At 38.8% G+C, this 57,671-nt stretch carries 54 protein-coding genes and 1 pseudogene (1 of these 55 running past the window's edge); 40 read left to right on the top strand and 15 right to left on the bottom strand.

The window, feature by feature from the left end; all coding sequences use genetic code 11:
- From pstB to BTO22_RS09895, 3 genes are all read left to right on the top strand, one after another.
- A protein-coding gene (pstB, locus tag BTO22_RS09905; protein WP_105055327.1) for a phosphate ABC transporter ATP-binding protein PstB crosses the window boundary here: on the top strand, nucleotides 1–381 show its 3' portion. Its footprint begins 438 nt before the window's first position; only the last 381 of its 819 coding nucleotides appear in the window; its start codon lies beyond the left edge, outside the window; it ends in the stop codon at nucleotides 379–381.
- A 40-nt stretch (nucleotides 382–421) separates the two neighbouring features.
- Nucleotides 422–1,120 carry a phosphate signaling complex protein PhoU gene (gene phoU, locus BTO22_RS09900; RefSeq protein WP_060991685.1) on the top strand — a complete coding sequence of 233 codons (699 nt, stop codon included), beginning with the start codon at nucleotides 422–424 and terminating at the stop codon, nucleotides 1,118–1,120.
- Nucleotides 1,121–1,282: 162 nt separating this feature from the next.
- Nucleotides 1,283–1,843 (top strand): VC2662 family protein, encoded by a 561-nt coding sequence (locus BTO22_RS09895; RefSeq protein WP_105055326.1) that lies wholly within the window; start codon nucleotides 1,283–1,285, stop codon nucleotides 1,841–1,843.
- A gap of 257 nt (nucleotides 1,844–2,100) precedes the next feature.
- Here BTO22_RS09895 and BTO22_RS09890 read toward each other — a convergent pair whose 3' ends face one another.
- The 4 genes from BTO22_RS09890 to BTO22_RS09875 form a co-directional block, all read right to left on the bottom strand.
- Complete coding sequence (locus tag BTO22_RS09890) at nucleotides 2,101–2,595, bottom strand: hypothetical protein (protein WP_105055325.1); 495 nt, start codon at nucleotides 2,593–2,595, stop codon at nucleotides 2,101–2,103.
- Nucleotides 2,596–2,971: 376 nt separating this feature from the next.
- On the bottom strand, nucleotides 2,972–3,895 hold the full coding sequence (locus BTO22_RS09885) for a LysR family transcriptional regulator (RefSeq protein WP_060991682.1): 924 nt from the start codon (nucleotides 3,893–3,895) through the stop codon (nucleotides 2,972–2,974).
- 198 nt (nucleotides 3,896–4,093) lie between these two features.
- Complete coding sequence (locus BTO22_RS09880) at nucleotides 4,094–4,948, bottom strand: YadA C-terminal domain-containing protein (protein ID WP_258132529.1); 855 nt, start codon at nucleotides 4,946–4,948, stop codon at nucleotides 4,094–4,096.
- A 188-nt stretch (nucleotides 4,949–5,136) separates the two neighbouring features.
- The gene (locus BTO22_RS09875) at nucleotides 5,137–6,063 is read right to left on the bottom strand and encodes a LysR family transcriptional regulator (RefSeq protein WP_105055324.1); all 927 of its coding nucleotides are present in this window, start codon (nucleotides 6,061–6,063) and stop codon (nucleotides 5,137–5,139) included.
- A 288-nt stretch (nucleotides 6,064–6,351) separates the two neighbouring features.
- Here BTO22_RS09875 and BTO22_RS09870 point away from each other — a divergent pair, with 288 nt between their 5' ends.
- Nucleotides 6,352–6,987, top strand: a complete 636-nt coding sequence (locus BTO22_RS09870) for an AcfA family outer membrane beta-barrel protein (protein WP_105055323.1) — start codon at nucleotides 6,352–6,354, stop codon at nucleotides 6,985–6,987.
- Between the two features lie 40 nt (nucleotides 6,988–7,027).
- The gene (locus tag BTO22_RS09865; protein WP_105055322.1) at nucleotides 7,028–7,393 is read left to right on the top strand and encodes a NirD/YgiW/YdeI family stress tolerance protein; all 366 of its coding nucleotides are present in this window, start codon (nucleotides 7,028–7,030) and stop codon (nucleotides 7,391–7,393) included.
- 72 nt (nucleotides 7,394–7,465) lie between these two features.
- On the opposite strand, the gene BTO22_RS09860 is transcribed toward BTO22_RS09865, so the two are convergent.
- Nucleotides 7,466–8,206 carry a copper homeostasis protein CutC gene (locus tag BTO22_RS09860; RefSeq protein ID WP_105055321.1) on the bottom strand — a complete coding sequence of 247 codons (741 nt, stop codon included), beginning with the start codon at nucleotides 8,204–8,206 and terminating at the stop codon, nucleotides 7,466–7,468.
- A gap of 281 nt (nucleotides 8,207–8,487) precedes the next feature.
- Entirely contained in the window at nucleotides 8,488–9,096 is a 609-nt protein-coding gene (locus BTO22_RS09855) for a peroxiredoxin C (protein WP_060991677.1), read from the bottom strand.
- Between the two features lie 130 nt (nucleotides 9,097–9,226).
- On the opposite strand from BTO22_RS09855, the gene BTO22_RS09850 reads away from it, so the two are divergent.
- The 3 genes from BTO22_RS09850 to aceA all read left to right on the top strand — a co-directional run bounded on the left by BTO22_RS09850 (nucleotide 9,227) and on the right by aceA (nucleotide 13,648).
- On the top strand, nucleotides 9,227–10,126 hold the full coding sequence (locus tag BTO22_RS09850; RefSeq protein WP_105055320.1) for a hydrogen peroxide-inducible genes activator: 900 nt from the start codon (nucleotides 9,227–9,229) through the stop codon (nucleotides 10,124–10,126).
- 574 nt (nucleotides 10,127–10,700) lie between these two features.
- Nucleotides 10,701–12,305: a malate synthase A gene (gene aceB / locus BTO22_RS09845; protein ID WP_105055319.1), complete on the top strand. Its 1,605-nt coding sequence runs from the start codon at nucleotides 10,701–10,703 to the stop codon at nucleotides 12,303–12,305.
- A gap of 14 nt (nucleotides 12,306–12,319) precedes the next feature.
- Nucleotides 12,320–13,648 carry an isocitrate lyase gene (gene aceA / locus BTO22_RS09840; RefSeq protein WP_105055318.1) on the top strand — a complete coding sequence of 443 codons (1,329 nt, stop codon included), beginning with the start codon at nucleotides 12,320–12,322 and terminating at the stop codon, nucleotides 13,646–13,648.
- A 105-nt stretch (nucleotides 13,649–13,753) separates the two neighbouring features.
- On the opposite strand, the gene BTO22_RS09835 is transcribed toward aceA, so the two are convergent.
- Nucleotides 13,754–14,197: a CBS domain-containing protein gene (locus BTO22_RS09835; protein WP_105055317.1), complete on the bottom strand. Its 444-nt coding sequence runs from the start codon at nucleotides 14,195–14,197 to the stop codon at nucleotides 13,754–13,756.
- A 243-nt stretch (nucleotides 14,198–14,440) separates the two neighbouring features.
- On the opposite strand from BTO22_RS09835, the gene queA reads away from it, so the two are divergent.
- The 5 genes from queA (at nucleotide 14,441) to secF (ending at nucleotide 20,114) form a co-directional block, all read left to right on the top strand.
- Entirely contained in the window at nucleotides 14,441–15,493 is a 1,053-nt protein-coding gene (gene queA, locus BTO22_RS09830; protein WP_105055316.1) for a tRNA preQ1(34) S-adenosylmethionine ribosyltransferase-isomerase QueA, read from the top strand.
- A 196-nt stretch (nucleotides 15,494–15,689) separates the two neighbouring features.
- A complete protein-coding gene (tgt, locus tag BTO22_RS09825) occupies nucleotides 15,690–16,817 on the top strand; it encodes a tRNA guanosine(34) transglycosylase Tgt (protein ID WP_105055315.1) in 1,128 nt (375 codons plus the stop codon).
- 91 nt (nucleotides 16,818–16,908) lie between these two features.
- Nucleotides 16,909–17,241 (top strand): preprotein translocase subunit YajC, encoded by a 333-nt coding sequence (gene yajC, locus BTO22_RS09820; RefSeq protein ID WP_105055314.1) that lies wholly within the window; start codon nucleotides 16,909–16,911, stop codon nucleotides 17,239–17,241.
- Nucleotides 17,242–17,294: 53 nt separating this feature from the next.
- A complete protein-coding gene (gene secD, locus BTO22_RS09815) occupies nucleotides 17,295–19,151 on the top strand; it encodes a protein translocase subunit SecD (RefSeq protein ID WP_105055313.1) in 1,857 nt (618 codons plus the stop codon).
- Nucleotides 19,152–19,163: 12 nt separating this feature from the next.
- The gene (secF, locus tag BTO22_RS09810; RefSeq protein WP_105055312.1) at nucleotides 19,164–20,114 is read left to right on the top strand and encodes a protein translocase subunit SecF; all 951 of its coding nucleotides are present in this window, start codon (nucleotides 19,164–19,166) and stop codon (nucleotides 20,112–20,114) included.
- Nucleotides 20,115–20,187: 73 nt separating this feature from the next.
- Here the strand turns inward: secF and BTO22_RS09805 are convergent, their stop codons facing one another.
- The 3 genes from BTO22_RS09805 to map form a co-directional block, all read right to left on the bottom strand.
- Nucleotides 20,188–20,568 (bottom strand): DUF3461 family protein, encoded by a 381-nt coding sequence (locus tag BTO22_RS09805; protein ID WP_060991667.1) that lies wholly within the window; start codon nucleotides 20,566–20,568, stop codon nucleotides 20,188–20,190.
- A 121-nt stretch (nucleotides 20,569–20,689) separates the two neighbouring features.
- Entirely contained in the window at nucleotides 20,690–23,311 is a 2,622-nt protein-coding gene (glnD, locus tag BTO22_RS09800; protein ID WP_105055311.1) for a bifunctional uridylyltransferase/uridylyl-removing protein GlnD, read from the bottom strand.
- A 55-nt stretch (nucleotides 23,312–23,366) separates the two neighbouring features.
- The gene (gene map / locus BTO22_RS09795) at nucleotides 23,367–24,194 is read right to left on the bottom strand and encodes a type I methionyl aminopeptidase (RefSeq protein ID WP_105055310.1); all 828 of its coding nucleotides are present in this window, start codon (nucleotides 24,192–24,194) and stop codon (nucleotides 23,367–23,369) included.
- A gap of 356 nt (nucleotides 24,195–24,550) precedes the next feature.
- Here map and rpsB point away from each other — a divergent pair, with 356 nt between their 5' ends.
- The 21 genes from rpsB (at nucleotide 24,551) to BTO22_RS09690 (ending at nucleotide 47,134) form a co-directional block, all read left to right on the top strand.
- Entirely contained in the window at nucleotides 24,551–25,279 is a 729-nt protein-coding gene (gene rpsB / locus BTO22_RS09790; RefSeq protein WP_105055309.1) for a 30S ribosomal protein S2, read from the top strand.
- A 134-nt stretch (nucleotides 25,280–25,413) separates the two neighbouring features.
- Nucleotides 25,414–26,259, top strand: coding sequence for a translation elongation factor Ts (tsf, locus tag BTO22_RS09785; RefSeq protein WP_105055308.1), 846 nt, complete (start codon nucleotides 25,414–25,416; stop codon nucleotides 26,257–26,259).
- 186 nt (nucleotides 26,260–26,445) lie between these two features.
- Nucleotides 26,446–27,177 carry a UMP kinase gene (gene pyrH, locus BTO22_RS09780; protein WP_105055307.1) on the top strand — a complete coding sequence of 244 codons (732 nt, stop codon included), beginning with the start codon at nucleotides 26,446–26,448 and terminating at the stop codon, nucleotides 27,175–27,177.
- A 36-nt stretch (nucleotides 27,178–27,213) separates the two neighbouring features.
- Nucleotides 27,214–27,771 (top strand): ribosome recycling factor, encoded by a 558-nt coding sequence (gene frr / locus BTO22_RS09775; RefSeq protein WP_060991661.1) that lies wholly within the window; start codon nucleotides 27,214–27,216, stop codon nucleotides 27,769–27,771.
- A gap of 123 nt (nucleotides 27,772–27,894) precedes the next feature.
- The gene (locus BTO22_RS09770; RefSeq protein WP_105055306.1) at nucleotides 27,895–28,668 is read left to right on the top strand and encodes an isoprenyl transferase; all 774 of its coding nucleotides are present in this window, start codon (nucleotides 27,895–27,897) and stop codon (nucleotides 28,666–28,668) included.
- 3 nt (nucleotides 28,669–28,671) lie between these two features.
- Nucleotides 28,672–29,511 carry a phosphatidate cytidylyltransferase gene (locus tag BTO22_RS09765; RefSeq protein WP_105055305.1) on the top strand — a complete coding sequence of 280 codons (840 nt, stop codon included), beginning with the start codon at nucleotides 28,672–28,674 and terminating at the stop codon, nucleotides 29,509–29,511.
- 101 nt (nucleotides 29,512–29,612) lie between these two features.
- Nucleotides 29,613–30,815, top strand: coding sequence for a 1-deoxy-D-xylulose-5-phosphate reductoisomerase (ispC, locus tag BTO22_RS09760; RefSeq protein ID WP_105055304.1), 1,203 nt, complete (start codon nucleotides 29,613–29,615; stop codon nucleotides 30,813–30,815).
- Between the two features lie 2 nt (nucleotides 30,816–30,817).
- Nucleotides 30,818–32,176, top strand: coding sequence for a sigma E protease regulator RseP (rseP, locus tag BTO22_RS09755; protein ID WP_105055303.1), 1,359 nt, complete (start codon nucleotides 30,818–30,820; stop codon nucleotides 32,174–32,176).
- Nucleotides 32,177–32,205: 29 nt separating this feature from the next.
- The gene (gene bamA, locus BTO22_RS09750; protein ID WP_105055302.1) at nucleotides 32,206–34,635 is read left to right on the top strand and encodes an outer membrane protein assembly factor BamA; all 2,430 of its coding nucleotides are present in this window, start codon (nucleotides 32,206–32,208) and stop codon (nucleotides 34,633–34,635) included.
- A 73-nt stretch (nucleotides 34,636–34,708) separates the two neighbouring features.
- Nucleotides 34,709–35,224, top strand: a complete 516-nt coding sequence (locus BTO22_RS09745) for an OmpH family outer membrane protein (protein ID WP_105055301.1) — start codon at nucleotides 34,709–34,711, stop codon at nucleotides 35,222–35,224.
- Between the two features lie 8 nt (nucleotides 35,225–35,232).
- Entirely contained in the window at nucleotides 35,233–36,252 is a 1,020-nt protein-coding gene (lpxD, locus tag BTO22_RS09740) for a UDP-3-O-(3-hydroxymyristoyl)glucosamine N-acyltransferase (protein WP_105055300.1), read from the top strand.
- Nucleotides 36,253–36,379: 127 nt separating this feature from the next.
- The gene (gene fabZ, locus BTO22_RS09735) at nucleotides 36,380–36,832 is read left to right on the top strand and encodes a 3-hydroxyacyl-ACP dehydratase FabZ (protein WP_060991653.1); all 453 of its coding nucleotides are present in this window, start codon (nucleotides 36,380–36,382) and stop codon (nucleotides 36,830–36,832) included.
- A 2-nt stretch (nucleotides 36,833–36,834) separates the two neighbouring features.
- The gene (gene lpxA, locus BTO22_RS09730; RefSeq protein WP_105055299.1) at nucleotides 36,835–37,623 is read left to right on the top strand and encodes an acyl-ACP--UDP-N-acetylglucosamine O-acyltransferase; all 789 of its coding nucleotides are present in this window, start codon (nucleotides 36,835–36,837) and stop codon (nucleotides 37,621–37,623) included.
- A 73-nt stretch (nucleotides 37,624–37,696) separates the two neighbouring features.
- The gene (lpxB, locus tag BTO22_RS09725) at nucleotides 37,697–38,848 is read left to right on the top strand and encodes a lipid-A-disaccharide synthase (protein WP_060991651.1); all 1,152 of its coding nucleotides are present in this window, start codon (nucleotides 37,697–37,699) and stop codon (nucleotides 38,846–38,848) included.
- Between the two features lie 4 nt (nucleotides 38,849–38,852).
- On the top strand, nucleotides 38,853–39,476 hold the full coding sequence (gene rnhB, locus BTO22_RS09720; protein WP_060991650.1) for a ribonuclease HII: 624 nt from the start codon (nucleotides 38,853–38,855) through the stop codon (nucleotides 39,474–39,476).
- A complete protein-coding gene (gene dnaE, locus BTO22_RS09715; protein ID WP_105055298.1) occupies nucleotides 39,476–42,955 on the top strand; it encodes a DNA polymerase III subunit alpha in 3,480 nt (1,159 codons plus the stop codon). The genes rnhB and dnaE overlap by 1 nt, the downstream gene beginning before the upstream one ends.
- Before the next feature lie 51 nt (nucleotides 42,956–43,006).
- On the top strand, nucleotides 43,007–43,966 hold the full coding sequence (accA, locus tag BTO22_RS09710) for an acetyl-CoA carboxylase carboxyl transferase subunit alpha (protein WP_105055297.1): 960 nt from the start codon (nucleotides 43,007–43,009) through the stop codon (nucleotides 43,964–43,966).
- Between the two features lie 73 nt (nucleotides 43,967–44,039).
- Nucleotides 44,040–45,383, top strand: a complete 1,344-nt coding sequence (gene tilS / locus BTO22_RS09705; RefSeq protein WP_105055296.1) for a tRNA lysidine(34) synthetase TilS — start codon at nucleotides 44,040–44,042, stop codon at nucleotides 45,381–45,383.
- A 52-nt stretch (nucleotides 45,384–45,435) separates the two neighbouring features.
- Nucleotides 45,436–45,747, top strand: a complete 312-nt coding sequence (locus tag BTO22_RS09700) for a c-type cytochrome (protein ID WP_105055295.1) — start codon at nucleotides 45,436–45,438, stop codon at nucleotides 45,745–45,747.
- A gap of 92 nt (nucleotides 45,748–45,839) precedes the next feature.
- Nucleotides 45,840–46,178, top strand: coding sequence for a nitrogen regulatory protein P-II (gene glnB, locus BTO22_RS09695; protein WP_060991646.1), 339 nt, complete (start codon nucleotides 45,840–45,842; stop codon nucleotides 46,176–46,178).
- 86 nt (nucleotides 46,179–46,264) lie between these two features.
- Nucleotides 46,265–47,134: an endonuclease/exonuclease/phosphatase family protein gene (locus BTO22_RS09690; protein WP_105055294.1), complete on the top strand. Its 870-nt coding sequence runs from the start codon at nucleotides 46,265–46,267 to the stop codon at nucleotides 47,132–47,134.
- Here the strand turns inward: BTO22_RS09690 and BTO22_RS09685 are convergent.
- The 3 genes from BTO22_RS09685 to gloB form a co-directional block, all read right to left on the bottom strand.
- Nucleotides 47,112–47,804: a YIP1 family protein gene (locus BTO22_RS09685; protein ID WP_060991644.1), complete on the bottom strand. Its 693-nt coding sequence runs from the start codon at nucleotides 47,802–47,804 to the stop codon at nucleotides 47,112–47,114. The genes BTO22_RS09690 and BTO22_RS09685 overlap by 23 nt on opposite strands.
- Nucleotides 47,801–49,354 (bottom strand): LysM peptidoglycan-binding domain-containing protein, encoded by a 1,554-nt coding sequence (locus tag BTO22_RS09680; protein WP_105055293.1) that lies wholly within the window; start codon nucleotides 49,352–49,354, stop codon nucleotides 47,801–47,803. Before BTO22_RS09680 ends, BTO22_RS09685 begins: the two co-directional genes overlap by 4 nt.
- Before the next feature lie 113 nt (nucleotides 49,355–49,467).
- Entirely contained in the window at nucleotides 49,468–50,226 is a 759-nt protein-coding gene (gene gloB, locus BTO22_RS09675) for a hydroxyacylglutathione hydrolase (protein ID WP_105055292.1), read from the bottom strand.
- Between the two features lie 44 nt (nucleotides 50,227–50,270).
- Between gloB and BTO22_RS09670 the strand changes: the two genes are divergently transcribed.
- On the top strand, nucleotides 50,271–51,011 hold the full coding sequence (locus tag BTO22_RS09670; RefSeq protein WP_181044626.1) for a methyltransferase domain-containing protein: 741 nt from the start codon (nucleotides 50,271–50,273) through the stop codon (nucleotides 51,009–51,011).
- A gap of 16 nt (nucleotides 51,012–51,027) precedes the next feature.
- On the opposite strand, the gene rnhA is transcribed toward BTO22_RS09670, so the two are convergent.
- Nucleotides 51,028–51,501 carry a ribonuclease HI gene (gene rnhA / locus BTO22_RS09665; RefSeq protein ID WP_105055290.1) on the bottom strand — a complete coding sequence of 158 codons (474 nt, stop codon included), beginning with the start codon at nucleotides 51,499–51,501 and terminating at the stop codon, nucleotides 51,028–51,030.
- Between the two features lie 37 nt (nucleotides 51,502–51,538).
- On the opposite strand from rnhA, the gene dnaQ reads away from it, so the two are divergent.
- From dnaQ to BTO22_RS09645, 4 genes and pseudogenes are all read left to right on the top strand, one after another.
- Nucleotides 51,539–52,267, top strand: a complete 729-nt coding sequence (gene dnaQ / locus BTO22_RS09660) for a DNA polymerase III subunit epsilon (RefSeq protein WP_105055289.1) — start codon at nucleotides 51,539–51,541, stop codon at nucleotides 52,265–52,267.
- 9 nt (nucleotides 52,268–52,276) lie between these two features.
- On the top strand, nucleotides 52,277–53,539 hold the full coding sequence (locus BTO22_RS09655; protein WP_105055288.1) for a TIGR03503 family protein: 1,263 nt from the start codon (nucleotides 52,277–52,279) through the stop codon (nucleotides 53,537–53,539).
- Between the two features lie 172 nt (nucleotides 53,540–53,711).
- Nucleotides 53,712–53,891: a hypothetical protein gene (locus BTO22_RS09650; RefSeq protein WP_105055287.1), complete on the top strand. Its 180-nt coding sequence runs from the start codon at nucleotides 53,712–53,714 to the stop codon at nucleotides 53,889–53,891.
- Between the two features lie 124 nt (nucleotides 53,892–54,015).
- Nucleotides 54,016–55,067: pseudogene (locus tag BTO22_RS09645) on the top strand (IS4 family transposase); the annotation flags it as partial.
- A gap of 720 nt (nucleotides 55,068–55,787) precedes the next feature.
- On the opposite strand, the gene BTO22_RS09640 reads toward BTO22_RS09645, so the two are convergent.
- On the bottom strand, nucleotides 55,788–56,666 hold the full coding sequence (locus tag BTO22_RS09640; protein WP_258132528.1) for an XRE family transcriptional regulator: 879 nt from the start codon (nucleotides 56,664–56,666) through the stop codon (nucleotides 55,788–55,790).
- 194 nt (nucleotides 56,667–56,860) lie between these two features.
- On the opposite strand from BTO22_RS09640, the gene BTO22_RS09635 reads away from it, so the two are divergent.
- Nucleotides 56,861–57,277 (top strand): hypothetical protein, encoded by a 417-nt coding sequence (locus BTO22_RS09635; protein ID WP_258132527.1) that lies wholly within the window; start codon nucleotides 56,861–56,863, stop codon nucleotides 57,275–57,277.
- Nucleotides 57,278–57,671: the final 394 nt, after the last annotated feature.

Below are 57,671 nucleotides of genomic sequence, written 5' to 3'. Positions count from 1 at the left end.
GAAGCCTTGAAAGCTGCAGCTTTATGGGATGAAGTAAAACACCGTTTGCATGAAAATGCGTTTGGATTATCAGGTGGTCAGCAACAGCGTCTTGTTATTGCTAGAGCCATTGCAATTGAGCCTGAGGTCTTATTATTAGATGAGCCAACCTCTGCATTGGATCCAATATCGACGCTGACGATTGAAGAACTTATCTATGAATTAAAAAGCAAATATACCGTAGTTATTGTGACTCATAATATGCAACAAGCCGCGCGTGTAAGTGATCATACTGCGTTTATCAACCAAGGTAAATTGGTTGAATATGGTAATGCAAATACAATTTTTACTTCTCCAGTGCATAAACAAACAGAAGATTACATCACAGGCCGTTATGGGTAATTCACCTATGGCAGGCCAACTAATAAAATAAGGATATATCATGCAACTTGGTCGACATATTTCAGGCCAATTTAACACCGAGCTTGAAGCCATTAGAACTCATGTATTAACCATGGGAGGAATGGTGGAACAGCAACTTACCTATGCATTAGAAGCATTGCATAATCATGATGCTGAATTAGCAAAACGTGTTATGCATGAAGATCATAAAGTTAACGCGATGGAGGTTGCAATTGATGAAGCATGCACGCGCATTATTGCTAAGCGACAACCCACCGCAAGTGATTTACGTTTGGTCATGGCAATCATTAAAACAATTACTGATCTAGAACGTATTGGTGATGTTGCATCTCAGATCGCTAAGGTTTCATTAGAAAACTTTACCAACAAACAACACTCCTTACTCGTTTCTCTTGAGTCACTAGGTCGCCAGTCAGTTAAAATGATGCATACCGTGTTAGATGCTTACGCCCGAATGGATGTTAAAGCTGCAACCGAGGCATATAAGTTTGATGATAAAATCGATGCAGAATATGAAGCGGTAGTACGCCAGCTTATGACGTATATGATGGAAGACCCAAGTTCAATTCCAAGTGTAATGAAAGTGATGTGGGCTGCTCGTGCAATTGAGCGAGTGGGTGATCGTTGTCAGAATATTTGTGAATACATTATCTACTTTGTAAAAGGTAAAGACGTACGTCATATTGGTGATCAAAACATTGATGATGTGATCAAGTAACAATTTGACTTAAAAATAATACTCATAGAGTAACTTTTTGAACTATGCTGTATTTATTGATGAATATGAGTATATTATGAGCTATTGCATTCACTATGCGATTGATAATACAAAAATAGATTCATTTAATAATCATAAATTATAGTAATAAAGGAATATATTATGAAGAAAATTTTAGTTGGTACTTGCGCGGCGTTATCTATGGTTTCATCGTTCGCTATGGCAGACAGCACTCCTGTGATGTTTTCATCTCTGAATGGTTTTAACGCACCAGCGGCAAGTGAAGTAACTGGCGTACGTTTAGCAGCTCTTCATGGTAAAACGGGTGATATAACAGGTGTCGATTTTGCACTTGGTATGTCAGAAAGTGATAACCTAACCGGTGTTAACTTCCCTCTATTTATCGGTGCTAACAAAGTTAATGGCAATATGACAGGTGCATCTTTCGGCCTATTTAACTGGCACAAAGGTGAAGATCTAGGTGCTAACTTAGGTTTTGTTAACATTACTAATAATGTTAAAGGTGCGAACCTATCTGCAGTTAACTATTCTGAAGGCTACACAATGGTTGATGTTGGCGTTGCAAACCTTTCAAACGATTCACACGTTCAAGTGGGTTTCTTTAATATGACATCTGAAATTAAAGGTGTTCAAGTTGGTCTGATCAACTGTGCGGAAAATGGTTTTCTACCTTGTTTCCCTATCGTGAACTTTGCGATGTAATTTGATTTAAAAATTAATTAAATAAAAATGGCGCTGTTTAAATAAACAGCGCCATTTTTGTATCTGGTCATTTACATATTTGAATTGGTATTATGCCAATCTACATAAGTATTTGATCATTCTTGCTTGTTAAAATCGATTATATCAGTGTTATAAATTTTGTAATTAGATCCACTAGTTACTGTAATTTATGCCTTGCTATAATCGATTTTTCCTACGCAATTATCTGAACAACTACTTATCTAGAATGGTATTACTTAAAAAGTGAATGTCATACCAATATTGAAGTTAGTTGATAAATCATAAGGAATATAAGTGTCGCTCATTGGGAAGTAATTCAAATCAACTCCTGCTCTGAGCCCTAAATTATCAGTAGCTTGGAAAACATAAGAGGCACCAATACTAGAACCGAGTGCACTTTCTTTTGTTGTGTTACCACTTTTTGTTTTCTTTCCATCATAATTTGCAATACCAGCCTCAAGTTGCATACCATGAATTTTTGCAGCACCAAACATGTGCTGAACACCAAAGCGATATGAGTCGATAGTTTCATCATACATAGAGCTGCTATAAACCGTACGTCCATAACTGATAAATGCCGCATCAAAGCCAAGTGCGTCAGTGACACCTGCTTGAATACCAAAGCCGCCGTAAGGGCCGATTTTAATTTCAGGAGAAAGGTGGAAGTCATTAGCAAAAGTGTTTGCGCTAAATAGAGTTGCGATAGCAAGAACTAGGTGTGATTTTTTCATAATGGATACTCTCTCATAATAGTTTAAAAAAGCATCCGTGCTTTGTTTTATCTTTAATTGTTTTGATGAGGAGATAGTAATAAGAAATACAGTAAGTCACTAATCACATGTATTTATCTTGCTCATAACCAAAACTTATTAATGAGTAATTAATGCACTCAGAGTCATTTATCATTGCTTTGATACAAAGGGTTAGAAAAAGAAATTGGATTATTAGCATGATAAGAAGAATCATAATTACCCTACCTATTGTTATGAGTCACGTTCCTAGCCGATGAGAGAAGTATATGAAATGTACAAAAAAGCCTCCAATCCCTTAAAAGAATAGAGGCTTTAATCTTGAGTTATTAATGATTGAGGTTAATTGACCTAATAACTATTGGTTATCAATAAGTAAGGATTGAAGAATGTTTTTTAACCATAGCATCGTATGGTTATTACGATTTTTATGGTGGTAATAAGCGCAGACTTTAGGGTTAATGTCTTGATTATCAAAAAGAATTTTAAGGCTTCGTAATTGGTGGTTATGTTCTATTTCTAAAAACTTAGATGCAGGGAATAGCATGTCAGAGTTATTAACTACATCAATAACAGCTGAAGGTAATTCAGATCTAAAGCCAATATTTGCTTCGTATCCTCTTATCTTTAATATCTTTTCTGCTAAAGATTGGTGAGAGTTCCAATCAACAGCAATTACTGTTGCTAGTTCGAAATTTACACCATCTTTCACTTCAATATTGTTACCTTTATAAGGATGGTCTTTTCGTATATAACCAGTAAAACGGTCTTGAGCTATAGCTTTTTGGATTAATTCTTTCGGAGCGTGGCTAATTTCATAATTAACTCCTAATTGAACTTCGTTATTAATGATATCGGTCATTGTGGATTTAGACCAATTTAATAATTGCACTTGAACGTTAGGTGCTTCAGTTCTAATTGCTTGAAATAAGCTATTGGCAATGGCGCTTAAAAGAAAAGGAGATAAAGCGATCTTAATTACGCCATCGAGCTCTTGTGGATTAAATTCATTACTTTCATTTAATGTTGACGATAATTCATCAAGTATTGGGGAGATGCTTTCTGCTAATTGATTCGCATATTCAGTAGCACGAAGGCCATGATGTGTTTTTACAAATAATTCATCACCAAAGTGATCACGTAGACGTTGTAGGGCTTTACTGATTGCTGGTTGAGAGACAAATAAGCGTTCAGAGGCCTTACGCATATTTCGTTCTTGATGCAGAATAATAAAAGTCCTTAAAAGATTAAGGTCTAAATTAGAAAACAAGTCTTTAGCCATGATATCACTCCTTTGAATACTATTTCATTGGAGCAGAGAACTGCATTATGGTAAAGAAAAAAAGCCTCTGGATGAGAGGCAGAGGCAAGGGCTATCATAAGATAACACGTCAAAGACAGAATATTGTGTAGTTAAAAATAAGGTCAAATTATAGATAGAATAAAGTGCCCTACCAATCCTTGGTGGGGCGAGAGTTATTTATTTAAAGCTGTATTGAAGACCAACGCCGCCAGCAACATCTGATGATGAGTAGCTGCCTGATGATTCATAATGGAAAGTACCAGAAACACTTAATTGTTCATTAATACCATAAGCCCCACCCAGTGCTAATGCTTCCTTAGAGCCAGAAAAACCAACACCAACACCGATTGCAAACTCACCATTTGTTACAAATGGACGAGCATTGGCAACGGCGTGTAAACCAGCTCTAACACCATCGATTTTTTCATCTTGTTCATTAAAGCGACGATTATTTTCTTCAGCCATTGCTTTAAAATCATTCTCTAATGAAGTGATGCGTTCACCATCACTTACATGTGGAATCCCCCAGTCTGGCGTATCACCGAAATCAGGACCAGGACGTTCTGGTGAATTGTCATCTACAGGTGGTTGTGTAGGCATTTCTTTACCATAATCAGGAGAAGCATCGTCTGGTTTTGGGCGATTTGGGCTATTATCAACTGGTGGTTGTGTAGGTATTTCTTTACCATAATCAGGAGAAGCGTCATCTGGTTGTGGACGGTCAACAGGTTTGTCTGGATTAATTCCCCAATCAGGTGAATGATCTGGTGTTGGACGTTCCGGTGTATTGTTATCCATTGGTGGTTGAGTAGGATTCATTGGTTTTCCGTACTCAGGAGAATTATCCATCGGTGGTTGAGTTGGGCCTAATCCCCAGTTTGGCGTATTTCCAAAATCTGGGCTTGGTCGATCTGCAACTGATGGCACTGAATTATCAATGCTTGGTAGTTCTGTTGGATTCTCAATAGTTGCTGCCATAACAGAAGAAGAAAAGATGGCCGTTAACGATAGCGCTAGAATAGTTTTTTTCATTTTATAACTCTCATATATTAATCATAAATTAGATTTAGTAATGAGCATCCTTGCTTACCGATAAATCTGTTTCCGTTTGATGGAATGAATAATATGGAGAGTAGCGGTTACTTTCTAATCATCTGTGATTATATTAATAATAAGTAACCCTTATTATTGTGGATATAATTGCGATCATTAATAAGCCATTAGTGGTGGGCTTCTAATAATAAATCAGTAATTAACTGATTTAGCCAAGTGTGCAGAGGGTTCTTTTTGTGTCTTTGGTGATAATAGCTATAAATAGGATAATTTAAGGGAATATCTCCAAGAGATAGATCAATACGTCTTAAGCCTGAATATTGATGAGTTGGGAACAACGAAGTTGATGGGAAATACATATCTGTATGTTGAATAACATCAATTAGTGCCATTGGTAACTCTGAACGAAAGCCAACTTTATGTTCAATATCTAAGTGTTGTAGCACTTCACTAGCTAAACTTTTATTGCTATTCCAACCGGGGATTATTAAAGAGGCAAGTTCATATCCCTCAAAGTCATAAGGAGTGGCAACGTGCTTTTTTATGGGGTGATCATTTCGAATAATGACACAACCTGTCACGGTCATTAAATTACTAGCGAGTAACTCTTTAGATACCTTGTCATAATCATAATTAATCGCAATATCTAATTTTCCTTTAATTAGTTCATCAAAGGTTGAGATTGACCAGTTAAATAATTGGAGATCAACATTTGGTGCTTGTTCTCTTATTTCATGAAACAAAGCTCCAGATAAACAAGTTAGTACTTGAGGTGCTAACGCTATTTTTAGTGTTTGTTGCAATTCGCTTGGCTGAAAGTTTTCAGATTTATTTAATATTGAAGATAAACCATCAAGGTAAGGGTGAATGTTTTCTGCTAATTCTTCAGAAAATGGGGTTGCTTTTAATCCATGGTGAACTTTTATAAAAAGCTCATCATCAAAATGATTACGTAATTTTTGTAGCGCTTGACTTATGGCCGGTTGAGAGACAAAAAGACGCTCAGAAGCTTTTCTCATATTGAGCTCTTGAGAAAGAATTAAAAAGGTTCTTAGTAAGTTTAAGTCTAATGTTGCAAAGAGATCTTTAGCCATATTGAATTACTTCCTTATTGAAATTTGAATTATTAAATAATTCTTTACGCATCCTTCGTTAACTCTTCTTATTGTATTGAATTTATGATGAAAAAGTATGTATTTTTTAAATACTGTAAATTATTACAGCTATTTAAAAACCTATAGAACGAGTCTAATAATTCTTAATTGAATTGATACAAATTGATAGAGAGAATCTTCACACTTCCTTCACGATCTCTTCTTTATAGTACTCACATTGATAATTAAGACCAAGCCCAACACGATAACGATAGGATTAAATTTACAATGAAAAAGTATTTATTTTTACTAATGGCTGCAACATCAACAAACGCATTTGCTGCACCATACGTAGGCTTAGAATATGGCGTAACGAATATGAGCCATGATTACTCATCTACTTTTTCACAAGATAATGTGACATTAAATCCTGATGATTCAAGTTCAGCCTTTGGTGGTTTTGTTGGCTATCGTTTTAACGATTTTGGTCTAGAATTAGGTTATAAGAAATTTGAGAGTGATGATTCTCGTAGTCAAATGTTAGTATCAGATAAAGTTGGTTACACTAAAGAACGTGAATGGGATGCTGATTTAGATGCAAGTCAATTTACGTTTAAACCTGTGTATTTCTATAATGTTAATGAAAAGTTACAGTTAAAAACGGGTTTAGGTTTAACTTATACTCAATATAAATTTGATTCATCAGCAAATACTGAATATGAAAATGATTTAACAGATCATGAGTATACAACGGATTATGTTCCAGGTAATTCTAAATCAGAAAGTGCTTTAGGTGTGATTGCAAGTGTAGGTATTGAATACATGGTGATCCCAAACCTAGCGCTAGGTGCTTCAGCAAGTTATCAAGCGGATAGCGTAGCTAATTCTACGTCGTTCATGTTGAGTTCAGCTTACTACTTTTAATATGCAGTTATAGAAGTTAATCATATTTGGAAATAATAAAATGAAAAAAATCGTATTAGTAAGTGCATTAGTATTGGTATCAACAGGTGCATTTGCTGCTCAAAACACTCAAATTGCTAAAGGTGGATTCACCGGCCCAAGTGCGGTGACAGTAAATACAGTTCAAGTAGCTCAAGAGGCAAAAGATGACACTCCAGTAACATTAACTGGTTATATTGTTTCTTCATTAGGTGATGAAGAATATCAATTTAAAGATGCGACTGGTGAGATGATTGTTGAGATTGATCATCGTGATTGGAATGGTATTGAAGCAACTCCTGAAATAAAATTAGTGATTCAAGGTGAAGTAGATAAAGAGTGGAAACACACTGCTATTGACGTAAATACTGTGCAATTAGCAAAATAATTTTTCGATTGAACCCAGTGTCAAAAAGGCCAGAGATAATTCTTAGGCCTTTTTATTCGTATTTTAAATTGATTAAATGCTTTGTCTTACCGCATCAATTTTTTTAGAGTCCGTCACCGGGACAATAAAATCATCCAAATCGCCAGCTCCCATCTTCACGCCATCTAATACTAATTTCATTTTACTTGGACGAGTTGATTTACCGGATAGATGAATTTCAGTGACACCGGTCTTTTCTATAATTTCTTTTGCATTGTCAGCAGTGACACCTGCACCTGCTAATATGTCAAAGCGTCCATTGGCGAGTTTTACCATTTCAGATAGGACATCAATACCATCATAAGCATTAGCTGCTAGACCTGATGTCAGAATACGTTCGCATCCAAGCTCTGCAATATTTTCAATCGCTTTTTTATAATTAGAACATTGATCAACAGCACGATGAAAAGTAACGCCTAAATCATTGTCACTGGCTATTTTCATTAAACGAGTAGCAAGAGGCATGTCAATATCGCCATTTGCTTTTAATACACCAAATACGACACCTTGCAGACCGGCTAATTTTGCGGCGTGGATATCTTCAATCATTGCCGATATATCATCGTTGTCATAAAGAAAATCGCCTTGTCGAGGACGGATCATCGCATAAACGGGAATAGAAGAAATAGCGGCGGCTTTTTTCATAAAGCCAAAGCTTGGTGTTAATCCACCCAATGCAAGAGAGGAGCAAAGCTCAATACGATCTGCGCCACCATTAATAGCATTGTGCAGAGATTCTAGATTATCGATACAGACTTCAATTTTAATAGACATGATGTGTAGATAGAAATAATGGAGAATGATTCAGTATAAAGAATATTTAGTTTTAGATGTGTGAAGAGGGCGTCAGAATTACGCGTTAGAACAAAGAGCCCGCTTCCAGTTTTATCAATAGAAAAGAAAAAGCCCTGAAGATAACTTCAGGGCTTTTAGTATTAGGCAAACTTTCTGATTTTAGGCTACTGCGTTTATACGCTTTTAATATTCTAGCCACATGCACCGTTGAGCATCAGGTGCATTCAAGTACTTTTATGCAAAGTACTCTATGTTAGCAATTACTTGCTTAGGTCGTCAGCGTGTTCAGATAGGAATGCTGCAACACCTTTTGGAGATGCGTCCATACCTGCTTTGCCTTCTTCCCATTGTGCTGGACAAACTTCACCATTCTTCTCGTGGAAGTTTAGTGCGTCAACCATACGTAGCATTTCGTCGATGTTACGACCTAAAGGAAGATCGTTAACTACTTGGTGACGAACAAGGCCGTCAGCATCGATTAGGAAAGAACCACGGAAAGCAACACCAGCTTCTGGATGCTCAACGTCGTATGCTTTACAGATTTCGTGCTTAACGTCAGCAACTAGAGGGTACTTAACTTGACCAATGCCGCCATCTTCGATAGCAGTGTTACGCCATGCGTTGTGAGAGAATTGTGAATCGATAGAGATACCAATTACTTCAGCGCCTTTAGCTTGGAAATCAGCTAGACGGTTGTCAAAAGCGATTAACTCTGAAGGACAAACGAAAGTGAAGTCTAGTGGGTAGAAGAATACTACCGCTTTCTTACCTTTAGTGAATTCTGCGAAGTTGAAGTTATCAACGATTTCACCGTTACCTAGAACAGCTGCAGCAGTAAAGTCTGGTGCTTGACGACCTACTAGTACCATTTTTGAATCTCCTAAAAATTAGATTTCCCAAACTTCGTGTTTGGCTTTGTGTTTCAACAGGACAAACTATAGTACAAAAGGTATGATTGAAAAAAGCGAATTAAATAGATTGATGTAATCGAGAAAAACGATGAACAAATGGCCTTCATTAAAACAGTTACACTACTTTATTACTCTGCATGAGACTCGCCATTTTGGTGAAGCAGCAGAACGATGCTTTGTCAGCCAATCAACATTAAGTAAAGGGATACAAAACCTTGAAGAATTAATTGGTTGCTCATTGTATGAGAGAGATAAAAAGACATTAGTTTTTACCCCTATTGGTGAAAAAGTCGTTGAACAAGGACGAGAGTTATTAGCGAAAGGACAAGACTTAATCGAATTAGGATCCTTGTGCCAAGGTGATGCAATGCAAGGGCAACTACGTGTTGGTTGTATTCCAACTATTGCCCCATTTTTGTTGTGCGACCTAGTTCAAGAAGTGAATCAAACCTATCCACAATTGACGCTACTATTAAGAGAGGACACCACAACCAATTTATTAGCGGCGTTGAGACAAGGTCAGTTGGATGTTCTTATTCTTGCTTTGCCTGTTGATATCGGTGGGATGGAGAGCCTAATTGTAGGGCATGACCCGTTTAAGATGGTCATAAGTAAAGATCAAGCGCGCTCAATTTCCACTCCGATTCGTTATGATGATCTTCCTGATGAATACGTCTTTTTATTAGAGAAAGAGCACTGTTTAACGGAACATGCTGTCTCTGCATGTAAATTGACGAAAAAAGAAAAAATTAATCCATTCACGGCAACCAGTCTGCATACTTTAGTTCAGATGGTTGCAAATGGATTAGGTACTACCTTTATTCCTCAAATGGCGATTAAACATGGTTTATTAGATAACCAAAACCTTGTGGTGGTTGAGCCTCCGGGTCAAGAAGCGTCGAGAGCTATTGGCTTAGTTTGGCGCCCAAGCTCTTCTCGTTTACAGGCTTTTCATCAGCTGGCTGATATTGTTAAGCATATTTTATAGCTTTATTTTTGTACTTAAGGCACTTATTTATTGATTTAAATAGGTGCCTTTCTACTTTTGAATAATAGGGCAATTAGTGACCGGATTCTCACTTTTCTATATTTCTTATCAAACAGATCTGACCAGTTTATTTCTTCTCTTCTTGTTGTATATCGCCACTTTCTTTTTACTCTTCTCTAAATAAGATCAAGTGTAATCATTTTTTTATGCTATCCCGCTGTTTTCTTTGTGAAATTAAAACTGTGAATTTTACATGTTCAATTTTACAAGTTTAATTTGTGTAATTTTACAACGTAAATAGCAGATCATTTCCTGATGGTTATGTTATCAGTTTGTAATAATTAAACTTTGACAATTCTCTTTATAGAGCATTTACTCACAACTCAACTTTCTGATTTATGTCGACATCTTATTGAAATATCAAGGCAGTATTAGCCTTTAGTAGGGGTTGTAATTCATTCGCTCTTTCGAGAATGTAATAGACGTAAACAGCAAGAACGATAAATAGGATGAAACATGAATACTGATTCGTAGTGTTTTAGTTACAAATGTAATTTTGCCGGAGGCGCAGACCATGACAGATACCATGACGACGAAAGAACAAGAATTATCCATTATTGGGCCGAGTCTTCCTCAAGTTGATGAAGTATTAAGTGCAGGAGCGATTCGCTTTCTTACCCATCTTGTCGAAAAGTTTGCGCATCGAGTTCCTGAACTTTTAGAAACCCGCAAAGTAAGACAGCGAAAAATAGACGCAGGACAACTGCCCGATTTTTTAACGGAAACACGTTCAATCCGAGAATCTAAATGGAGTATTCAAGGTATTCCAAGTGATCTTCAAGACCGACGTGTTGAGATCACAGGCCCAACAGACAGAAAGATGGTAATTAATGCATTGAATGCAAATGTAAAAGTATTCATGGCTGATTTTGAAGATTCACTCGCACCGTCATGGGAGGCGGTACTTAATGGTCAGATTAATCTTCGAGATGCAATGAACGGCACAATCCAATACACCACCCCTCAAATTCAAAAGGTATATCAGCTTAAGCAAGATCCTGCGGTATTAATTTGTCGTGTACGTGGTCTGCATCTTCCTGAAAAGCACGTACAGTTTAATGGTGTTGCTATTCCCGGAGCTTTGTTTGATTTTGCGCTTTATTTCTATCACAACTACCAGGCGTCATTAAAAAAAGGCAGTGGCCCGTACTTCTATCTTCCTAAACTACAAGCCTACCAAGAAACGGCGTGGTGGAGTGATGTATTTACCTTTGCTGAGCGTGAGTTTGGTTTAAAGCAAGGTACGATTAAAGCGACAGTATTGATTGAAACCTTACCTGCTGTGTTTGAAATGGATGAGATCCTATACAGCTTAAAAGAGCACATTGTTGGTTTAAATTGTGGCCGATGGGATTACATTTTTAGCTACATTAAAACCTTAAAAAATCATCCAGATCGCGTGCTACCTGATCGCCAAGTGGTGACCATGGAAAAACCGTTTTTAAATGCCTATTCACGATTACTGATCAGAACGTGTCACCGAAGAGGAGCGTTTGCGATGGGAGGAATGGCCGCCTTTATCCCATCGAAAGATCCGGTAAAAAATGATTGGGTATTAAATAAAATTCAAACCGATAAATCACTGGAAGTCAATAATGGGCACGACGGTACTTGGGTTGCTCATCCTGGGCTAGCTGATACTGCAAGAGCGGAATTTGACAAGGTTTTAGGCTCGCGGATCAACCAGCTGGATATTAGCCGAGAGAATGACCATCCAATTACCGCAGAAGAATTATTAGCACCTTGTGAAGGAGAGAGAACAGAAGAGGGCATGCGACATAACATTCGTGTGGCAGTTCAATATATTGAAGCGTGGATAACTGGAAATGGTTGCGTGCCTATTTATGGATTAATGGAAGATGCTGCAACGGCAGAAATATCACGAACGTCTATTTGGCAATGGATACAACATGGGAAAACCTTAGATACAGGCGCTGTTGTAACGGCTGATTTGTTTAGAACCATGTTATTAGAAGAGATGAAAGTTATTGAACAAGAATTGGGAACAGAACGCTTTGATTCTGGCCAATTTACTCAAGCAGCAAAACTGATGGAGCAATTGACCACCAGTGATCAACTAACAGACTTTTTAACACTACCTGGCTATGAATACTTATAAGAGAGGGAACTATTATGACGACATTTAAACCGCAAACTCGCCAACAACAAATTGATGCATTGGAAAAAGACTGGGCAGAAAATCCACGTTGGGATGGAGTAACTCGTCCTTATACCGCTGAAGAAGTTATTAACCTTCGAGGATCTTTTGCACCAGAAAATACCATTGCACAAAAAGGGGCTGACAGGCTATGGGAGCTGGTGAATGGCTCATCAAAAAAAGGGTATGTAAATTGTCTTGGCGCTCTAACGGGTGGACAAGCAGTCCAACAAGCGAAGGCGGGAATTGAAGCTATTTATTTGTCAGGTTGGCAAGTAGCAGCGGATAACAACACCGCGTCGACCATGTACCCAGACCAATCGCTATACCCGGTAGATTCGGTACCTTCGGTAGTGAAACGTATTAATAATGCCTTCCGTCGTGCGGATCAAATTCAATGGTCAACAGGAACTACACCTGAAGAGGGAATTGATTATTTTCTTCCGATTGTTGCCGATGCAGAAGCCGGTTTTGGTGGTGTACTTAATGGCTATGAGTTGATGCGTAATATGATTGAATCAGGTGCGGCTGGGGTTCACTTTGAAGATCAGTTAGCGTCAGTAAAAAAATGTGGTCACATGGGAGGCAAAGTATTAGTACCAACTCAAGAAGCGGTTCAAAAACTGGTAGCTGCACGACTAGCAGCCGATGTGGCAGGCACAACGACATTGGTTATTGCAAGAACCGATGCTAATGCCGCAGATTTGCTAACCTCAGATTGTGATCCTTATGATCAAGAGTTCATCGAAGGTGAGCGTTCAGCTGAAGGTTTCTATAAAGTGACCGCAGGTATTGATCAAGCCATTTCTCGTGGTCTGGCGTATTCACCTTATGCTGATTTAGTGTGGTGTGAAACCGCAACGCCATGTTTAGAAGAAGCGCGTAAATTTGCAGAGGCGATTCATGCAGAGTATCCAGATCAACTGTTAGCCTATAACTGTTCGCCGTCGTTTAACTGGGAGAAAAATCTGGATTCAGAAACGATTGCTAAGTTCCAACAAGAGCTGGCAGATATGGGCTATAAATACCAGTTTATTACGTTAGCGGGTATTCATAACATGTGGTTTAACATGTTTGAACTAGCGCACTCTTATGCACAAGGTGAGGGAATGCGTCATTATGTTGAAATGGTTCAACGTAAAGAGTTTGAAGCAGCGGATAAGGGCTATACTTTTGTTGCACACCAACAAGAGGTCGGTACAGGCTACTTTGATAAGATGACAAATACCATTCAAGGTGGCAATTCATCAGTGACCGCACTAACAGGCTCAACAGAAGAAGAGCAATTTAAAACGAACGCATAACTGTTTTAATTTAAGATATTCAAATAATAAGAAAGGTTGGTATTATCACGTTTAGGGAGAATGGAGTCTCCCTTTCTTTTTCTACTTATATTGAAAGTTAACTGATTATTCATCAAGTTCCATAGGGTCAACTTCTTCTTGTAATTCTAATAAGTTAATGGCGATAGTTACAAAATCTGAATCAGTAATAATTCCTACCAACTTCCCTCGGTCAACAACGGGCAAACATCCTACTTTGTGTTTTTGCATAAACAATGCTGCAGATTTTAATCCACCATGTGGAGAAACGCTCATGATGTTTTCATGCATGATGTCATTAAGTGGAATGCTTAAAGCAGATATTTCTTCTAGTGTTGGTTTTTCTAAACATGACGTTTGAGCTGATAATAAATCACGCTGAGTAACTAACCCTACGAGTGCACCTTCAGTATCTACGATGGGAATATGCCTAATACCATGCTCATCCATTAATGCTTTGGCATCTTCTAGTGAGTTGGAACGAAGCAAAGTATGAGGATGAGTTGTCATCATGTCATTAACGGTAAACATAGCGTGCTCCTGCAATCTATAAGTTCTTTTTTAAATATAGAATGAGAACGAATAAAAAAGTGCGAACTAGATAGCGATTTGAAGAGATAAACATATTGATGCGACTTTCTCTGTTTAAAGTCAAATTCATTAATTAAAGTGCTAATTTTTTCAAAATTTGAGAGGTATATTGCTTCATCCCTTGCTATTGCTCTGGGCGTGAATATACTACTCTGTCTGCCATTTTTGATGAAGAACTAAACCATGCAAGTATCCGATTTCCACTTTGAATTACCCGATGAACTAATTGCTCGTTATCCTCAACCTGAGCGTACGGCAAGCCGCCTATTACATTTAAATGGTAATAGCGGAGAATTAGTTGATGGTCAGTTTACTGATGTTCTTGATTTAGTGCAGAGCGGTGATCTTGTTGTTTTCAATAATACTCGAGTTATTCCTGCGCGTATGTTTGGTGTAAAAGCCTCTGGCGGGAAGCTAGAAGTATTAGTTGAGCGTGTACTTGATGAACATTCAGTGTTGGCTCACGTTCGTTGTTCTAAATCACCAAAACCTGGAAACCAACTGTGGTTAGGTGAGAACCAAGAATACGAAGCAGAGATGGTTGCTCGTCACGATACCTTATTTGAAATTCGTTTCACTTCTGAAAAGAAAGTATTAGATATTTTGGATGAAATTGGTCATATGCCACTTCCTCCATATATTGATCGTCCGGATGAAGACGCGGATAAAGAACGCTACCAAACGGTTTATAACGAAAAGCCGGGTGCTGTTGCTGCTCCAACCGCAGGTTTACACTTTGATACAGACATTTTAGAAAAAATGAAAGCAAAAGGCGTAGAATTTGCCTACGTTACGCTTCATGTCGGTGCGGGTACATTCCAACCGGTTCGTGTTGATAATATTTTAGAACACCACATGCATTCTGAATACGCTGAAGTCTCTCAAGAAGTCGTTGATGCAGTTAATGCAACTAAGGCTCGTGGTGGCCGTGTGATTTCTGTTGGTACAACCTCTGTGCGTTCTTTAGAAAGTGCAGCCCAACATGCATTAAAACAAGGGACAGAGTTAGCGCCGTTTTTTGATGATACTGAAATTTTTATTTACCCAGGATACGAGTTCCAAGTTGTTGACGCATTGGTGACAAATTTCCACTTGCCTGAGTCTACACTTATCATGCTTGTAAGTGCTTTTGCTGGTTATGAAAATACGATGAAAGCGTATGAGCAAGCGGTGAATAATAAATATCGTTTCTTTAGCTATGGTGATGCGATGTTTATTACAAAAAAGACAGCGTAATTAATGTAAGCTAATACATTATATAAATTCAAATTTCACTCATGGAATCAGTGAAATAGGAAAACTGGATGTTTTCAACTAGGTTAGCGGTAAAGTAAATAGAACGATTGTTAATCTAGCGGTGCATCATTAACCCTATTAGTGAATGCAAATTAAATAAATTGTCAGATTGTTTCTCTGGCTTATCGGAGGTTTCGTGAAGTACGAACTACTGAAAAAACAAGGTCGCGCACGTCGTGGTCAATTACAATTTGACCGTGGTACGGTTGAAACTCCAGCATTTATGCCAGTAGGTACTTACGGTACTGTTAAAGGCATGACTCCTGAAGAAGTTAAAGATACAGGTGCTGAAATCTTATTGGGTAACACATTCCATTTATGGTTGCGTCCTGGTCAAGAGATTATGAAGCTACACGGTGACTTACATGATTTCATGAACTGGAAAGGCCCAATCTTAACGGATTCAGGCGGTTTCCAAGTATTTAGTCTTGGTAAGACACGTAAGATCACTGAAGAGGGTGTTCATTTCCGTAGCCCTGTAAACGGTGACAAGGTCTTTATGGATGCTGAGAAATCAATGCAAATCCAATACGATCTTGGTTCTGACGTCGTTATGATTTTTGATGAATGTACTCCGTACCCTGCAACGCATGACGAAGCACGTATCTCAATGGAGCGTTCTATTCGTTGGGCTGACCGTAGTCGTAACGAGTTTGATCGTCAAGAAAACCCGAATGCACTGTTTGGTATCGTTCAAGGTGGTGTATACGAAGATCTACGTGATGTTTCTGTTGAAGCGTTAACTAAGATTGGTTTTGATGGTTATGCTGTTGGTGGCCTAGCAGTAGGTGAACCAAAAGAAGATATGCACCGCATTTTAGAGCATACATGTCCACAATTACCTGAAGATAAGCCACGATACCTAATGGGTGTTGGTAAACCAGAAGATTTGGTTGAAGGTGTTCGTCGTGGTATTGATATGTTTGACTGTGTTATGCCAACGCGAAATGCACGTAATGGTCACCTATTTGTGACTGGCGGTGTGATCAAGATCCGTAATGCGAAACATAAAACAGATACAACACCACTAGATCCTGAATGTGATTGTTATACTTGTCAGAATTACAGCAAGTCTTACTTACATCATTTAGATCGCTGTAATGAAATTTTAGGTGCGCGTTTAAATACGATTCATAACCTACGTTATTATCAACGTATTATGGCGAGCATCCGTAAGGCTCTGGAAGAAGAACGTTTTGAGCAGTTCGTAGAAGAATTCTACGCACGTCGCGATCGTGAAGTTCCACCATTAAAAGACCTTTAAAAACAGAGTTATCACCCATATATCTAAAGGATATGTGTATGGTCACATTTTAGAAATTGGACATTAAAATTAGATACGAGGACGTTATTAAATGAATTTTTTCTCTCAGGCTCATGCAGCTGGTGAAGCAGCGCCACAAGGCGGTGGTATGCAAATGTTTATCATGCTTGGTATGTTTGCTGTTATCTTCTACTTTATGATCTATCGCCCACAAGCGAAACGTCAAAAAGAACACAAAAACCTAATGTCTTCTATGGGCAAAGGTGATGAAGTCCTTACTGCAGGCGGTTTAGTGGGTAAAATCACTAAAGTATCTGAAGAAAATGATTACATCGTAATTGAGCTTAATGCGAATAACGAAGTAACTATTAAGAAAGATTTTGTTTCAGCGGTTCTGCCAAAGGGCACACTGAAATCACTATAAAAATTGTACCCCCTAGTTTCGGCTAGGGGGTATTTTTCGTTAAGGACATCGCTGTGCTAAACCGTTTCCCTTTATGGAAGTATTTGATGGTAATCTCTGTATTACTAATCTCAGCTCTCTATGCACTTCCAAACCTTTATGGTGAAGATCCAGCCGTTCAAATCACGGGTAGTCGTGGTACTGAGGTTCAGACCTCTACGCTGGATGTTGTCGCTGAAAATTTAAAAAACAATGACATTGCTTATAAGTCGATTGCATTCGAAAATGGCAGTGTACTTGTTCGCTTTAATGATACTGATTCTCAAATCAGTGCTCGAGATATTATCAATCAATCACTAGGTAAAGATTACGTAGTGGCGCTAAACCTTGCAGCATTAACTCCTGATTGGCTAACTTCTATTGGTGCTGCTCCAATGAAGCTAGGTCTTGACCTTCGTGGCGGTGTTCACTTCTTAATGGAAGTGGATATGGACGCGGCAATGAGTAAACTTATTGGTCAACAAGAAGAATCTTTCCGTACCGATTTACGTGAAGCAAAAATTCGTTACCGCGCGATTCGTGAATCAGGGAAAGATGCTGTTGAAGTCGTTTTACGTAATGAAGAGCAATTAGCTGAAGCAAAAAAATTATTGTCTGATGCTCATCGTGATATGACTTTTGTAGATTCAGAATCTAATGGTCAATTTAAGCTTGTTGCTAAGTTTACAGATCAACGTTTGCAAGAGATTCGTAATTATGCCGTTGAGCAAAATATTACGATTATCCGTAACCGTGTTAACGAACTTGGTGTGGCAGAGCCTCTAGTTCAGCGCCAAGGCGCTAGCCGCATCGTAGTTGAATTACCTGGTGTACAAGATACTGCTCGTGCAAAAGAAATCTTAGGTGCAACAGCAACGCTTGAATTCCGTGAAGTGGATGATAAAGCAGATTTAGCTGCGGCAGCAAATGGTCGTGCGCCAGCGGGTAGCGAGATTAAAGAAGATCGTAATGGTCGTCCTGTTGTTCTGAAAAAACGTATTATTCTTGGCGGTGCAAGCATTACAGATGCAAGCTCAAGTGCTGATGAATATGGTCGTCCACAAGTTAACATATCACTAGACAGTGAGGGTGGTAGCAAGATGACGGCATTCTCTCGTAAAAATATCGGTAAGCTAATGGCTACGGTATTTACAGAGTATAAAGACAGTGGTCGTCGTACGCCTGAAGGTCGAGTGATTCTATCTAAAACAGAAGAAGTGATTAACCAAGCGACGATTCAGTCTGCGTTAGGTCGTAGCTTCCGAATTACTGGTATTGATTCTCAAGCTGAAGCTCATAACCTTGCGTTATTACTTCGTGCTGGTGCGTTAATTGCCCCAATTTCGATTGTTGAAGAACGTACGATCGGTCCATCAATGGGTCAACAAAACATTGATATGGGTATTCAGGCATGTATCTGGGGTATGGTTGCAGTAATGCTGTTTACTCTGGTTTACTACCGTGGCTTTGGTTTGGTTGCTAACTTAGCGCTTGCTGCTAACTTGGTATTAATTATTGGTGTTATGTCGATGATTCCAGGTGCGACAATGACCTTACCTGGTATTGCCGGTATCGTATTAACCGTAGGTATGGCGGTGGATGCAAACGTACTTATCTTTGAGCGGATCCGTGAAGAGTTAAGAGACGGACGTAATCCACAACAAGCGATTCACCAAGGTTATGCTAACGCATTTAGTACGATTGCGGATGCAAATATTACAACACTAATTACAGCAATTATTCTGTTTGCTGTGGGTACTGGTGCGATTAAAGGCTTCGCGGTAACGCTGTCTATTGGTATTTTAACATCAATGTTTACTGCGATTGTTGGTACTCGTTGTGTGATTAATTTAGTTTACGGCGGCAAGCGCGTAGACAAGCTGTCGATCTAAGGACTCATTATTATGTTTCAATTAATGAAAGCAGAGAAAACGATCGACTTTATGCGTTGGTCTAAGCCTGCCTTTTTCTTTTCAATGTTGATGATTGTTGCTTCAATTGCGACACTTTCAACAAAGTGGTTGAATTGGGGGTTAGATTTTACAGGCGGTACTTTAATTGAAGTTGGTTTTGAGCAACCTGCTCAATTAACTGATATTCGCGGTGCACTAGAAGCAAAAGGCTTTGGTGATGCAACGGTACAAAATTTTGGTACTGCTCGTGATGTCATTGTTCGTCTTCAACCTCGTGATGGGATTAAAGGAGAAGAACTAGGTAACCAAATCATCAGTGCAATCAAAGAAGGTACTGGCGATCAAGTTGAGATGCGTCGTATTGAGTTTGTTGGTCCAAATGTGGGTGATGAACTAACTGAAGCGGGGGGGTTAGCGATCCTTGTTTCTTTGTTATGTATCTTGGCTTACGTTTCAATGCGCTTCCAATGGCGTTTAGCCGCGGGTGCGGTATTGGCATTGGCGCACGATATTATCATTACATTAGGTATTTTTTCATTCTTACAGATTGAAGTAGATTTAACGATTATTGCAGCATTACTAACGGTAGTCGGTTATTCCTTGAATGATACTATTGTTGTATTTGACCGGATCCGTGAAAACTTCTTGAAGATGCGTAAAGGTGAACCTGAAGACATAATGAATGATTCAATTACTCAAACATTAAGCCGTACGTTGATAACATCAGCAACGACTCTGTTTGTAGTTATCGCATTGTTCACTCAAGGTGGTGCAATGATTCATGGTTTTGCTCTTGCATTACTATTGGGTATTACGATTGGTACGTATTCTTCTATCTATGTCGCTTCTGCGCTTGCTCTTAAATTAGGTATCACTCGTGAGCACCTAATGCCAACCCCTGTTGATAAAGAAGGTGAAGAAGAATTTGAGCAAATGCCTTAACTGGTAATGTGTATATTCTACTGATAAAAAATGGACCTTAATTGGTCCATTTTTTATCACATAAAAAGCAGTGTTAAAGCTTATCTAGATCCCGTTCGATTTCTTCAATTTTACTTGCTACAACTTTTTCTAAGTGACGAAGATCTTTAAGGATTTTCTTTTTCACATCCGCAGGAGTTTCTTTTTCTGGGCGTGTAATTTTATTAAGCTCATCAATGATTAATGTTAGGTTACGGTTAATCTCGGTGGTTTCTTTATAACGATGGCTACCACTATCAACTAAGACATTTTTTACTTGGCGTGGGTATTTAAATTTTACGCTTTTAGCGAATAATTCACCTTTCTGTTTACCAAAATAAATTTTAAGTACGTCTTTATGTGCTTCTTGACGCAAAGAGTAACGCTCAATTTTTTCGGGTTCTGAAATTCCAAGGCTAACTAAGTGTGGGTACATGGTTTACTCCATTGTTATTATCTTGTTGCTTCAATCTTCATCTAAGATAACGAATATAACAAATAGCGTTAAAGAAACTTGTGGGGTAGATCCGTTAAGTTTAAATAGGGCACTTTAAATATTAGTTTATTAGATTATCAACATTTTCAATGAGCGCAGTTTTTAATTCATCTTGTTTTTCTTCATCAAGCCGACCGCCTGTCTCTGACGTTAAAATAAAGAGATCTTCCGCACGCTCACCTATAGTGGTGATCTTTGCAGCATGAAGGTTCACGCCTAAACGTGCAAAAGTGGCTCCTACCGTAGCTAATAATCCTGGCGTATCTAGTGCTACAAATTCCATTAAAGTACGCTTTCCCGTTTTAGTTGGAAGAAACTCCATACGAGTTTTTACCGTAAAATGTTGTAGTTGTCGGGGGGGACGACGAGTCTTGATGTGTGTTTCTTGAGTTTCCAGTTCTACAGCGTACAACTGGTCAATTAAACGTTGCTGTCTATCCTCATCAATAGGATTGTCATTTTGGTCAAGAACCATAAAAGTATCAAGAGCATAACCGTCTTTGCTTGACATAATTTGAGCATCATAAATGGTAATGCTTCGTCGATCTAATTCTGCAGCGACGGTTGCAAAAAGGTGTGCCTGATCTTTACTATAAATGAAAATTTCCGTGCCACCGCGCGTTGGACTTTTACTGATAAGTATCAGCGATTTTTCTTTGTCTGAATGATTAAGAAGATTACTTGCATGCCATGTAATCTGTTGATGTGTATGGCGTAAGAAATAATCAGCTTTAAATCGGCGCCATAGATCTTCTACTTGCCATTGGGTAAAGCCTTCTGCTCGTAGTTGTGCAGAGGCCATGTGTTGATTATGGCGGATACGATCACGCATATCAGGTGGGTTTTCTAAACCACGACGTAGTGCTCGCTGTGTTGCATTATATAAATCAGCAATAAGTGTTCGCTTCCAACTATTCCAAAGATCTGGGTTAGTTGCACTGATATCTGCGACAGTAAGGCACACTAAATAATCTAAACGCTCTTCATCTCTAACGTGTTTTGCAAACTCAGTAATAACATCAGGATCATAAATATCACGGCGTTGAGCAGTTACAGACATGAGTAGGTGACTTTTTACTAGCCAAGCAACAAGGTTTGCTTCTGGTTTTGATAACCCATGTTCAATACAAAACTCATAGGCATCAACAGCGCCAAGTTCTGAATGATCGCCTCCTCGGCCTTTTGCTATATCATGAAAAATAGCCGCGATAATCAACAGCTCTTTTTTTATTATTTTTGGATAAACTTCACAACATATAGGGTGCTTTTTTCTGTTTTCAGGTTCTGAAAATGTATTAATGTGCTTTAGCAATCGCATACTATGTTCATCTACTGTATACGCGTGAAATAAATCAAATTGCATTTGACCTACTATCTGACTCCATTGTGGTAAATAGGCAGAAAGTACGCCTAATCGATGCATAACACTGAATGCTTTATGAAGTGCGTTAGGATGCTGAGTTAAGGTGATGAACTTATCTCTTGCTTCTGGTATTTCACATAAAAAACGATTGAGTCTACGACGTGCCGTACGTAATTGACGCATTGTTGGTGGTGCGACACCATCAATTGTTGAATCATTAGCGATAAGTAAAAACATATCAAGAATAGTATCAGGGCGAGCTTGAAATAAAGCGGGTTTTCTTGCCTCTATTAAGCGTCCACGACGTTGGAAGTCATCGTTGATAATAATCGCTTCTTCTTGCTCACCTTGATGGATAATTGCTTCGTCAAAAATCTTTAATAGCATGCTATTGAGTTCAGCAACACGACGTAACGTTCGATAGAACTCTTTCATCATACGCTCTACACCACGGTTTCCGTCACCAATGAACCCTAAGCGTTCAGCAACTTGAGGTTGATGTCCAAAGGTTAATCTATTGTCGTAACGTTTTAATTCAATATGCAAGGCAAAACGAACACGCCATAGAAATTCTTGGCATTCAACTAATTCTCGGTATTCTGCATCCGTTAAAAATCCAGCTTGGCTCATTTCTAAAAGAGAGGTTGCCCCAAAGTGACGGCGAGCAATCCAACTGAGTGTATGAATATCTCGCAACCCTCCTGGACTTGATTTGATATCAGGTTCTAAGTTATATGTTGTATCGTGATAACGGCTATGACGTTTTTTTTGTTCATCTATTTTGGCTTGATAGAAAGCTTCACTAGGCCAAAAACTATCTGAATGAATGTTCAGCTTTAATTGATGAGCAAACTCTTTATCACCACAAATATAGCGTGCTTCCTGTAAATTAGTTGCAACGGTTAAATCACTTTTTCCTATTTCAATACACTCATCTAAAGAGCGAACACTATGACCAATTTCTAATTTTAAATCCCAAAGTAAGGTGACGAATTCGCTGGTTTTTTGACAGAAGGATTCACTTAGATTGTCATTATTTAAAATTAAAATATCAATGTCAGATAAAGGGTGAAGCTCACTGCGACCATACCCACCAACGGCAATTAGCGTTGTATTTGATAATTGATTAAATCCGAAGAAAGACCATAAGCGAGACAGCAATTGGTCAAAGTAATGAGAGCGTTCAAAGACTAAATCAGAAACAGGAACATTGTGTTGGAATGCGTTGACTTGATATTGAGAGAAGAGAGCGAGTTGTTGCTTTAATTCAGCAATTGTCAGTTGTTGATCAGATAAGGTAAGAGGAGATGTATAATTCATAGCAATCCCTGCTGATAAAAAAACAGAAGACCGAAGTCTTCTGTTTATTTCATTATTATTTGTTATTCATGTGTCGAGGAATAGTTTCTTCAGCGCGAAGTGTTAATACTTCACAACCAGTTTCGGTAACCAAAATGGTATGTTCCCATTGTGCTGTATTTTTACCGTCACCAGTATAAACTGTCCAACCATCGTTATCATCCTGCAGACAACCAAATTTACCTAAGTTGATCATTGGCTCGATAGTGAATGTCATGCCAGCTTTTAACACTGTGCGGTCATTATTTTTGTAATGAACAACTTGTGGTTCTTCGTGGAACTGAGAACCAATACCATGACCGCAGTAATCACGAACAATTGAACATTTAGGTGTTGTGCCTTTAATGTATTTTTGAATTGCAGTGCCAATTTCACCCAGTTTTACACCAGGTTTTACTTTACGCATACCTACATACAGGCTTTCTTGTGCAATTAAGCATAGACGTTTATCTGTAGAGCTAACGTCACCAACCAAAAACATTTTTGAAGTATCGCCATGATAACCATCTTTGATTACAGTAATGTCGATGTTAAGAATATCACCATCTTTTAGTACTGCTGGCTTAGTGAAACCATTGTATTGCTCATCTTGTGTAGCTGGAATGCCGTGACACACAATGTGATTGATTGAGGTACAAATAGATTTAGGAAAACCATGGTAGTTTAGTGGTGCAGGGATCGCACCTTGTACTTCAGTAATATGCTTATGGCAAATTTGGTCAAGTTCTTCAGTTGTTACCCCTGCTTTTACGAAGGGTTCAATCATTTCAAGTACTTCTGCGGCTAATTGGCCGGCAACGCGCATTTTTTCAATTTCTGCAGCGTTTTTAATATTTACTGACATGGGCTTTTCTCTATCTAAAAATAAATCGTTCTGGTTAAACGATAATTATTCTTAGTTTACCTAGGGTATGTTTATCTTTCAATATGAAGAAGAGTGAAAAATCATTCTTGGTTGAAAGGGAGTCAGAATGATTTTTTTGAAAATAGTAGATTTTAGCGGCGTTTTTATGGTATAAAGCGCGCCGGATTGATGAACAATTTGTTCTCAATACCGACAATACTTTAATTTTAAATCACACACATACCGTCACGCTGTCCGGGGTGCTCAACTTTTTGATTGTTTCAATCAAATGGTTAGGGTCGGATTACAAGCGGGGTATGTGGAGGCTTAACCCCATTTAATAGAGGAATTCTCAAATGGCAACTGTATCAATGCGCGATATGCTTAAAGCTGGTGTTCACTTCGGTCACCAAACTCGTTACTGGAACCCAAAAATGAAGCCATTCATCTTTGGTGCTCGTAATAAAGTTCATATCATCAACTTAGAAAAAACGGTACCAATGTTCAACGAAGCTTTAGCAGAACTTGCTAAAATCGGTAGCAAAAAAGGTAAAGTTCTTTTTGTTGGTACTAAGCGCGCTGCATCTGAAGCTGTTAAAGAAGCTGCAATCAACAGTGACCAGTACTACGTGAACAACCGTTGGTTAGGCGGCATGCTTACTAACTTTAAAACTGTTCGTCAGTCTATCAAGCGTTTAAAAGAATTCGAAGTTCAATCTCAAGACGGTACTTTTGAGAAGATCACTAAGAAAGAAGCGCTTATGCGTACACGTAGCATGGAAAAACTAGAGAAATCTCTAGGTGGTATCAAAAACATGAACGGTCTTCCAGACGCGTTATTTGTTATCGATGCTGACCATGAGCACATTGCAGTTAAAGAAGCAAACAACCTAGGTATCCCAGTATTTGCTGTTGTTGATACTAACTCAAACCCAGATGGCGTTGACTACATTATCCCAGGTAACGATGACGCAATCCGCGCTATCCAACTTTACCTGAACGCTGCTGCTGATTCTGTAAAGTCTGGTCGTAACCAAGACGTTGCAGCTGTAGCTGAAAAAGACGGTTTCGTAGAAGCTGAGTAATTTTTCGACTCGTCGAATTATTATTTGCTCCTAGTGAGTCTTTTAGTTTCGTAGTAAACTAAATATAGTTAGCAGGGGCCCAATTTGGCCCCTGATTTTTAACTTTTATACCTATTTATATTGAGGAATTGAGAATGGCAACTGTAACTGCTGCTCTAGTTAAAGAACTTCGTGAACGTACTGCTGCTGGTATGATGGAATGTAAGAAAGCACTTGTTGAAGCTGAAGGCGACATCGAGCTAGCAATCGAAAATATGCGTAAATCTGGCGCAGCAAAAGCGGCTAAAAAAGCAGGTAACATCGCTGCTGAAGGCACAATCATTATCAAAGAAGAAGCTGGCGTTGCTGTTCTTCTTGAAGTTAACTGTCAAACTGACTTCGTAGCTAAAGATGCTGGTTTCCTAGCATTCGCTAACGAAGTTGCTGAAGCTGCTTTAGCTGAGCGTCTAGACATCGAAGCTCTTCAAGCAAAATTTGAAGATGCTCGTATCGCTCTAGTTACTAAAATCGGCGAAAACATCAGCATCCGTCGCGTTCAACTTGTTGAAGGCGTAGCACTTGCTTCTTACCGTCACGGCGAGAAAATTGGTGTTGTTGTTGCTGGTGAAGGCGAAGCTGATACGCTTAAGCACATCGCTATGCACGTTGCTGCTTCTAAGCCTGAGTACGTTAACCCATCTGACGTACCTGCTGAAGTAGTAGAAAAAGAAAAAGCTGTTCAAGTTGAAATCGCTATGAACGAAGGCAAGCCTCAAGAAATCGCTGAGAAAATGGTTATCGGCCGTATGAAGAAATTCACGGGCGAAGTTTCTCTAACAGGTCAAGCTTTCATCATGGAACCTAAGAAAACTGTTGCTGAAATTCTTAAAGAAAAAGGCGCATCAGTATCTAACTTCGTACGTCTAGAAGTTGGTGAAGGTATCGAGAAAGCGGCTGAAATGAGCTTTGCTGACGAAGTAGCTGCAGTACAAAAAGGTTAATCCTTTCGTATTGTTGATAAAAAAGACCGTGGCCATGCTGCGGTCTTTTTGTGAATAAAGAATCAACTTAGTTACGTAAGCTTTTATAATATAAGACGATAGTTGTAGCTATTTGCTTTTACAGAAAACAGTTAATATCAAATGGCGACAGTTATTTCGACAACTCTTAGTGAAAAGGTAAGAACCATGACGACGAACCCGAAACCAGTATATCAGCGTATTCTATTAAAACTTAGTGGTGAAGCACTTCAAGGCGAAGAGGGTTTTGGTATTGACCCAGCAACACTTGAGCGTATGGCTCAAGAGATAAAAGAACTGATTGAACTTGGTGTTCAAGTTGGTGTTGTTATTGGTGGTGGTAACCTTTTCCGTGGTGCTGGCCTTGCAGAAGCTGGTATGAATCGCGTAGTAGGCGATCACATGGGTATGCTAGCAACAGTAATGAATGGCCTTGCTATGCGTGATGCACTTCACCGTGCTTATGTAAATGCACGAGTAATGTCTGCTATCCCTCTAAAAGGTGTATGTGATGATTATAATTGGGCTGATGCAATCGCTCAACTTCGTCAAGGCCGTGTAGTAATTTTCTCTGCAGGTACAGGCAACCCATTCTTTACAACCGATTCTGCTGCGTGTTTGCGTGGCATTGAAATTGAAGCTGATGTCGTTTTAAAAGCAACAAAAGTAGATGGTGTATTTACCGCTGATCCAGTATCTAACCCTGATGCAGAATTATATGATAAACTGGATTACAACACTGTTCTTGAAAAAGAATTAAAAGTTATGGACTTAGCAGCGTTTACTCTTGCTCGTGACCACAAAATGCCTATCCGTGTATTCAATATGAATAAGCCGGGTGCATTGCGTCGTGTTGTAATGGGTGAAACTGAAGGTACTTTAATCAGCAGCGCTGAATAAATCGTCCAATATAAAATAACAATTTAAGGTGAAGTTGTGATTAACGAAATTAAAAAAGACGCTCAAGAGCGCATGGAAAAAAGCGTAGAAGCACTGAGAAACAGCCTGTTAAAAATTCGTACAGGTCGTGCTCACCCAAGCCTTCTCGCTGGTCTTTCTGTTGAGTACTACGGTGCAAGAACTCCAATTAATCAAGTAGCAAACATCATTGCTGAAGATTCTCGTACTCTTGCGATTACTGTTTTTGATAAAGAGCTTGCTGGCTTAGTTGAAAAAGCAATCATGATGTCAGATCTTGGTCTAAACCCAATGTCTGCTGGTACAGTAATTCGCGTACCGCTTCCACCGCTAACAGAAGAGCGTCGTAAAGACCTTGTTAAGATTGTACGTGGCGAAGCTGAAGGCGCTCGTGTTGCTGTTCGTAATATCCGTCGTGATGCAAATGGTGATCTTAAAGGTCTTCTTAAAGAGAAAGAAATTTCAGAAGATGATGATCGTAGAGCACAAGACGAAATTCAAAAACTGACAGATTCTGCTGTTAAGAGCATTGATGAAGTGCTTTCAGTAAAAGAAAAAGAGTTAATGGAAGTCTAATTTACTTTTATTACTCATTGTTCAGGCTGATTTTTTCATATAAATAATGATATGATGTCGGCGATGAACACGATAAGAAGCGCTATGTGTAGACATTAGCGCTTTTATTTTTAAGGGAGTTATATGGCCAGTCAACCTAACAGCGAGTTTTTATCATCTGAAGTATTACCAAATCATATAGCGGTAATCATGGATGGTAATGGACGTTGGGCGAAAGCTCAGGGTAAGCCTCGTGTATTTGGTCATAAAGCCGGTGTTGATGCGGTGAGAAAAACCATATCAGCAGCCAGCAAACTAGGGATAAGAGCCATTACTCTTTTTGCTTTTAGTAGCGAGAATTGGCGTCGCCCAGAAGAAGAGGTTAGTGTCCTCATGGAGTTGTTTATTACGGTTCTTTCCCGTGAAGTTAAGCGTCTTCATAAAAATAATATTCAGTTACGCGTTATAGGTGATACCTCTCAATTTAGCTCTCGTCTTCAAAAGAAGATCGTTGATGCTGAGGCATTAACTTGTGAAAATTCAGGGTTAGTGCTAAATGTTGCTGCAAATTATGGCGGCAAGTGGGATATTACCCAAGCAGTTAAACGTCTTGCTTATCAAGTGGAGCAAGGTAATTTACAGGTTGATGATATTGATGAAGCGTCGATTGCTTCTAAGCTCACAATGTCAGATTTACCTGATGTGGATTTAATGATTAGAACCAGCGGTGAGTGTCGCATCAGCAATTTCATGCTGTGGCAAATGGCTTATGCTGAGTTTTATTTCACTGACCAATATTGGCCTGATTTTAATGAACAAAGTTTAGCGGATGCTATTGCTTGGTTTGTTAGTCGAGAAAGACGATTTGGTTGTACAGGTGAGCAAATCCAAGCTCTAATGAACGAAAAGGATCTATAAAGTTTGAAACAGCGTATTATTACCGCTCTTATTTTAGCACCCCTAGTTATTGCAGGCATTTTCATGTTGCCAATGCAAGGTTTCCTTATTGCGATTACCGCAATTACACTTGTAGGCTTTTGGGAGTGGACTCAGTTTACAGAATCTAAATCTCGTTATATAGCCTTAGTCCCTTCAGTAATTGCCCTTGCAGCGTCTCTTTTTTTATTGCCAACCTCAACTTTGGAACTTGCGATTCCAACTGATGGGCATCAAGCAATCTTATTGATTGGTTCAATATGGTGGCTAGTTGCTTCAGGTTTGGTTTTAACCTTCCCTAAAAGTAAAACATTATGGCAAAACCACCTACCTTTAAAGCACATTTTTGGTTGGCTAACAATGATCCCATTTTTGTGGAGTATTCTATTGTTGCGTGCCGATAGTTATGCGGTTGATAGTTTTTATGGCGCTAAATTAGTTTTATTGGTTTGTTTATTGGTATGGGCTGCAGATAGCGGCGCTTATTTTGCTGGCAAAACCTTTGGTAAGCGTAAAATGTCACCAGCAGTAAGCCCAAATAAAACGATCGAAGGTTTAATCGGTGGGATTATTACTGCGATTATCGTTGGCTGGGTTGCTGCAAGTGCTTTTGAAATCCGATTTGAAAGTACAATTGCGATGTTAGGTATTTTCATTGCAACCATTATTATTTCAGTATTAGGTGATCTTGTTGAAAGTATGTTTAAGCGAGCATCTGGTATTAAAGACAGTGGCACTATCATTCCTGGTCATGGTGGTATTTTAGATCGTATTGATAGCTTAACGGCTGCATTCCCAGTATTTGCTTTCTTGTATTTTCTATAGTTCGTTTCTCTTCTGTTTTGAAGAACTAAATCAACTTAATTTATACGGTAGATATCATAATCTACCGTTTTTCTATTCAATTTTCATTGTGGTCATTCATTATGCGCAAGTTAACCATTTTAGGTGCTACTGGCTCTATTGGTAGTAGTACACTTTCAGTCGCAAAACAAAACGCCGATAAATTTGATGTTGTTGCATTAGGTGCAGGAAGTAACGTTGAAAAAATGCTGGATCTTTGTTGTGAATGGCAACCTAAATATGTTGCTATGGCAAGTACTGACGCAGCACATTCGTTAATGGTTAAGCTAAAAGAGCGTGATCTTGATATCGAGGTGTTTTCAGGTGAAGAAGGGCTTTGTCACATCGCTCAACTTGATGATGTTGATACGGTCATGGCGGCGATTGTTGGGGCAGCTGGTCTGTTACCAACCATGTCAGCAGTTAAAGCTGGAAAGCGCATATTACTTGCGAATAAAGAAGCTTTAGTCATGTCTGGGCAATTATTTATTGATGCTGTCGAAACATATGGTGCCGAGTTATTGCCAGTTGATAGTGAACATAATGCAATTTTTCAATGTCTTCCTGAGAGAATTCAAACCAATTTAGGGCGTTGTGATTTAGATGCTAATGGCATTAGCTCTATTTTATTAACTGGTTCAGGTGGTCCATTTCGTTATACCGATATATCAGAATTAGAATCTGTAACACCTGAAATGGCAATTGCTCACCCTAACTGGTCAATGGGACCTAAGATCTCTGTTGATTCAGCAACCATGATGAATAAAGGGTTGGAATATATAGAAGCTCGTTGGCTGTTTAACGCAAGCAAAGAGCAGTTGAAAGTTGTTATTCATCCTCAATCAGTTATCCACTCTATGGTTCAGTACAAGGATGGTTCTGTCTTAGCGCAAATGGGACTTCCCGATATGAGAACCCCAATTGCCTGCACTATGTCTTATCCTAAAAGAGTAAATGCTGGAGTTGAACCACTTGATTTTACTAAAGTGGGAGAGTTTAGTTTTCTTGAGCCAGACTTTTCTCGTTACCCATGTTTGAAATTAGCTATTGACGCATGTTATTTAGGTCAGCACGCGACGACAGGGTTAAATGCAGCTAATGAACAATCAGTCGCTGCTTTTTTGAACGGTCAGATTAAATTTACAGATATAGCTCGAATTAATGAGTCGGTTTTGGACAAAGTATGCGCAAACTTCCAAAACCTTGAGCTAGATAGCTTGGAAAGCCTGATTGACCTAGATAGAATGGCCCGTCATTATGCCGATGAGGCAATTAAAAAGGTTTAACTATGTCAGAACTTCTATGGAATCTATCATCATTTATTATCGCACTAGGTATTCTTGTTGCTGTTCATGAGTATGGTCATTTTTGGGTAGCTCGCCGTTGTGGTGTAATTGTTGAGAAATTTTCTATTGGTTTTGGTAAGTCAATCTGGAGCAGAAAAGGCAAAGACGGCACGGAATATAACATATCTATGATCCCACTTGGGGGTTATGTAAAAATGTTGGATGAACGTGTTGATGAGGTTCCTGAAGAACTTAAACAACATGCTTTTAATAACCGTCCTTTATGGCAAAGAAGTGCCATTGTTGCCGCAGGACCAATCGCGAATTTTATTTTTGCAGTGGTAGCGTGTTGGCTTGCTTTTATGATCGGAGTGACTGCATTAAAGCCAGTTGTTGGACATATCGATAATAATTCAATTTTTTCTCAAGCAGGAATTGAATCTGGAGTGGAACTAAAAGCGATTTCAGGAATCAAAACCTCGGATTGGGAAGCGGTTAATATGGCGATTGTTTCTCATATTGGCGATGAGTCGATGACGGTAACCTATAGCGATGAAAATAATATTGGTGTAGATGTTACAACGACTCTTGATTTATCTGATTGGAAATTTGATCCAGAAAAAGATTCACCAATGGTGTCTCTTGGTTTTCTTCCTTATCGCCCAACATTAACTTTAGATGTTGCCAATGTAAGTGCAAATAGTGCAGCTGAAAAATCAGGTTTATTGGTTGGTGATCGCTTAGTTTCTGTTAATGGTAATAAGTTAGCAGAATGGCAGGATATGGTTGACGCGATACAATCCAATCCAAATAAAACGATGGAGCTAGTTGTACTTCGTGATAATGAACAGGTGGCTTTAAGCTTAACTCCTGATAGCAAAGAGAATGCTAACGGTAAAATTATTGGTTTTGCTGGAGTATCACCTATTTTTGAAGCATGGCCTGAAGGTTATCGCTATGAAAAACAATATGGTCCAATCGTTGCTTTTGAAAAAGCAGTAGAAAAAACCGGTAATATTATTGATTTAACATTAACCATGACTAAGAAATTATTCACGGGTGATGTAGCGTTAAATAATTTAAGTGGTCCTATTTCGATAGCCAAAGGCGCAGGTACTACAGCTGAATATGGTTTAGTATCATTTTTAGGATTTTTAGCTTTAATTAGTGTTAATTTAGGTATTATTAATTTATTACCTCTTCCTGTATTGGATGGTGGGCATTTACTCTTCTTTGCAATAGAAGGGATTACGCGTAAGCCTGTATCAGAAAGAGTTCAAGAAATTGGTTATAAAGTAGGAACAGCAATGATTATGTCATTAATGGCTGTCGCTTTATTTAACGACTTTATGCGCCTTTAAGTAGTAGCAAGGGAATAATAAAACGTATTATGGCGATGAAAAAATTGTTGATAGCCTCACTGCTTTTTGGCAGCGTTGCAGCGCAGAGCGCAGAAACATTTGTTATTGATGATATACGCTTTGAGGGATTACAGCGTGTCGCATTAGGTGCAGCATTACTTAAGACCCCTGTTCGTGTTGGTGATAGTATGAGCCAGCAAGACGTATCTCAGGTAATTCAAGCATTATTTGCTTCTGGTAACTTTGAAGACGTAAAGGTATTTCGTGATGGGAATGCATTACTAATTAAAGTGACAGAACGCCCAACGATTGCAAATATCTCTTTTTCTGGTAATAAAGCCATTAAAGAAGAGCAGATGCAGCAAAACTTAGAAGCTTCTTCTATTCGTGTAGGCGAAGCATTAGATCGAACAACATTAAGTAATATTGAAAAGGGCTTAGAAGACTTCTATTACAGTGTTGGTAAGTACAATGCAACGGTTCATGCTGTTGTAACGCCACTACCTAGAAATCGTGCGGATTTAAAATTTGTATTTACTGAAGGCGTTTCGGCTAAAATTCAACAAATTAACTTTATTGGTAATGAAGTATTTACTGATGAGCAACTCCTCAGTCGTTTCAATCTTAATGTAGATGTCGCGTGGTGGAATTTTTTAGCGGATGAAAAATATCAGAAACAAGTACTTGCTGGTGATATTGAAGCATTACGTTCATATTATCTTGATCGCGGTTATTTGAAATTTCAGGTAGATTCAACTCAAGTTTCTATTTCTCCAGATAAAAAAGGCGTATATATCGCGTTAACCGTTGAAGAAGGGGCGCCTTACACTGTAAGTGGCGTTAAATTCCAAGGTGAGTTGATCGGTAAAGAAGACGAATTTAAAAAGCTTGTTCCTTTTGAAGATGGCGAAGTTTATAACGGCTCTGAAGTTACTCGTTTAGAAGAAAATATTAAACGAATTTTGGGTGAAGCCGGTTACGCTTATCCTCAAGTTCGTACCATGCCAGAGTTTGATGATGAGAACCAAACAGTATCGCTAGTTATTAATGTAGAGGCGGGTAACCGTATCTATGTTCGTGATATTAAATTTGTCGGTAATACTTCCACTAAAGATGAAGTGTTACGTCGTGAAATGCGTCAGATGGAAAGTTCTTGGTTAAACTCTAAGTCGATTGAAACGGGGAAAAATCGTTTAAATCGTTTAGGTTTCTTCGAAACGGTCGATGTACAAACGGTTCGAGTTCCAGGATCTGATGATCAAGTTGATCTGGTTTACTCTGTAAAAGAAGCAAACTCAGGTAGTGTTAATTTTGGTGTCGGGTACGGTACTGAATCGGGTGTGAGCTTCCAAGTTGGTCTTCAGCAGGATAACTTCATCGGTTCTGGTAACCGTGTTGGTATCAATGCAATGATGAACGATTATCAAAAGAACATCAGTTTAGATTATCGAGACCCTTACTGGAACCTTGATGGTGTCAGCTTAGGTGGTAAGATTTTCTATAATGAATTTGAAGCATCTGATGCGGGTATTGTCGATTACACCAACCAAAGTTATGGTGGTAATCTTACATGGGGTTTCCCGTTTGATGAGCTAAACTACTTCGAAATTGGTGTGGGTTATACGCATAACAAAATTTCTAATCTAGAAGGTTATGTTCAAATTGAACAATACTTAAATTCAGTAGGTGATGCTTATGATGAAGGTGCTCAAACGCTGATCGTAAGTGACTTTGATGTGACGTTATCTTGGACTCGTAATAACTTAAATAAAGGTTATTTCCCAACCGCAGGTAACTACCAGCGTGCGTCTTATAAGATAACGACGCCGAATTCGGATTCACAGTTTTTCAAAGCTCAATATGAAGTGCGCCAATATTTCCCATTAACTAAAAAGCATGAGTTTGCTTTATTAATGCGTGGTAAGGCTGGATACGGTAATGGTTACGGTCAAACTGACGGTAATGATAACCTGTACCCATTCTATGAAAACTTCTATGCAGGTGGTTTCACAACATTACGTGGTTTTGGTTCAAACTCTGCGGGCCCAAAAGCCGTTTATGCTCAAGGTTCAAATGGGGGGATAGGTAATAATACCTCTTACGCAGCAACGGATGATTCTGTTGGTGGTAATGCAACAGCTTTAGCAAGTATTGAGCTAATTGTACCAACTCCATTTGCAAGTGAAGAGACACAAGGTCAAATTCGTACCAGTGTCTTCTTTGATATGGCGAGTGTTTGGGATACTGAGTTTGACTATAAAGATCCTAAACCAGGAATGGATGGCAGTCAGTATTACTATGATTATTCTGATCCATCGAATTTCCGTTCTTCATATGGTGCAGCTTTACAATGGATGTCTCCTATGGGGCCGTTAGTATTCTCAATTGCGAAACCAGTGAAGATTTATGAGGGTGATGATGAAGAATTCTTTAGTTTCACCATTGGACGAACTTTCTAAGCATTGATAGCTCTAATAGAAAAGTGTTAATGTAAACCGATTAAATTTAGGTCGATAATAATTAATTAAGGATATGATTTTGAAAAAGTTGGTAAAAGTAGCCGCTTTAGGCACAGTATTATTAAGTGGTTCTTTTTTTGCTAATGCAGCAGAAGCAGCAACCAAAATTGGCTATGTAAATATGGCTCAAATCGTTCAGCAGATGCCACAACGTGAAGCTATTTCAGAAAAACTTCGTGCTGAGTTTAAAGATCGTATTGATGAATTACGTGGTTTAGAGTCAAAAATTAAAGATAAAGTAGAAACTATCAAACGTGATGGTGAGCTTTTAGGTACGTCAGGTAAAACTAAGCTTGAGCGTGAAATTGCATCTCTTCAGTCAGATTATAAACTGAAAGCACAAGCATTAGATGAAGATAACCGTCGTCGTCAAGGCGAAGAACGTCAGAAACTGATCATGCAAGTTCAACAAACAGTAGAAAAAGTAGCAAACAAAGAAGGCTACGATATGGTTGTAGATGCACAAACACTACTTTGGGCAAAACCAGAAGATAATCTATCTGAAAAAGTTATTAAAGAAATTAAATAAGGTCGAACATGACTCGTATTACGCTTGCTGAATTGGCAAAAAAACTGGGTGCAACCGTTCATGGTAACGGTGATGTTGTTGTACATTCTATCGCTTCGATGAGTAAAGCTGGAGAAGGGGATATAACGTTCCTTTCAAACGCTAAATATCGTAAGCAATTGGCTAGTTGCCAAGCATCAGCGGTGATTGTGAAAGAGGCAGACATTGAGTTCTGTCAATCTAATGCATTAATAATGCGAGACCCATATTTAGGCTTTGCTTTAGCTGCTCAAGCTTTAGATACAACACCGACTCCAGCAAAAGACATTGCACCATCTGCATATATTGCTGATGATGCAGTAATTGGAGAAGGTGTTGCTATCGGACATAATGCAGTCATTGAATCAAAAGCCGTTATTGCTGATGGTGCGATTATTGGTGCGGGCTGTTTTGTTGGCCAAGAAGTGAAAATTGGTAAGAATACTAAGTTGTGGGCAAATGTTTCTATTTATCATCGAGTAGAAATTGGTGAATCTTGCTTGATTCAATCTGGTACTGTTATTGGTTCTGATGGTTTTGGTTATGCAAATGACCGTGGAACTTGGGTTAAAATACCCCAATTAGGATCGGTTATCATTGGCGATAATGTTGAGATTGGTGCCAATACCGCCATTGACCGTGGTGCAATTGATAATACTGTTATTGAAAGTAATGTTATTATTGATAACCAAATTCAAATCGCTCATAACGTACAAATCGGATCTGGTTCTGCGATGGCTGGTGGTACAATTGTCGCTGGCAGCACAAGTATTGGTAAGCATTGTATTATCGGTGGTGGTTCAGTGATAAATGGTCACATTGAAATTACCGATGGTGTAACTATTACTGGTATGGGTATGGTGATGAGAGGCATTAGCGAAAAAGGCATGTACTCATCAGGTATTCCACTGCAAACCAATAAAGAATGGCGAAAAACTGCAACTCGTGTTCACAAAATTGATGAAATGAATAAACGATTAAAGGCAGTAGAGAAAAAGTTAGTCGACTAATTCTCACTTAGTAACATTCTAATTAATAAGTATTGGTCTGCATTTTGCAGACCTTTGTCTATCTATTATTACTCTATTTGAGCTACACTATTACTCAGATACGATATTGTTTTACAGGAATATTATTTTGACTCGTGAAAATAAAACGCTCAACATTACAGAAATCCAAGAGTTATTACCTCACCGTTACCCATTTTTATTGGTTGACCGAGTAACAGATTTCGAAGAAGAAAAATACTTACACGCGATCAAGAATGTGTCTGTAAATGAACCTCAATTTACTGGCCATTTCCCTCAAATGCCAATTTTCCCAGGAGTATTGATTCTTGAAGCAATGGCTCAAGCTACTGGTTTATTAGCATTTAAATCATTTGGTGCTCCTGCTGAGAATGAGCTTTACTATTTTGCTAGTATTGATAAAGCTAAGTTCCGTAAGCCAGTGGTTCCTGGCGATCAATTAATTATTGAAGTTGAATTCATTAAAGATCGTCGCGGTATTGCACTATTTAACGGTGTAGCTAAAGTTGATGGTGCTGTAGTGTGTTCAGCTGAACTTAAGTGTGCAAGACGAGAGTTTTAATTATGATTCATGAATCTGCTCAAATTCACCCGTCAGCAGTTATTGAAGGTAATGTGACGATCGAAGCGAATGCTTCTGTTGGTCCGTTTACTTACATTTCAGGTAATATCACGATTGGTGAAGGTACTGAGGTTATGTCGCATGTTGTCATTAAAGGCGATACTACGATAGGTAAAGATAACCGTATTTTTGCATTTGCCATTATTGGTGAAGAAAGCCAAGATAAAAAATACAGTGGTGAAGCTACAACCGTTGTTATTGGCGATCGTAATGTTATCCGTGAAAGTGTTCAAATCCACCGTGGTACGACTCAAGATCGTGGCGTAACAACGGTTGGTAGTGATAACTTATTGTGCGTAAATGTTCATATCGCACATGATTGTGTTGTTGGTGACAATATAATCATGGGGAACAATGCAACACTAGCTGGTCATGTGAACATTGAAGATTATGCGATTGTTTCTGCATTATCGCCTGTTCATCAGTTTTGTACCGTTGGTGCTCATAGCTTTATTGGTGGCGCATCGGTTGTTGTTCAAGATGTACCTCCATTTGTTATGGCACAAGGTAATCACTGTAAGCCTTTCGGTATTAATATCGAAGGATTAAAGCGTCGCGGTTTTGAAAAACCTGAAATTCATGCAATTCGTCGAGCTTATAAAGCGCTTTATCGTAATGGTAATACATTAGAAGAAGCAAAAGCTGAGATAAATAAAGAAATTGAAGCATTTCCAGTACTTCAAGGCTTCTTAGATTTGTTTGAGAAATCGACGCGCGGTATTATTCGTTAATAACGGCGTTTAGAAGTATATAAGCATATTATAAAGGCCTATTGATGTAGGCCTTTTTTATTTTGGAGCAAAAATGACCAAACCATTACGAATTGGTATTGTCGCTGGTGAGTTATCTGGTGATACGCTAGGTGAAGGCTTTATTAAGTCAGTAAAAGCACAATATCCTGGTGCTGAATTTGTGGGGATCGGCGGACCTAAAATGATAGCTCAAGGATGTGAGTCATTATTTGATATGGAAGAACTGGCCGTAATGGGGTTGGTAGAAGTATTGAGTCGATTACCTCGTTTATTAAAAGTGAAAGCAGAACTTGTTAATCATTTTACTCAAAACCCACCAGATGTTTTTATCGGTATTGATGCGCCTGACTTTAATTTACGTTTAGAAAAAACGCTAAAAGAGAAAGGTATAAAAACAGTTCATTATGTTAGTCCATCTGTATGGGCTTGGCGTCCAAAGCGTATATTTAAAATTGATGCCGCAACGGATCTTGTTTTAGCCTTTTTGCCGTTTGAAAAAGCATTTTATGATAAATATAATGTAGCTTGTGAGTTTATTGGCCATACATTGGCTGATGCAATTCCAATGCAAAGCGATCAAATTTCAGCTCGTGAATTATTAGGTTTACAACAAGATCGTCAATGGCTAGCCGTTTTACCAGGTAGCCGTGGTGGTGAAGTTGCATTAATTGCCAAACCATTTATTGAAACCTGTCAACGAATTCATAAACAACATCCTAAAATGGGGTTTGTCGTTGCCGCTGTTAACGAAAAACGCCGTGAACAGTTTGAAACAATCTGGAAAGAAACGGCCCCTGAATTAGAATTTACAATTATTCAAGATACGGCCCGAAATGTCATGACAGCCGCTGATGCTGTATTATTAGCATCAGGTACGGTAGCACTTGAATGTATGCTAATAAAAAGACCAATGGTTGTTGGTTATCAAGTAAATAAACTAACAGGATGGATTGCTCAAAAGCTTTCGATTACTGAATTTGTTTCTTTGCCTAATGTCTTAGCAGGAAAAGAATTAGTGCAAGAGTTTATTCAAGAAGAGTGTCACCCTGATTTTCTTTATCCGGCAATGGAAAAAGTATTGAGCCAAGATAACAGTGAATTAATTGAAAAGTTTACTGAAATGCATCAATGGATCCAAAAAGATGCGGACAAGCAAGCCGCTAATGCCGTCTTACGTCTAATTAATAAAGAAACAGCAGAATAACGTTATGACAAAAAAAACAGACTCGAAAGAATTACCTCCATTTGAATACCCTCAAGGTTACCAGTTATTTGCTGGTGTTGATGAAGTAGGGCGTGGACCATTAGTTGGTGCAGTTGTAACGGCTGCTGTTATTTTAGACCCAAATAATCCAATCGAAGGTTTAACGGATTCTAAAAAATTGACGGATAAAAAGCGTGATTTATTGTTTCCAGAAATCCAAGAAAAAGCATTAGCATGGTCACTAGGTCGCTGTGAAGCTCATGAAATTGATGAGTTGAACATCTTACAAGCTACAATGGTTGCGATGCAAAGAGCTATTGCAGGATTAAAAATAACGCCAGATTTTGCCTTAATTGATGGTAATAAAGTCCCTGATTTACCAATGGCTAGTTTAGCTGTTGTTAAAGGTGATTTACGAGTTCAAGAGATCAGTGCTGCATCTATTATTGCAAAAGTAACTCGCGACAGAGAAATGGAAGTTCTAGATAAAGAATTTCCTCAATTTGGTTTTGCGAAACATAAAGGTTATCCAACCAAGGCACATTTTGCTGCCATTGAAGAGCATGGTGTGATTTCTGAACATCGCCGTAGCTTTAAACCCGTGAAACGTGTGTTAGGAATAGAGTAATGTCTGACCCTAAATTTGTACACCTTAGAGTTCATAGTGATTTCTCACTTGTTGATGGCCTTTCTAAAGTCCCACCATTAGTTAAGAAAGTTGCTGAAATGAACATGCCAGCTATGGGATTAACTGATTTCACTAACTTATGTGGTTTAGTTAAGTATTATTTTGCTGCCCATGGCGCAGGTGTTAAACCGATTATAGGTGCAGATTTTACGGTTCAGTCAAAAGAATTTGGTAATGAACTGTTTAACCTAACTGTCTTAGCAAAAAATAATGAAGGGTATAAAAACCTTACGTTATTAATCTCAAAAGCATACCTACGCGGTCACGTTCAACATACTCCAGTAATGGATAAAGAGTGGTTGATAGAGCATAGAGAAGGCTTAATTCTTCTTTCTGGCGGCAAGAATGGTGATGTAGGTAAAGCGCTGCTTAAAGGCAATAAAGAACTTGCTGATGAATGTGTTGAGTTTTATCAAACCCATTTCCCTGAACACTATTATCTTGAATTAACTCGAACAGGTCGTTCTGATGAAGAAAGTTACCTTCACTTTGCTGTAGAGTTAGCCGAAAAAGAAGGGTTGCCAGTTGTTGCTACCAATGATGTTCGCTTTATTAAAGCGGAAGATTTTGAAGCGCATGAAATTCGAGTAGCTATCCATGATGGCTTTACTTTAGTCGATCCCCGCCGACCAAGACTTTATAGTGAACAACAGTATTTACGTTCAGAAGATGAAATGTGTGAGCTGTTTTCTGATATACCAGAAGCGTTAGAAAACAGTGTTGAAATTGCAAAACGTTGTAATGTTACGGTACGTCTTGGGGAGTACTTTCTTCCGAATTTTCCAACGGAAGGGATGAAAATTGAAGACTTCTTAGTTAAAAAATCTCAAGAAGGTTTGGAGCGACGTTTAGCCTTTTTGTTCCCTGATGAAAAAGTACGTTTAGAACGAAGACCTGAATACGACGAACGTTTACAAATTGAATTAGACGTAGTTAACCAAATGGGTTTCCCAGGTTACTTCCTTATCGTAATGGAATTTATTCAGTGGTCTAAAGATAATGATATTCCTGTTGGTCCGGGTCGAGGGTCTGGTGCAGGTTCACTTGTTGCTTACGCCCTGGATATTACCGATCTTGATCCTCTCGAATACGATCTCCTTTTTGAACGATTCTTGAATCCTGAGCGTGTTTCCATGCCCGATTTCGATATCGATTTCTGTATGGATAAACGTGATCAGGTAATTGATCATGTCGCTGAAATGTATGGTCGTGATGCGGTATCTCAAATCATTACCTTCGGTACCATGGCGGCAAAAGCGGTAATTCGAGATGTAGGCCGAGTTCTTGGGCATCCTTATGGTTTTGTTGATCGTCTTTCAAAACTAATCCCGCCAGATCCTGGTATGACATTAGCAAAAGCATTTGATGCTGAACCTCAACTTCCAGAGCTTTATAATGGCGATGAAGAAGTTAAAACCTTGATTGATATGTGTCGAATCTTGGAAGGTTGTACGCGAAATGCAGGTAAACATGCGGGTGGTGTTGTTATTTCACCAACGACAATTACTGACTTTGCTCCATTGTATTGTGATGCGGATGGTAACTTCCCCGTAACACAGTTTGATAAGAATGACGTTGAAACTGCAGGTCTAGTTAAGTTCGACTTCTTGGGTTTAAGAACCTTAACCATTATTGATTGGGCTTTAGGGTTAGTAAATCCTCGCTTGAAGAAAGAAGGTAAAGATCCGGTACGTATTGAATCAATTCCTTTGGATGATCAAGCGTCATTTAGATTATTACAAAACTCAGAAACTACCGCGGTATTCCAATTGGAATCCCGTGGTATGAAAGATCTGATCAAGCGTCTACAACCAGATAGCTTTGAAGATATTATCGCATTAGTGGCACTATTCCGCCCTGGTCCATTGCAATCAGGCATGGTAGATAACTTTATAGACCGTAAACATGGTCGAGAAGAAGTGTCTTATCCTGATGCTACTTGGCAGCATGAATCACTTAAAGAAACACTAGAACCAACTTACGGTATCATTTTATACCAAGAACAAGTTATGCAAATCGCCCAGATCTTAGCGGGTTATACGCTAGGTGGTGCCGACATGCTTCGTCGTGCAATGGGTAAGAAAAAACCTGAAGAAATGGCAAAGCAGCGTGGTACCTTTAAAGAAGGTGCGATTGCTAATGGCGTAGATGGTGAGTTGTCGATGAAAATCTTCGACTTGGTAGAAAAGTTTGCTGGTTATGGTTTTAACAAATCTCACTCAGCCGCTTATGCCTTAGTTTCTTATCAGACATTATGGTTAAAAACGCATTATCCTGCAGAGTTTATGGCGGCGGTAATGACCGCTGATATGGATAACACCGATAAGATTATAGGTCTTGTTGATGAATGTTTCCGTATGAAGTTAAAAGTGCTTCCACCAGATGTTAATGCCGGTTTATATCGTTTCAATGTCGATGAAGATGGCGCGATTGTTTATGGTATTGGTGCGATTAAAGGGGTTGGTGAAGCGCCTATTGAAAATATCATAGAGGCGCGTAATAAAGGCGGGCATTTCCGTGATTTATTTGATTTCTGCTCTCGAATTGATACAAAAAAAACCAATAAGCGAGTGGTGGAGAAACTGATCCGTTCTGGCGCATTAGACAGACTTGGTCCTCATCGTGCAGCATTGATGGCGTCATTAGATGATGCAATGAAAGCCGCAGGGCAACATCATCAAGCGGAATCATTTGGTCAGTCTGATATGTTTGGGGTGTTAACTCAAGCACCTGAAGAGGTTGAACAAGCGTATACACATGTTCCAAGATGGCCAGAAAAAGTATGGCTTGAAGGGGAGAGAGAAACATTAGGTCTCTATTTAACTGGGCATCCAGTCAATGCGTATATTAAAGAATTATCTCGATATACTACGTGGCGTTTGAATGACGCTCACGTTACGAGACGCGATCAAACTGTAACGGTTGCAGGTTTGGTTATTGCTGCTAGAGTAATGACCACAAAGCGTGGCAGCCGGATCGGTTTAATGACATTGGATGACAGATCGGGCCGAATGGAGGTCATGTTATTCTCTGATGCGCTTGATCGGTACGCTGATTTGCTAGAAACTGACAAAATAGTGCTGGTTTCTGGACAGGTCAGCTTTGATGATTTCAACGGGGGGCTTAAAATGTCTGCCCGTGAAGTGATGTCATTGGGTGATGCACGAGAAAAATACGCTCGTGGATTATCAGTTTCTGTTACCGAAGCACAAATTAACAACCAATTTTTTGAGCGCTTTAGTCAAATACTAGAGCCTAATCGGGCAGGGACTGTTCCGGTAAATGTATATTATCAGCGAGCAAATGCTCGTGTTAAGTTGGTCTTAGGGACAGAGTGGCGAGTGACGCCAACAGACCAACTGATGGATGATTTGAAATCGTTGCTTGGCGAACAGCAAGTCGAGCTTGAATTTAACTAGAATAAGTAAGGCTGCTAATTTGAGCGGCCTTGAACTAATAAGGATTCTTTAATGAGCCTAAATTTTCTTGAATTTGAAAAACCAATTGCAGAACTAGAAGCAAAAATTGAAGCGCTGCGTGATATTTCTCGCCGTGGTGGAGATAATACGCTTGATCTAGAAAAAGAAATTAAGCAATTAGAAGATAAATGTTTAGAGCTTAAAAAGAAAACATTTAGTGACCTAGGCGCGTGGGAAGTGGCACAGCTTGCTCGTCACCCAGAGCGTCCATATGTATTAGATTACATCGAACATATGTTTACAGAGTTTGATGAATTAGCCGGTGATCGTGCTTTTGCTGATGATAAAGCATTAGTAGGTGGTATGGCGCGTTTAGATGGTCGTCCTGTGATGATTATTGGTCACCAAAAAGGTCGTGGTACAAAAGAAAAAGTATTGCGTAACTTTGGTATGCCTAAACCTGAAGGTTACCGTAAAGCAAAACGTTTAATGCAAATGGCAGAGCGTTTTAAAATGCCTATCATTACTTTCATCGATACGGCGGGTGCTTACCCAGGTGTTGGTGCAGAAGAACGTGGCCAGTCTGAAGCTATCGCAATGAACTTAAAGATCATGTCAGAACTAAGTGTTCCTGTGATTTGTAATGTTGTTGGTGAGGGGGGTTCTGGTGGAGCATTAGCAATCGGCGTAGGTGACTATGTAAACATGCTTCAGTACTCTACTTATTCAGTAATTTCTCCTGAAGGTTGTGCTTCAATCTTATGGCGTGATTCAGATAAAGCCCCACAAGCTGCTGAAGCGATGGGTCTTGTTGCTCCTCGTCTAAAAGAGCTTGAATTGATTGATACGATCATTGATGAGCCTCTAGGTGGTGCACATCGTGATCATAAAGCAACGGCTGAAAATATTAAGGCTCGTTTAATCGAACAATTGGATGAGCTGGCTGGTTTTGATGAAGAAGCATTGCTTGATCGTCGTTACCAGCGTTTAATGAACTACGGTTACTGTTGATAATTTTTGTCAGATAGAGTAGAGTGAAAGCGAGCCTGAGTGCTCGCTTTTTTATTATCTGGATATATTGTTTATGCTTTATTCTCAATTCTCATCTCAATTAGATTCTTACCCTGTATCTAAACCACATCTTATTGTTGCTTTAAGTGGTGGTGTTGACTCTATGGTTCTGCTTCGTCTTTCTTCAATTTACGCCAAAGAAAGGGGGCTTGAATGTATTGCTGTTCATGTTAATCATGGATTAAGTCAGTATGCATTTGATTGGGAAAAGGTGTGCCAGAGGCATTGTGATTCTTTATGGATTGAACTGCATATTGAACGGGTACAGGTTACTGTTAGTGCTCAAGATAGTTTAGAAGAAGTAGCAAGAGAGGCTCGTTATAAAGCGTTAGATAAGCATATACAAACTAATAGTTTATTACTTACAGGCCAGCATCAGGATGATCAGGTCGAAACTTTTTTTCTTGCATTGAAAAGAGGCAGTGGCCCGACGGGGTTATCCTCAATGCCATCAATTATTCCGTTATTAAAAGGGTATAAATGCCGCCCGTTATTAATGCAACTTCGCTCTGATATTGAAGCATATGCTCATAATAATAAATTGGAGTGGGTTGAAGATGAGAGCAATAAAGATACGCGCTTTGATCGTAATTTTTTACGACACCAAGTTGTGCCTAATTTAGTTAAACGTTGGCCTAATTTTGGCTCTGCTGTATCACGTAGTGCTCAGTTATGTGCAGAACAAGAACGCTTACTTACTGAATTACTTCAACCTAAGCTAATCGCGTTTCAAAATTCATATTATGCTATTTCTATTTCGCAATTAGATAAAGAATCTGAACTTGCTCGTAATATGTTATTGAGGTTGTGGTTGAAGCAATTTTCAATTCCTTTACCTAGCCAAATCCAATTAAAAGTATTATGGACCGAAGTAGCAAAAGCAAAAGAAGATGCGAATCCTTCTTTAGCATTAGGTTCAATTCAATTAAGACGTTTTCAAGACAATTTATATTGTTTGCCCCAGTACAAAGATCTTTCATCGTGGAGATGTGAGTTACACCAGTCTATGGAATTGCCAGACAAACTTGGAAGACTCGTATTCGAGCACCAGGCTGTAGGAATAATGGGTAACGAAGTGGAGAGAGAAAAAATATTATTACTTAGAGCGCCTTTAAAACATGAAAGAGTGGAAGTGCGTTTTAATGTTCAAGGGCTTTCCCCTCACCCTGAGACTCGCTCTCATCGCCGTAAAATGAAAAAATTATATCAAGAGTATGGTATCCCAAGTTGGCAGAGAGCAAGGTTACCAATGATTTTTTATAATGAAGAACTTGCCGCTGTTGCTGATCTGTTTGTATGTAAAGCATTTTCAGGTGAAGAATGTGAGCTGATCTGGAAGAAATTAGGCTTGAAATAGACATTTAGTATGAACTTGTCAAAATGATTATAAATATGAATGGAGCAATATTATGAAAAAAACAATTGGACTAGCAATGATCGTATTAATGGCTTCAGCGCCAACATTTGCAGCGGGTGATGCCGCTGCTGGACAAGCGAAATCAGCGATTTGTGCCTCTTGTCATGGAGCCGATGGTATTGCCGTTATCCCTGGTTATCCAAACTTGAAAGGGCAAAATGCTCAATATATCGAATCATCATTAAAAGCGTATAAAAATAAAGAACGTAGTGGTGGTAACTCTGCAATAATGCAACCGATGGCTGCGATGTTGAACGATGCAGATATCGCTAACTTAGCTGCTTATTATTCGACAATGAAGTAAGCATCAATTAAGTAATGTTATTCCTAGGTTGTATGTTCGCTTTGGCTCAAGGATAATAGGCTAATAGTATTTATGAATGTTAAAGGACTAATATGAAAAAGATTGAAGCGATCATTAAACCATTTAAGCTTGATGATGTGCGTGAAAGCCTTGCTGATGTTGGTATCACAGGCATGACAGTATCTGAAGTAAAAGGGTTTGGTCGTCAAAAAGGGCATACTGAGCTGTACCGTGGTGCTGAATACATGGTCGATTTTTTACCAAAAGTAAAACTTGAGATCGTAGTTACTGATGATGTTGTCGATCAATGTGTTGATGCTATTATTGAAACGGCTCAAACAGGGAAAATTGGTGATGGTAAGATTTTTATCACTGATGTTAGTCGAGTTATTCGTATCCGTACGGGTGAAGAAGACGAAGACGCGATTTAATACCCACATAAACATGAGTATCTGCTAATCTAGTTAGCATTATTACTATTTAAGGAAGGAGTGATGATTCACTCCTTTTTTTGTTTATGAAAAAGAGAACTCTATTTTTATCTGGCTCTGCGTTATTGGTAGGGCTAACTCTCGTTGCTAAGTCAATTGTATTTACTGTTCCTCTAGAACCTGAATTTATTGAACTGTCTAAAGATACTCCAGATGCATCGTTAACTTATCAGTCTGGTTGTACCCAATTTAAGACCTCAGCACCAATCGATCGTAATGGTCAATTGAATGTTTTAGTTTGGAATATTTACAAACAGCAAAAAGAGAGTTGGGAACCTGCATTAAAGTCATTAACGGTTTCTTCTGATCTGGTTTTATTACAAGAAGCTAGTTTTACGACAGAATTAAAACAATTTGTAGTGGATAAATCGTATTCAGCTGAGTTAGTACGAGCTTTTGATGTGTTTGATACGAGTGCTGGCGTTTTAACATTAGCAAAAGAGTCGGCAGAAAAAGTGTGTGCTCATACTGCGATAGAACCTTGGTTACGATTACCTAAATCAGCACTTCTCTCTGAGTACCCTTTGTCAGATAAACAGACGTTAATGGTAGTAAATATTCATGCCATTAATTTTACATTAGGAACTGAAGATTATAAAAATCAAATTGAAGCATTATCACAAGAGGTAAAGCAGCATGATGGCCCTTTGATTATTGCTGGTGATTTTAATTCATGGAGTAATGATAGGTTGGAAACGTTGCAACAACAGGTGAAGACATTAGATTTAAAAGAAGTGTTATTTACTCCTGATGATCGTATGCGTTTTATTACAGGTTTACCGTTAGATCATATTTTTTATCGTGGCCTAGAAGTAACAGAAGCGCACTCTATGAAGAGTAACGCTTCTGATCATAATCCGCTACAGGTCAGTTTTAGCCTGAAAACGCAGTTATAAAGCCCCACAACGTAAAACAAGTAACCCAAGGAAGGATTGCTATTATTAATGCTTTAGAACGCTCTAAATCTGTCCATGCGCCCAAGACAGCATAGCTTAGTGCTATATACCACGGCATAAGCAGTGGGAAAGAACTTGCATAAGCAGACCAGTGGTCTGTCATAGGCAGTTTAATTAAACCATTTAGACTATTCAAGTCAGCAGCGTAAGGCATGATATTCGCATGATTTAATAAAAGACTAGCGTAACTAGCAATGTCACCAATCAGTGCAGGGAACATAACAATGGTGCTACCTGCAATCCATTTAAAATAGCTGTGTTGGTATTGGTTTTGCTTTGTAGCCAATTTAAACCATAGCGCTAATAATAAGATGGTTGCTGTTCGTCCCATAACATCATTAATTACCTCACCAGCTAACAAAATTTCTTTGGTTAGCCATTCACCTTGAACTTGGCCGCCAACACTTTCTATTTGAGCGGTTAAGTTCGTAGTTACCCATTCAAAATTGACTAGGTCAAAATAGGTTCCCCAGAACATAAATGGTGCAAAGATAAGTAAAACATAAGGTAGCCAAGCCCATTTACCTCGTTCATATAACGCGGCAAAACAATCAGCGGGAGAGCGAAATATATCGATCAATAAAATTAATGGATTTGAAGAAGGTGTCATACGTTTACCTTAGTAACATCAACGTAAAGTTTTAATTTTTGTCCTGGCTTAATATAAGAGCCACGTTCGATGTTATTCCATTTCATGATATCTGTCACAGAGACACTGAATTTCTGTGCGATAGAGCTTAGGTTGTCACCTTGTCTGATTTGATAATTTACAGTTCGGATGATTGCACCATCAGAGCTGTTTTTCCAAATAACTAAATTTTGACCTACACGTAATGAATCTTTTGGTGCCATGCCGTTCCATTTTGCTAGATCTCGGTATGAAATCGAGTTGTCACGAGCAATACTCCATAAGCTTTCACCGTCTTTAACTTTATGAGCTAATTTGTATTTCCCTTTTGCTTTAGCTTGAGTCTTTTTTAAACGTTGTGGAGCACTTAATGCATACGTTTTATTCCCTTGAGATGCTGTTGGGATTAACAAGTATTGTCCAACGCGAATACTAGAACCATTCAAATCATTGGTTTGTTCAATAATATTCGTTGTCGTGTTGTGCTTAACAGCTAATTGACTGATGGTATCGCCTGGTTGAACTTTATAGCGAACAACTTTCATTGTTTTATTCGCGTTCTTTTTCAAGTTGGCATTGAACTGGTCAACATGCTCAATCGGTAGTAATAAATGGTAAGGACCATCTGGAGAGGTAGCCCATTGATTATAAGCAGGGTTGTAACCTTGTAATTCAGTGATTGAAATACCAGCAAACTCTGCCGCAATAGCAAGATCTAATTGTTGTTTAGGAGCTACCATTTCAAGAACGGGTTTATTTGGGATTGGTGGCAGTTCTACACCGTATTTTTCATGATTTTTTATAATATCAGCAAGAGCAAGTAATTTAGGAACATAACCACTGGTTTCTTCTGGTAAATCTAATGAAAAGAAATCGGTTGGCTTACCTAGCTTTCTATTCTTAGTCATGGCTCTTGATACTCGACCAGCACCGCTGTTGTAAGATGCAATTGAATTTTGCCAGTCACCATCGAAGCGGCTATCAAAATATTCCATATAATCTAAAGCAGCATTTGTTGCCGCAGGGACATCGCGGCGACCGTCATACCACCAGTTGCGCTCTAATTTAAAGCGATCAGCAGTACCTGGAACGAATTGCCATAGACCTGCTGCACTGCCATGTGAATAAGCAAATGGGTCAAACGCACTTTCTACAACCGGAAGAAGGACTAATTCCATAGGTAAGCCCCGTTTTTCAATCTCAACCGTGATCATATACAAGAAAGGTTGTGCTCGTTTTGCCACTGTTCGTAAATGACTTGGATGTTTTATGTACCAGTTACGATAATAATCAACTGACTTTTGGTCTGGAATTGGCATCTCTAATTGCATTGCAATACGTTGCCAAACATCTTCTTGTTCTTGAGGCGTTAAAGTTGGTTTTTCAACTGGCTTTACTTCAGAAGGTGTCGAGTCTGTTTTTGAAGGAGTTGTAACCGTTGAGGTGGTTTCAGTCTGAGTCTGCTCTGGAGGAGGTGCGGTTTGGCAGCCTGCTAATAGCGCTAATCCAATCCAATGGAATTTCAGTTTCATTGTGTATTGCCTTCAGTGTGCTTATGCCAACATCACAGCATGATATTGGCATTCATATTTTTTATTTGGACACGGATAATACGTTGCAACCACACATCAAACAAGTTTCATACTTAAAACTCATCTTTCCATCTTCTTAATGCGGTAAAGGTCTCAAGTTCGGTACTTTCTGAGACTTTATTCACAACCGCTTTTTTTACACTATTTTCATTTGTTCGTAAAAAAGGATTAATTAATTTCTCGCGTTGTATTGTTGATGGAATAGTCGACTTTCCATTCGCTCGAAGATGTAATACTTTTTCACGGTATTGTTGCAGGTAATCATTATCTGGCTCTACTGCTAATGCAAATGCTAAGTTGGATGCAGTATATTCATGTGCACAATATACTTCTGTTTCATCAGGCAGAGCGGTGAGTTTTTGTAGTGAATGAAACATTTGCTCAGCAGTACCTTCAAATAAGCGACCGCAACCAGCAGAAAACAATGCATCACCACAAAAAAGCTTTTCATCGCCAACATAAGCAATATGGCCTTTTGTATGCCCTTCAACACCAAGAATCATGAATTGTTCATTGAATAGTTCAACAAAATCACCATCACTTACTGGGTGAGTTAACGTTGGGATGGGTTCGCTCTCTGGGCCAACAACATTGATTCCAGGGAATTGACGAACAAGCTCAGGAACCCCTCCAATATGATCATGGTGGTGGTGAGTAATCAAAATAGCATCTAAAATAAAATTATTCGCTTTAATACACTCTAAAACAGGTGTCGCGTCACCGGGATCAACAACAACACAATGATTATCATTGTTGTGAATTAACCAAATGTAATTATCATTAAATGCAGGTATGCTTTTTATTGATAGCATTAACCTTTCTCCAAATTTTGTAGCGTAAATAGGTAACGATATTGATTAAGCCAGCACTGCTTGATAAAAAAATTGAAAAACCGCATTCATGGTCTGATATCCCTCACGGAGAGTGGATAGGAGAGCTAATTCAATCACGTCTGGATGAATGGTGCCCTAAACTGTTTGGTTACCATATGCTTAAAATTGGTGGGCTCAGTGCTGAGCTTGATAGTCGCTTCTGTAATATTAAACACCAAGTTAACCTAGATAACAAAAATTCATTAAAAAATATTGTCTCTGAATTGCCTCAATTGCCTTTTTTAGAAAAAAGTATTGATGCGTGTGTACTTGCTCATCAACTTGATTATTCGTCAGACCCTCACCAATTATTAAGAGAAGTCGATAGAGTTTTAATTAATGATGGCTATGTTATTTTAACTGGCTTTAATCCGATGAGTGCAATAGGGTTAGCGAGTTTATTCCCATGGAGAAAAAATAACCTTCCATGGAGTGGCCGAATGTTTACGCCACACAGAATTAAAGATTGGCTTAGCGTATTAAATTTTGAAGTGGTCTACAGTGATTGCTTTGCGTTAGCGCCTTTAACTCGCTATCGAACCATATGGACATGGTTTGAGAATTTAGGTGGAGAGTCAGTAAAGCCAATTAGTGGGATTTATTTTCTTGTGGCAAGAAAAAGGACTTACCCATTAAGGCCTATAAAGTCGGCGTGGAAAAAGAAGCCTAAATTGGCTCCTATTTCAGTGGTGCAGACCCATCAAGGTAAAACTGAGTCAAAATAGCACGATGTTCATAAAACTAGCCGGGATAACCCGTATCGTCTTGAGTCGGGTTTTCTGCTGCAGTTCTTGCTAATTCATCACACATTTCATTTTCACGATGACCTGCATGACCTTTCACCCAGCGCCAATCAACAGTGTGGCGCTCCGCTTCTGCGTCTAATTGTTTCCAAAGATCGGCGTTTACCACGGGCTTCTTATCTGCTTTCTTCCAACCTCTTTTTTTCCACCCGTGGATCCATTGAGTGATCCCTTGGCGAACGTATTGGCTGTCTGTAGTTAGTACGACAGAGCATGGCTCTTTTAGATTACGTAGAGCAACCACGGCAGCAAGCATTTCCATACGATTATTAGTCGTTTGATTAAACCCCTCAGAAAACGTTTTTTCTGTGCCTTTATAGCGCATTACAATACCGTAACCACCAGGACCTGGATTTCCTAAACAAGAACCATCTGTGAAAATTTCAACCTGCTTCATTATCTCTGTTATCATTAGAAGAATTTAGAAATAGTCTGACACAAATGAGCCTATGAATACTAGCGACAATTCCCTTAATCGAATTATTGTTCTCGATACAGAAACCACAGGTATGAACTTTTCGGGTGGACCTGTCTATGAAGGTCACCGTATTGTTGAGATTGGTGCGGTTGAGATTATCAACCGAAAATTAACCGGTAATCACTTTCATGTTTATATCAAACCAGATCGCCTTATTGATCTTGAAGCGATTGATGTTCACGGTATTACTGATGAATTTTTGTATGATAAACCTGAATATAAAGACATTCATGATGAGTTTTTAGCTTTTATTAAAGGTGCAGAGCTAGTTGCTCATAATGCACCCTTTGATGTTGGCTTTATGGATTATGAATTCAGTAAAGTTAATAAGCTTATTGGTACAACGGATCAGTATTGTAAAATTACTGATACCTTGGCAATGGCGAAAAAAATATTCCCAGGTAAGCGTAACAATCTGGATATTTTATGTGAACGCTATGGCATAGATAACTCTCATCGAACGCTTCACGGCGCTTTACTCGATGCTGAGATTTTGGCAGATGTTTACCTGTTAATGACGGGCGGGCAAACGAGTTTGAGCTTTAATTCTGAAAATCAGTCAGATTCCTCAGAAGAAAGTATCAAAAGATTAAATTCAGGAAGAAAAGGATTAAAGGTTTTGCGTGCTACGGCCGATGAAATAGAAGCGCATGAAAAGCGTTTGGATATAGTTGGTGATGCCTGTTTGTGGCGTAGTTAGGAGTATAGTATGTGGCGGTTATTGATGATTGTGCTGTTTGTCCCAATGTTTTCTTGGGCAAAGAGCACTGAAATGTCGTGGTTGGATAATCGTTTTCGTGTCGATCCAACTATAAAGCAAGTTTCTTTTTTGGTTTACAGAGAAAAGGCATCTCAAGCAGTAACCTTAGTTCGTCCTGATGGAACAAAATATTATGCTTGGGAGCACCCAGAAAATGTTGCTTGGTATGAAGAAAATGGAATGGATATTATTTCCATTGAGAATCCAATGCCGGGTCCTTGGCAAGCTATAGGTAAAATAACACCTGAAAATAAAGTTAAAATTTTATCGAATCTAACACTTAATGTGGATTCGTTACCGAAAAAACTCTATCAATCGGAAAGTTTAAAATTTACTGCTCGGTTGCTGCAAGATGGCAAACCTCTTGTTTTACGTGATTTTTTGAATCGTATTAAATTAAATGTGACGTTTACTCCCTACCTTGCGAATGAAAAAGATCTTGTAAAAGAAGCTCGTCCGTTAGCCGAAGTATTAGGTACTTTTGAAGATAATGGCGAAGATCTTGATGAAGTGGCGGCGGATGGAATCTTTACGGTTAATTTACCTATTAATATTAAGCCGGGTAAATATTGGGTCCGAATTCAATCTCGTAATGGGGTGTTTTTAAGAACGGTAGAGCAAGATGTTCTGGTTTATCCATCACCAATCAGAGCAAGCTTTACTCAAGCTCGTAATGAAAATCAAAGTCATTCAATGACTATTGATACCGAGGCGGGAGTAATAAAAGCAGGTTCACTTGCGGCTCATATAGAACAGATTAATCCAAATAAAGTAACAAGAGTAACTCAAGCACAATCTAATAAAGATGATGAAAAATTGTATTTTGACTTACCAAACAGCTATATGTCGGGTAAAAATACATGGTCAGGTTGGGTGTATGCAACTGATATGGCAACAGATCGTCCTCTTCAGTTTTTTCTTGGTAAGCACAGTTATGGTGTGACAGAACCAATTGACTTAAAAGCCGCTTATGAAGCTCGAATTAAGGCTGAAGCTGAACAGCGTAAAATTGATGCGCAAAAGAAATTAGAAGAAGAACGAGCAGAAGCTCGTAAGTGGTTTTGGATTTATGTAGTGCTTGGAAATCTACTGATTATTGTTCTTATTTTTGGGGCTATCTTTGGTTGGAAAAAAGTTAATGCAATGAGACAATTGAAAGCAGCGGCGCCAAAATCAGAAAAACTATCTATGCCACCACCACCTAAAGTCTAACTTTACTTGAGGTAATACAAAAATAATAAAAAACCGCAGAATAGTGTTTTTTTTGTTCGTATTTTTTCATTCTGTTACATTTGTTCTAAAATTAACGTTTGCTTTTTTATAAAATTTGCACTAATGCCATTTATTAAATATACTTCTGTCAATTATTGAAGAGGGCGATATTTTGGATAAGCAAAAAGTAATGCTAGAAGCTGCTTTTAACGAAATGTTAACAAAGAATAAGGGTGCACAAATAAGTTCTTTAATTTGCTGTGGCTTATTGGGTATGAATAATAGCAGTATTGATTACTTATCTATTGAAGAGATTATTTATTTAAAGTTAGTTGTTAATTTAAATAAATAAAGCCCAAAATAAGTAGAATAAAAAGGCCAGAGCATATACTCTTAATGCCGATCGTTTAAGGTACTTGAACGATCCTAAGATCACGTGATAATCCCTACTAACTTTTGTTGGTAGGGATTTTTATATGTTAGTTGATGAGTTAAACCAAGCGCATGAAACGATAGAAAACAGTAGTAACTATGAGTCTGTTGTTAATGCTATTGAGATGGAATGGATTGAACAGGCTCTTCATCATACTAACAAAACAAGTATTCGGCGTCGCCGATTACCAGCTCAACAAGCCGTATGGCTCGTTATTTGGATGGGTTTACAACGCAACAAGTCAATCAAGGAAGTATGCAGCTCTCTAGACTTAGCTCTTCAACCTCAACCAGAAAATAGTTGGTCTAGAGTTGCGCCTAGTGTGCTCACGGACAGTCGACGTCGATTGGATGAGGCTCCCTTAGCTGCACTTTTTAAAACAGTTGTTTCGGCGTGGGAAACCGATGCGCTTCAGCTAAACAGCGTACTAAATCTCAATGTTCTTGCTGTTGACGGTACGACTTTTCGATGTCCAAATTCAGAAGAAAATGCTGAATCATTTGGCTTCATTTCTAAGAACTATAAACCTTATCCTCAGCTTCGATTAGTTGGATTAATGGCAGCTGAAACTCGCATGATGCTGGGCGCATCGTTTGATGCGTGTAATGTTGGTGAAGCGACATTAGCACATCGCCTGCTAACTGACGTTCCCGCTAACTCACTAACCTTATTCGATCGTTGCTATTTCTCTGCAGATTTACTGATTAACTGGCAAAAAGCAGCATCTAACAGTTACTGGTTAACACCAATAAAACGTAAGCTTCGCTATGAAGTCATTGAGGAATACGTTGACAACGATATGCCAATATCCCCGCAGGCGTGAAAGAAGAACTCTGAGCTGCCTGCCACCTGGCAGGCAAGGCTTGTACTGCACAAAGATCCTGCGGGTGAAATTGAAGGTTTTATTACCTCTTTGGCTGACCCAAATCAATACCCACTCGAAGAGCTACTGCGTATCTACTGGCTGCGCTGGGAGATCGAGGAAGGCTTTGGTGAAATAAAACAAACTCAGTTGCAAAGCGAAGTTACTCTGAGGAGTCGGTTCCCATCAGGAGTAAAGCAAGAGCTCTGGGGGGGGCTAGCATAAACTTAGTGTGACTAGAAATGGTACAGATAGCTGCAGATGCAGATGCTGATGTGATGCCTAGTTGAAGAATCTATTTTTATTTATAATGAAATGCGACCGCATTTAAGTTTGGGAATGAGTACACCAAATCAAGTACATAAAAAAGTCAAGTGCATGCGCACTTAGCTTTCAATTAAAAATCGTCAACGTATTTTAGGACGAGACAGTTTAGGGATCATTTTGGAGCAATATTCTACCGAGAGAAAAGAAGCTGTATTAAAGAGCCTCTAGCAGCATATTCCATCCCAGTATCTGAAGTTTCAAATAGGAAGGTATTAACAGGCAAGCCTATATTATTGGCGTAAGTGCCTGGCTAACCACACACATCAATATTAAGCATATTTTGCTATAGTATCTTTTTAATCGGAGGTATTATGAATTAGCAAAGTAAGCGCGGCCATTGGGCTAATATTTTAAGATAGTAATCTATCAAGAAATTTTGTATTGATAATGAAATAAGCTACTAAACCCTTTATTATTTGTCAAAGAAGCTCTGCGAGTCAGAATTTACAACAAAAATTCATCCCATTATCGTAACAGAGCCAGTACAAGAGCAGTCGAATATTGTGGTGCTGAGATTTAATAATGGCTTTCGTGCCGAGGTTCAATTACCGGGTAGTTTTGATAAGTGATAAAATTCAATGTACCACTACAAACTAGGAGATATCTACTACAACCCTAGTTCCTACTTATTTAGTCCCACTGCTTCCTAACAAGCTTTGAATGTATTCTCTAGCAAAAGGAATAAGGCTTGAGATGACCTTTAATGCAAGTATTGTTTCAGCTTTTATCCTAAGCTGTACGTACCTATAGTTTTTTCCGAATACCTTAATCCCACCAAACGGCACTTCACTTCCTTTTGCAAGTATTTCACATTCGGTACTGGTTTCAAATAGTGCAAAAGCCTCTTGGTCATGGCAATTCAAAACTAAGTGTTTTACTTGAGTGTTGGCACAAAGTATATCTAGCATCAACAAAATGCTCACCATCCTAGGTGCAGGTAGTGAACCATAGGTAGAGACTACATACATATCGGCTATTTTTTCTGAACTATTGTCATAGCCAATGAAAGGGCAGGCCGATAGCTGGTCTGGGGAAATGGCAGCAGCAGGTTGATTCACTGGTATAAAGCCATAAAGTAGATGACCGACTAACATGCCAGCAGAATCACTGAATGTATTTGCAACCAACTCGCTTGTTTGTAGATCCTCGGCATTGATGGATATGCCCATATAATCATGGTGGAACCCGCTCAATTGTTCACATAGACCCTGCTGTTTAAGCAATGAACCATGGTGATAATGGGAAAATGTACTCGGCGTGGCGGTGTAAGGGTAGAGAATACGGTTGGTCATTTTATCGAAATGTCGTTTGTTCTTTTCTTTTGCTTTAACGTTAGGGTCTATAAGTTGTACTACATCTTCTTCCATCACTCGTGCTATAAGTAGCTGTTTCGATAGTTTTGGAGAGGTGACGCCGCGCTCCCAACGGCTAAAAGTAGTAAGATCAAGCTTAGAAAGCGCAGGATCTGATGAGCTAAGTAGATCAACCATTTCTTGTTGTGTCAAAATTCTGTCTGTTCTTACGTACTCGAGGAACTTTGCAAATGTTATTGGCATTCCTTAGCCTCACAATATTATTTTTAATATCACTATGCTATTACAATTTATTTAAGACTTCTATCTTTTCGTTTGATTAGGGCATCAACACTCACGGCTAGAGCATTTTAGAAGTCACCGCGAGTGAATCTGAAGAGATATTGATGACATTGTGGGATGCTCGTGATCGTCAAAGTAGCCATTCAGGAAAGTTGGATAATAAATTGAATGTGGTTGCATTTAACAATGGAGAATATACTTGTACTCCTGAAGATAAGGTATGGCTCTGTTCATCTTATAGTGGTGAGTTTGAATTGAATTTGAATAAAGGTGAGCCAATAGATTTATCACAGCTTGCAGGATATTATAGTGCACAAATTGACGATGATATTTTAAATCTGGTGATATTAGATGATGGCAAGTTAGAGATTACATCTAATCATTGTAAGGATAAAGCATTGATTAATTTAATTCTTGAAGAACAAGCCGCTTTTTTTAAGATTAAGAGTAATTCGTGTTCATTTGGTAAAACAGAAGGGTTAATTAGAGCTGTGGTTGAGAATGATAATTTTAAAAGTTAGAAATTCAAAGTAATGACCTACAGTTTCCTCAGGTTTGGATCAAACAAATTAATTAGTATTGATGCCTCTCTATATAATAAAAAGCCGATCATATGATTAATGCCCCTCGCTTAGGAGCGAGTGGCATGTTTATTAGGATATTTGACTGACTTTTTTAAAATTGTTCGGGGGTATGGTTTCCTATTCCGTTTCTTGGGGAGAATAAGCTGTTTCCCACTTTCCTTGAGAGCCTTTAAGTTTTTGGTATCGCTCCTGGGCTGCGTGTATCACTCGCCCAAATCATCTCGTCCATAATTAAAAATAGTGCATTGATAAAGCTGCTCCGCAGGGGCTCAACTTCGTGCTGTTTAGCCATTTCAGCCATTTCCAGCCTTACGATGTTGTAGCTGGTTAG

Origin of the sequence: Aliivibrio sifiae, assembly GCF_002954705.1 — a bacterium.
Taxonomy (GTDB): domain Bacteria; phylum Pseudomonadota; class Gammaproteobacteria; order Enterobacterales; family Vibrionaceae; genus Aliivibrio; species Aliivibrio sifiae_A.
Note: the sequence above shows the minus strand (reverse complement) of the source record. Positions and strands in the feature narration are given on the sequence as shown.

What these genes read in the sequence shown, in the direction of transcription:
- phoU (WP_060991685.1), top strand. Translation starts at nt 422, where the DNA reads ATGCAACTTGGTCGACATATTTCAGGCCAATTTAACACCGAGCTTGAA.
- BTO22_RS09895 (WP_105055326.1), top strand. Translation starts at nt 1,283, where the DNA reads ATGAAGAAAATTTTAGTTGGTACTTGCGCGGCGTTATCTATGGTTTCA.
- BTO22_RS09890 (WP_105055325.1), bottom strand. Translation starts at nt 2,595, where the DNA reads ATGAAAAAATCACACCTAGTTCTTGCTATCGCAACTCTATTTAGCGCA.
- BTO22_RS09885 (WP_060991682.1), bottom strand. Translation starts at nt 3,895, where the DNA reads ATGGCTAAAGACTTGTTTTCTAATTTAGACCTTAATCTTTTAAGGACT.
- BTO22_RS09880 (WP_258132529.1), bottom strand. Translation starts at nt 4,948, where the DNA reads ATGAAAAAAACTATTCTAGCGCTATCGTTAACGGCCATCTTTTCTTCT.
- BTO22_RS09875 (WP_105055324.1), bottom strand. Translation starts at nt 6,063, where the DNA reads ATGGCTAAAGATCTCTTTGCAACATTAGACTTAAACTTACTAAGAACC.
- BTO22_RS09870 (WP_105055323.1), top strand. Translation starts at nt 6,352, where the DNA reads ATGAAAAAGTATTTATTTTTACTAATGGCTGCAACATCAACAAACGCA.
- BTO22_RS09865 (WP_105055322.1), top strand. Translation starts at nt 7,028, where the DNA reads ATGAAAAAAATCGTATTAGTAAGTGCATTAGTATTGGTATCAACAGGT.
- BTO22_RS09860 (WP_105055321.1), bottom strand. Translation starts at nt 8,206, where the DNA reads ATGTCTATTAAAATTGAAGTCTGTATCGATAATCTAGAATCTCTGCAC.
- BTO22_RS09855 (WP_060991677.1), bottom strand. Translation starts at nt 9,096, where the DNA reads ATGGTACTAGTAGGTCGTCAAGCACCAGACTTTACTGCTGCAGCTGTT.
- BTO22_RS09850 (WP_105055320.1), top strand. Translation starts at nt 9,227, where the DNA reads ATGAACAAATGGCCTTCATTAAAACAGTTACACTACTTTATTACTCTG.
- aceB (WP_105055319.1), top strand. Translation starts at nt 10,701, where the DNA reads ATGACAGATACCATGACGACGAAAGAACAAGAATTATCCATTATTGGG.
- aceA (WP_105055318.1), top strand. Translation starts at nt 12,320, where the DNA reads ATGACGACATTTAAACCGCAAACTCGCCAACAACAAATTGATGCATTG.
- BTO22_RS09835 (WP_105055317.1), bottom strand. Translation starts at nt 14,197, where the DNA reads ATGTTTACCGTTAATGACATGATGACAACTCATCCTCATACTTTGCTT.
- queA (WP_105055316.1), top strand. Translation starts at nt 14,441, where the DNA reads ATGCAAGTATCCGATTTCCACTTTGAATTACCCGATGAACTAATTGCT.
- yajC (WP_105055314.1), top strand. Translation starts at nt 16,909, where the DNA reads ATGAATTTTTTCTCTCAGGCTCATGCAGCTGGTGAAGCAGCGCCACAA.
- secF (WP_105055312.1), top strand. Translation starts at nt 19,164, where the DNA reads ATGTTTCAATTAATGAAAGCAGAGAAAACGATCGACTTTATGCGTTGG.
- BTO22_RS09805 (WP_060991667.1), bottom strand. Translation starts at nt 20,568, where the DNA reads ATGTACCCACACTTAGTTAGCCTTGGAATTTCAGAACCCGAAAAAATT.
- glnD (WP_105055311.1), bottom strand. Translation starts at nt 23,311, where the DNA reads ATGAATTATACATCTCCTCTTACCTTATCTGATCAACAACTGACAATT.
- map (WP_105055310.1), bottom strand. Translation starts at nt 24,194, where the DNA reads ATGTCAGTAAATATTAAAAACGCTGCAGAAATTGAAAAAATGCGCGTT.
- rpsB (WP_105055309.1), top strand. Translation starts at nt 24,551, where the DNA reads ATGGCAACTGTATCAATGCGCGATATGCTTAAAGCTGGTGTTCACTTC.
- tsf (WP_105055308.1), top strand. Translation starts at nt 25,414, where the DNA reads ATGGCAACTGTAACTGCTGCTCTAGTTAAAGAACTTCGTGAACGTACT.
- pyrH (WP_105055307.1), top strand. Translation starts at nt 26,446, where the DNA reads ATGACGACGAACCCGAAACCAGTATATCAGCGTATTCTATTAAAACTT.
- BTO22_RS09770 (WP_105055306.1), top strand. Translation starts at nt 27,895, where the DNA reads ATGGCCAGTCAACCTAACAGCGAGTTTTTATCATCTGAAGTATTACCA.
- ispC (WP_105055304.1), top strand. Translation starts at nt 29,613, where the DNA reads ATGCGCAAGTTAACCATTTTAGGTGCTACTGGCTCTATTGGTAGTAGT.
- rseP (WP_105055303.1), top strand. Translation starts at nt 30,818, where the DNA reads ATGTCAGAACTTCTATGGAATCTATCATCATTTATTATCGCACTAGGT.
- bamA (WP_105055302.1), top strand. Translation starts at nt 32,206, where the DNA reads ATGGCGATGAAAAAATTGTTGATAGCCTCACTGCTTTTTGGCAGCGTT.
- BTO22_RS09745 (WP_105055301.1), top strand. Translation starts at nt 34,709, where the DNA reads ATGATTTTGAAAAAGTTGGTAAAAGTAGCCGCTTTAGGCACAGTATTA.
- lpxD (WP_105055300.1), top strand. Translation starts at nt 35,233, where the DNA reads ATGACTCGTATTACGCTTGCTGAATTGGCAAAAAAACTGGGTGCAACC.
- lpxA (WP_105055299.1), top strand. Translation starts at nt 36,835, where the DNA reads ATGATTCATGAATCTGCTCAAATTCACCCGTCAGCAGTTATTGAAGGT.
- lpxB (WP_060991651.1), top strand. Translation starts at nt 37,697, where the DNA reads ATGACCAAACCATTACGAATTGGTATTGTCGCTGGTGAGTTATCTGGT.
- rnhB (WP_060991650.1), top strand. Translation starts at nt 38,853, where the DNA reads ATGACAAAAAAAACAGACTCGAAAGAATTACCTCCATTTGAATACCCT.
- dnaE (WP_105055298.1), top strand. Translation starts at nt 39,476, where the DNA reads ATGTCTGACCCTAAATTTGTACACCTTAGAGTTCATAGTGATTTCTCA.
- accA (WP_105055297.1), top strand. Translation starts at nt 43,007, where the DNA reads ATGAGCCTAAATTTTCTTGAATTTGAAAAACCAATTGCAGAACTAGAA.
- tilS (WP_105055296.1), top strand. Translation starts at nt 44,040, where the DNA reads ATGCTTTATTCTCAATTCTCATCTCAATTAGATTCTTACCCTGTATCT.
- BTO22_RS09700 (WP_105055295.1), top strand. Translation starts at nt 45,436, where the DNA reads ATGAAAAAAACAATTGGACTAGCAATGATCGTATTAATGGCTTCAGCG.
- glnB (WP_060991646.1), top strand. Translation starts at nt 45,840, where the DNA reads ATGAAAAAGATTGAAGCGATCATTAAACCATTTAAGCTTGATGATGTG.
- BTO22_RS09690 (WP_105055294.1), top strand. Translation starts at nt 46,265, where the DNA reads ATGAAAAAGAGAACTCTATTTTTATCTGGCTCTGCGTTATTGGTAGGG.
- BTO22_RS09685 (WP_060991644.1), bottom strand. Translation starts at nt 47,804, where the DNA reads ATGACACCTTCTTCAAATCCATTAATTTTATTGATCGATATATTTCGC.
- BTO22_RS09680 (WP_105055293.1), bottom strand. Translation starts at nt 49,354, where the DNA reads ATGAAACTGAAATTCCATTGGATTGGATTAGCGCTATTAGCAGGCTGC.
- gloB (WP_105055292.1), bottom strand. Translation starts at nt 50,226, where the DNA reads ATGCTATCAATAAAAAGCATACCTGCATTTAATGATAATTACATTTGG.
- rnhA (WP_105055290.1), bottom strand. Translation starts at nt 51,501, where the DNA reads ATGATAACAGAGATAATGAAGCAGGTTGAAATTTTCACAGATGGTTCT.
- dnaQ (WP_105055289.1), top strand. Translation starts at nt 51,539, where the DNA reads ATGAATACTAGCGACAATTCCCTTAATCGAATTATTGTTCTCGATACA.
- BTO22_RS09655 (WP_105055288.1), top strand. Translation starts at nt 52,277, where the DNA reads ATGTGGCGGTTATTGATGATTGTGCTGTTTGTCCCAATGTTTTCTTGG.
- BTO22_RS09635 (WP_258132527.1), top strand. Translation starts at nt 56,861, where the DNA reads ATGACATTGTGGGATGCTCGTGATCGTCAAAGTAGCCATTCAGGAAAG.